44 protein-coding genes and 1 other RNA gene (1 of these 45 cut by a window edge) are annotated in these 45,254 nt (G+C 32.3%); 20 read left to right on the top strand and 25 right to left on the bottom strand.

Going from position 1 to position 45,254, the window contains the following annotated elements:
- Window positions 1-91: 91 nt before the first annotated feature.
- From rny to ACQY1Q_RS05485, 4 genes are all read right to left on the bottom strand, one after another.
- Window positions 92-1,657 carry a ribonuclease Y gene (rny, locus tag ACQY1Q_RS05500; protein WP_431004283.1) on the bottom strand — a complete coding sequence of 522 codons (1,566 nt, stop codon included), beginning with the start codon at window positions 1,655-1,657 and terminating at the stop codon, window positions 92-94.
- Between the two features lie 48 nt (window positions 1,658-1,705).
- Window positions 1,706-1,813, bottom strand: a non-coding RNA gene (ssrS, locus tag ACQY1Q_RS05495) — 6S RNA.
- 75 nt (window positions 1,814-1,888) lie between these two features.
- Entirely contained in the window at window positions 1,889-2,176 is a 288-nt protein-coding gene (locus ACQY1Q_RS05490) for a cell division protein ZapA (protein WP_431004282.1), read from the bottom strand.
- Between the two features lie 12 nt (window positions 2,177-2,188).
- Complete coding sequence (locus ACQY1Q_RS05485) at window positions 2,189-2,482, bottom strand: hypothetical protein (RefSeq protein ID WP_431004281.1); 294 nt, start codon at window positions 2,480-2,482, stop codon at window positions 2,189-2,191.
- A 148-nt stretch (window positions 2,483-2,630) separates the two neighbouring features.
- Between ACQY1Q_RS05485 and ACQY1Q_RS05480 the strand changes: the two genes are divergently transcribed.
- The 4 genes from ACQY1Q_RS05480 to ACQY1Q_RS05465 are packed head-to-tail and all read left to right on the top strand — an operon-like array spanning window position 2,631 to window position 8,324.
- A complete protein-coding gene (locus tag ACQY1Q_RS05480) occupies window positions 2,631-4,322 on the top strand; it encodes a M23 family metallopeptidase (RefSeq protein ID WP_431004280.1) in 1,692 nt (563 codons plus the stop codon).
- 12 nt (window positions 4,323-4,334) lie between these two features.
- Entirely contained in the window at window positions 4,335-6,779 is a 2,445-nt protein-coding gene (locus ACQY1Q_RS05475) for a TonB-dependent receptor (protein WP_431004279.1), read from the top strand.
- A gap of 41 nt (window positions 6,780-6,820) precedes the next feature.
- Window positions 6,821-7,402 (top strand): Crp/Fnr family transcriptional regulator, encoded by a 582-nt coding sequence (locus ACQY1Q_RS05470; RefSeq protein ID WP_431004278.1) that lies wholly within the window; start codon window positions 6,821-6,823, stop codon window positions 7,400-7,402.
- A 52-nt stretch (window positions 7,403-7,454) separates the two neighbouring features.
- The gene (locus ACQY1Q_RS05465) at window positions 7,455-8,324 is read left to right on the top strand and encodes an SDR family oxidoreductase (RefSeq protein ID WP_431004277.1); all 870 of its coding nucleotides are present in this window, start codon (window positions 7,455-7,457) and stop codon (window positions 8,322-8,324) included.
- Between the two features lie 145 nt (window positions 8,325-8,469).
- On the opposite strand, the gene lgt is transcribed toward ACQY1Q_RS05465, so the two are convergent.
- The 13 genes from lgt to ACQY1Q_RS05400 all read right to left on the bottom strand — a co-directional run bounded on the left by lgt (window position 8,470) and on the right by ACQY1Q_RS05400 (window position 25,213).
- A complete protein-coding gene (gene lgt / locus ACQY1Q_RS05460) occupies window positions 8,470-9,339 on the bottom strand; it encodes a prolipoprotein diacylglyceryl transferase (protein WP_431004276.1) in 870 nt (289 codons plus the stop codon).
- A 65-nt stretch (window positions 9,340-9,404) separates the two neighbouring features.
- Window positions 9,405-9,647: a membrane protein insertion efficiency factor YidD gene (gene yidD / locus ACQY1Q_RS05455; RefSeq protein ID WP_431004275.1), complete on the bottom strand. Its 243-nt coding sequence runs from the start codon at window positions 9,645-9,647 to the stop codon at window positions 9,405-9,407.
- Window positions 9,641-10,162: a GNAT family N-acetyltransferase gene (locus tag ACQY1Q_RS05450; protein ID WP_431004274.1), complete on the bottom strand. Its 522-nt coding sequence runs from the start codon at window positions 10,160-10,162 to the stop codon at window positions 9,641-9,643. Before ACQY1Q_RS05450 ends, yidD begins: the two co-directional genes overlap by 7 nt.
- Window positions 10,163-10,168: 6 nt before the next feature.
- Entirely contained in the window at window positions 10,169-11,650 is a 1,482-nt protein-coding gene (gene cysS, locus ACQY1Q_RS05445; RefSeq protein WP_431004273.1) for a cysteine--tRNA ligase, read from the bottom strand.
- A 162-nt stretch (window positions 11,651-11,812) separates the two neighbouring features.
- A complete protein-coding gene (locus ACQY1Q_RS05440; RefSeq protein WP_431004272.1) occupies window positions 11,813-13,684 on the bottom strand; it encodes a T9SS type A sorting domain-containing protein in 1,872 nt (623 codons plus the stop codon).
- A 104-nt stretch (window positions 13,685-13,788) separates the two neighbouring features.
- Window positions 13,789-14,415, bottom strand: coding sequence for an SIMPL domain-containing protein (locus ACQY1Q_RS05435; RefSeq protein ID WP_431004271.1), 627 nt, complete (start codon window positions 14,413-14,415; stop codon window positions 13,789-13,791).
- A gap of 180 nt (window positions 14,416-14,595) precedes the next feature.
- A complete protein-coding gene (locus tag ACQY1Q_RS05430; RefSeq protein WP_431004270.1) occupies window positions 14,596-15,189 on the bottom strand; it encodes a hypothetical protein in 594 nt (197 codons plus the stop codon).
- 447 nt (window positions 15,190-15,636) lie between these two features.
- A complete protein-coding gene (locus ACQY1Q_RS05425; protein ID WP_431004269.1) occupies window positions 15,637-17,187 on the bottom strand; it encodes a fibronectin type III domain-containing protein in 1,551 nt (516 codons plus the stop codon).
- An 83-nt stretch (window positions 17,188-17,270) separates the two neighbouring features.
- Window positions 17,271-18,359, bottom strand: coding sequence for a helix-turn-helix domain-containing protein (locus tag ACQY1Q_RS05420; protein WP_431004268.1), 1,089 nt, complete (start codon window positions 18,357-18,359; stop codon window positions 17,271-17,273).
- A gap of 179 nt (window positions 18,360-18,538) precedes the next feature.
- On the bottom strand, window positions 18,539-22,336 hold the full coding sequence (locus ACQY1Q_RS05415; RefSeq protein WP_431004267.1) for a hybrid sensor histidine kinase/response regulator transcription factor: 3,798 nt from the start codon (window positions 22,334-22,336) through the stop codon (window positions 18,539-18,541).
- 289 nt (window positions 22,337-22,625) lie between these two features.
- Window positions 22,626-24,146: a PspA/IM30 family protein gene (locus tag ACQY1Q_RS05410; RefSeq protein WP_431004266.1), complete on the bottom strand. Its 1,521-nt coding sequence runs from the start codon at window positions 24,144-24,146 to the stop codon at window positions 22,626-22,628.
- The gene (locus ACQY1Q_RS05405) at window positions 24,103-24,672 is read right to left on the bottom strand and encodes a hypothetical protein (protein ID WP_431004265.1); all 570 of its coding nucleotides are present in this window, start codon (window positions 24,670-24,672) and stop codon (window positions 24,103-24,105) included. The genes ACQY1Q_RS05410 and ACQY1Q_RS05405 overlap by 44 nt, the downstream gene beginning before the upstream one ends.
- Window positions 24,665-25,213: an RNA polymerase sigma factor gene (locus ACQY1Q_RS05400; RefSeq protein ID WP_431004264.1), complete on the bottom strand. Its 549-nt coding sequence runs from the start codon at window positions 25,211-25,213 to the stop codon at window positions 24,665-24,667. Before ACQY1Q_RS05400 ends, ACQY1Q_RS05405 begins: the two co-directional genes overlap by 8 nt.
- 102 nt (window positions 25,214-25,315) lie before the next feature.
- Between ACQY1Q_RS05400 and meaB the strand changes: the two genes are divergently transcribed.
- From meaB to ACQY1Q_RS05365, 7 genes are all read left to right on the top strand, one after another.
- Complete coding sequence (meaB, locus tag ACQY1Q_RS05395; RefSeq protein WP_431004263.1) at window positions 25,316-26,386, top strand: methylmalonyl Co-A mutase-associated GTPase MeaB; 1,071 nt, start codon at window positions 25,316-25,318, stop codon at window positions 26,384-26,386.
- 269 nt (window positions 26,387-26,655) lie between these two features.
- Window positions 26,656-27,006, top strand: a complete 351-nt coding sequence (locus ACQY1Q_RS05390; protein WP_431004262.1) for a tRNA-binding protein — start codon at window positions 26,656-26,658, stop codon at window positions 27,004-27,006.
- A gap of 10 nt (window positions 27,007-27,016) precedes the next feature.
- Window positions 27,017-27,397 carry a hypothetical protein gene (locus ACQY1Q_RS05385; protein ID WP_431004261.1) on the top strand — a complete coding sequence of 127 codons (381 nt, stop codon included), beginning with the start codon at window positions 27,017-27,019 and terminating at the stop codon, window positions 27,395-27,397.
- 58 nt (window positions 27,398-27,455) lie between these two features.
- Window positions 27,456-28,190, top strand: a complete 735-nt coding sequence (locus ACQY1Q_RS05380; protein WP_431004260.1) for a helix-turn-helix domain-containing protein — start codon at window positions 27,456-27,458, stop codon at window positions 28,188-28,190.
- Between the two features lie 89 nt (window positions 28,191-28,279).
- Window positions 28,280-28,918, top strand: coding sequence for a peroxiredoxin-like family protein (locus ACQY1Q_RS05375; RefSeq protein ID WP_431004259.1), 639 nt, complete (start codon window positions 28,280-28,282; stop codon window positions 28,916-28,918).
- Between the two features lie 232 nt (window positions 28,919-29,150).
- Window positions 29,151-29,390 carry a CBU_0592 family membrane protein gene (locus ACQY1Q_RS05370; RefSeq protein ID WP_431004258.1) on the top strand — a complete coding sequence of 80 codons (240 nt, stop codon included), beginning with the start codon at window positions 29,151-29,153 and terminating at the stop codon, window positions 29,388-29,390.
- A complete protein-coding gene (locus ACQY1Q_RS05365) occupies window positions 29,383-29,793 on the top strand; it encodes an ACT domain-containing protein (RefSeq protein ID WP_431004257.1) in 411 nt (136 codons plus the stop codon). The genes ACQY1Q_RS05370 and ACQY1Q_RS05365 overlap by 8 nt, the downstream gene beginning before the upstream one ends.
- Here ACQY1Q_RS05365 and ACQY1Q_RS05360 read toward each other — a convergent pair.
- Window positions 29,790-30,134, bottom strand: coding sequence for a winged helix-turn-helix transcriptional regulator (locus tag ACQY1Q_RS05360; protein WP_431004256.1), 345 nt, complete (start codon window positions 30,132-30,134; stop codon window positions 29,790-29,792). The genes ACQY1Q_RS05365 and ACQY1Q_RS05360 overlap by 4 nt on opposite strands.
- A gap of 111 nt (window positions 30,135-30,245) precedes the next feature.
- On the opposite strand from ACQY1Q_RS05360, the gene ACQY1Q_RS05355 reads away from it, so the two are divergent.
- The 4 genes from ACQY1Q_RS05355 to ACQY1Q_RS05340 all read left to right on the top strand — a co-directional run bounded on the left by ACQY1Q_RS05355 (window position 30,246) and on the right by ACQY1Q_RS05340 (window position 33,710).
- A complete protein-coding gene (locus ACQY1Q_RS05355) occupies window positions 30,246-30,845 on the top strand; it encodes a nitroreductase family protein (protein WP_431004255.1) in 600 nt (199 codons plus the stop codon).
- 149 nt (window positions 30,846-30,994) lie between these two features.
- Window positions 30,995-32,305 (top strand): serine hydrolase, encoded by a 1,311-nt coding sequence (locus ACQY1Q_RS05350; RefSeq protein WP_431004254.1) that lies wholly within the window; start codon window positions 30,995-30,997, stop codon window positions 32,303-32,305.
- A 12-nt stretch (window positions 32,306-32,317) separates the two neighbouring features.
- On the top strand, window positions 32,318-32,875 hold the full coding sequence (locus ACQY1Q_RS05345) for a nucleotidyltransferase family protein (protein WP_431004253.1): 558 nt from the start codon (window positions 32,318-32,320) through the stop codon (window positions 32,873-32,875).
- Between the two features lie 295 nt (window positions 32,876-33,170).
- On the top strand, window positions 33,171-33,710 hold the full coding sequence (locus ACQY1Q_RS05340) for a hypothetical protein (protein ID WP_431004252.1): 540 nt from the start codon (window positions 33,171-33,173) through the stop codon (window positions 33,708-33,710).
- Between the two features lie 8 nt (window positions 33,711-33,718).
- Here the strand turns inward: ACQY1Q_RS05340 and rlmF are convergent, their stop codons facing one another.
- From rlmF to ACQY1Q_RS05315, 5 genes are all read right to left on the bottom strand, one after another.
- On the bottom strand, window positions 33,719-34,564 hold the full coding sequence (gene rlmF / locus ACQY1Q_RS05335; protein ID WP_431004251.1) for a 23S rRNA (adenine(1618)-N(6))-methyltransferase RlmF: 846 nt from the start codon (window positions 34,562-34,564) through the stop codon (window positions 33,719-33,721).
- Between the two features lie 43 nt (window positions 34,565-34,607).
- Window positions 34,608-35,234: a carbonic anhydrase gene (locus ACQY1Q_RS05330; RefSeq protein WP_431004250.1), complete on the bottom strand. Its 627-nt coding sequence runs from the start codon at window positions 35,232-35,234 to the stop codon at window positions 34,608-34,610.
- Between the two features lie 80 nt (window positions 35,235-35,314).
- Complete coding sequence (locus ACQY1Q_RS05325; protein WP_431004249.1) at window positions 35,315-35,857, bottom strand: isochorismatase family protein; 543 nt, start codon at window positions 35,855-35,857, stop codon at window positions 35,315-35,317.
- A 33-nt stretch (window positions 35,858-35,890) separates the two neighbouring features.
- On the bottom strand, window positions 35,891-37,483 hold the full coding sequence (bshC, locus tag ACQY1Q_RS05320) for a bacillithiol biosynthesis cysteine-adding enzyme BshC (RefSeq protein ID WP_431004248.1): 1,593 nt from the start codon (window positions 37,481-37,483) through the stop codon (window positions 35,891-35,893).
- Between the two features lie 3 nt (window positions 37,484-37,486).
- Window positions 37,487-38,149, bottom strand: coding sequence for a class I SAM-dependent methyltransferase (locus ACQY1Q_RS05315; RefSeq protein ID WP_431004247.1), 663 nt, complete (start codon window positions 38,147-38,149; stop codon window positions 37,487-37,489).
- A 210-nt stretch (window positions 38,150-38,359) separates the two neighbouring features.
- Here ACQY1Q_RS05315 and ACQY1Q_RS05310 point away from each other — a divergent pair, with 210 nt between their 5' ends.
- The 5 genes from ACQY1Q_RS05310 to ACQY1Q_RS05290 all read left to right on the top strand — a co-directional run bounded on the left by ACQY1Q_RS05310 (window position 38,360) and on the right by ACQY1Q_RS05290 (window position 43,567).
- Window positions 38,360-40,306, top strand: coding sequence for a BatA domain-containing protein (locus tag ACQY1Q_RS05310; RefSeq protein ID WP_431004246.1), 1,947 nt, complete (start codon window positions 38,360-38,362; stop codon window positions 40,304-40,306).
- Window positions 40,303-41,559: a dihydroorotase gene (locus ACQY1Q_RS05305; RefSeq protein ID WP_431004245.1), complete on the top strand. Its 1,257-nt coding sequence runs from the start codon at window positions 40,303-40,305 to the stop codon at window positions 41,557-41,559. The genes ACQY1Q_RS05310 and ACQY1Q_RS05305 overlap by 4 nt, the downstream gene beginning before the upstream one ends.
- A 2-nt stretch (window positions 41,560-41,561) precedes the next feature.
- Window positions 41,562-41,891 carry a hypothetical protein gene (locus tag ACQY1Q_RS05300; protein ID WP_431004244.1) on the top strand — a complete coding sequence of 110 codons (330 nt, stop codon included), beginning with the start codon at window positions 41,562-41,564 and terminating at the stop codon, window positions 41,889-41,891.
- Between the two features lie 3 nt (window positions 41,892-41,894).
- The gene (locus ACQY1Q_RS05295; protein ID WP_431004243.1) at window positions 41,895-42,533 is read left to right on the top strand and encodes an alpha/beta hydrolase; all 639 of its coding nucleotides are present in this window, start codon (window positions 41,895-41,897) and stop codon (window positions 42,531-42,533) included.
- A gap of 80 nt (window positions 42,534-42,613) precedes the next feature.
- Window positions 42,614-43,567 (top strand): sterol desaturase family protein, encoded by a 954-nt coding sequence (locus ACQY1Q_RS05290; protein WP_431004242.1) that lies wholly within the window; start codon window positions 42,614-42,616, stop codon window positions 43,565-43,567.
- A 31-nt stretch (window positions 43,568-43,598) separates the two neighbouring features.
- Here ACQY1Q_RS05290 and ACQY1Q_RS05285 read toward each other — a convergent pair whose 3' ends face one another.
- Together ACQY1Q_RS05285 and ACQY1Q_RS05280 are read right to left on the bottom strand one after the other, a co-directional pair.
- Window positions 43,599-44,636: a lipid A-modifier LpxR family protein gene (locus ACQY1Q_RS05285; RefSeq protein WP_431004241.1), complete on the bottom strand. Its 1,038-nt coding sequence runs from the start codon at window positions 44,634-44,636 to the stop codon at window positions 43,599-43,601.
- Window positions 44,637-44,701: 65 nt separating this feature from the next.
- Window positions 44,702-45,254: the 3' portion of a hypothetical protein gene (locus tag ACQY1Q_RS05280; RefSeq protein WP_431004240.1), read on the bottom strand. 1,385 nt of this gene lie beyond the right edge of the window; the window shows 553 of its 1,938 coding nt (coding positions 1,386-1,938); its start codon lies off the right edge, out of view; it ends in the stop codon at window positions 44,702-44,704.

The raw sequence follows: 45,254 nt of genomic DNA, 5'->3' as shown, positions 1-45,254 counted from the left end.
AAACACATGTTTGTTGAGAGATTTTATATCTTTAATCATACTAAAAAACTGTAATGGTTTTTTAGGACGACACATCTTATAAACTGTAACCTTATTTAGCTACGTTTACAGCTCTGGTTTCACGGATTACCGTAACTTTTACTTGCCCCGGATACGTCATATCATTTTGAATTTTTTGCGAAATATTAAATGATAATTCTGCCGCTTTAGTATCACTTACTTTAGCACTTTCAACCATAACACGTAATTCACGACCTGCTTGAATTGCATAAGCCTTTTGTACACCTGTAAATCCAAAAGCAATATCTTCTAAGTCTTTTAATCGTTGAATATAACTATCTAAAACTTGACGTCTTGCTCCCGGACGTGCTCCTGAAATAGCATCACAAACCTGTACAATCGGAGCAATCATACTCTTCATTTCAACTTCATCGTGGTGAGCCCCTATAGCATTACATACATCTGGTTTTTCACCATATTTTTCTGCCCATTGCATTCCTAGTAAAGCGTGTGGTAATTCACTTTCAGTTTCCGGTACTTTTCCTATATCGTGTAATAAACCGGCTCTTTTAGCTGCTTTAGCATTTAAGCCCATTTCTGCAGCCATAATACCACATAAGTTAGCTACTTCACGTGAATGTTGTAATAAGTTTTGACCATAAGAAGAACGGTACTTCATTCTACCAACGGTTTTAATTAATTCAGGATGTAAACCATGAATACCTAAATCAATTACGGTACGCTTACCTACCTCAATAATTTCTTGATTGATTTGTTTTTCAGTCTTCTTTACAATTTCTTCAATTCTTGCCGGGTGAATTCTTCCGTCCGTAACTAATTTGTGCATAGATAATCTGGCAATTTCTCTACGAACCGGGTCAAAACAAGAAAGAATAATTGCCTCCGGAGTATCATCTACAATAATTTCAACACCTGTTGCTGCTTCTAAAGCCCTAATGTTTCGTCCTTCTCTACCTATAATTCTACCTTTTACGTCATCTGATTCAAGGTTAAATACAGATACACAGTTTTCAACTGCTTGTTCTACTCCTACTCTTTGAATGGTATTTAATACCACTTTACGAGCTTCTTGCTGAGCCGTCATTTTAGCTTCTTCAACTGTATCTTGAATAAAAGCCATTGCATCTGCCTTAGCCTCTTCTTTTAATGAAGCTACTAATTCAGTTTTAGCTTCATCTGCAGACAATCCTGAAATCTGCTCCAGCATATCTACATGGCGCTTATGTAACTTCTCTATTTCAGCTTCTTTCTTTTCTAAAAACTCAATTTTAAAATCGTAGTCGGCTTCTTTTTTCTCTAATTCTTTATTCAATTTTTTAGTTTTATCTAATTCCGAAGATACCTGACTTTCTTTGTCTCTAATTCTCTTCTCAACGTCAGAAACTTTTTTCTCTCTAGATAAAATTACCTTTTCGTGTTCTGATTTTAGCTCTATAAATTTTTCTTTCGCCTGTAATATTTTATCTTTCTTTATCGCTTCAGCTTCTACTTGGGCTTCTTTAACTATATTTTTAGCTTCCTTCTGAGTCTCTTCTATTAACTTATTAGCCTTCGTTTTCTCTAACATTTTAGCAATAAAAAAACCTATTGCTAAACCTATAATTCCTGCCAAAACAGGAAATAATACTCCTTCCATAATTTTAATTTGATTGTATAAAAAAAGCCCACATTAATAGTGTTCTATAAACTCCGTATAAACAGGTTTAGGACTAACTGATTGATCAAGAATCCAAAATAATTTGGCATACTTTACTAATCATGACTCATCCTTTTTAATTGAATAGTGTTGAGTTTATTAAACTATAGTATTAATGCAGGCAGTATATTAATATTTATCTGTTTTCTGTATTTAAAAGAACTTTTATTTTTATAAATGAGCATCTAACAAATCTGTTAATGCTTTTATTTTATTTAATGCTTCTTTCTCTTCTTTTTCTTTACTTATTGATGTTATTTCTAATTTAGAAGCAAATTGTAATGCACACATAGCTAAAACGTCTTGTTTATCGGCTACTGCATAACTTTCTTCAAATTTAGCAATTAATTCGTTAATATTTTTAGCTGCTTTACGCATTCCTTCTTCCTCATCCGTACTATTTACACTCAACGGATACGTTCTGCCGGCTATTATAACATTAACTTTTAACTTTGTCATGTAAAGAACTTTTTAAGTACTCAAGAGGGTGATACATTTATCAATCTCTCTTACCAAAGCATTTATTTTGAGTTTTGTTTCTCTTGTATTATTATCATTACTGCCCTCAATAGTTTTTGCAACTTTCAACAAGTCATATTCTTCTTGTTTTTCCTTCAATTGTTGCTCTTTCTCCTGTAATAAATGTTGTAACTTAGCGTTATTTTGAAATAAAATATTATTTTCTTCTTTCAAAAATTCATAATTAGAAAGTAACTTTTTCAGTTTATCTTCCAGTAAATGAATTGCTTCTTCAGTGTTACTCATTAATTTTTTAGAATAAAACTATTTTTACAAAGTTATTAATATAGATTAATTTAACAAATTTTTTACACCTTTTTAGTAACATCCTCTTTTTAAAGTACCTATCCATTTATAATTATTTTGCTAATTTTGTTGAAAAACCATTGCAATTTTGAAATTTTACCTTATCACTTTTTCAGTATTTATAAGCATGATTATCCATGCTCAAACACCCTATCCAAAAAATTATTTTAACTCCCCTTTAAAAATTCCTATCATACTTTCCGGTACTTTTGGTGAGCTACGTAGTAATCATTTTCATTCAGGTATCGACATTAAAACGCTTAACAAGGAAGGATTGCCAATTTATGCTCCGGCAGATGGTTATGTTTCAAGAATACGAGTTGCTCAATACGGCTATGGTAAAGCTTTATATATTAACCATCCTAATGGTTATACAACGGTATACGGGCACTTACAAAGATTTGCTCCTCCCATAGAAGAACATGTAAAAAAAACACAATACAAAAAAGAAACCTATTCTATTAACAACCTATTTCCAAAGCCTGAAGAATTTCCTATAAAAAAAGGGCAAATTATTGGTTACACCGGAGATACAGGAAGTTCCGGAGGTCCTCATTTACATTATGAAATCAGAGATTCAAATACTGAAAAGATTATCAATCCTCTTTTTTTCGGACTGGATGTGAGTGACAGTATTAAACCTTCTATTCAAAAATTAATGGTGTATCCGTTAAGTGAAGATGCCAGAGTAAATGATTTTGCCAACCAAACTATTTTAGACTTAAAAGAAGTGAAAGATGGTGAATATATTACTAATAGAATTACGGCTTGTGGTACTATTGGCTTTGGAATTGGTGTTTTTGATCGCCTTAATGGTGCTTCCAATAAAAATGGTATTTATAGCTTAGAAATGAAAGTAAACGGCTCTAGAGTATATTACCATGATGTTGAAACTTTTTCTTTTGCTGAAAGTAAGTTTATTAACCTTTTAATTGATTACCCTTATTATAAACAGTTTAAAAACAAAATTCAAAAAACACATAAAGTAGCAGCCAATAAACTAAGTATTTATAAAGACTTGGTAAACCAAGGAACCATTGCTATTGAAGAAAATGCTAATTATACAATTGAGATTATTAGTAGTGATTTTAACCAGAATACTACCCGTATAAAAGTGCCTGTAAAAGGTGTAAAAAGTAATTTAATATTTAAGAAGTTAGACACTACCAATTATAAAATTAAGGCATCCGAATTCAATCAATTTCAACTACAAAATGTTTCTGTTGCTTTTCCTAAAAACACTTTTTATGAAGATTGCTTTTTAGATTTTAAGCTTGAAAACGGTGTTGTTAAAGTTCATGACCCTATTTTACCGTTAGATAAGCGATACACGCTTACTTTTGGCATTTCTCATTTATCCGATCCTCAAAAGCAGCAAGTATACATAGCTAATGTGGATAATCCTAAATACCCAAGGTATGTTTCAACCAAGAAAAAGCTAGACAAAATATATACTTCAACAAAATCATTAGGAAGCTATACGTTGAATTTTGACACTCAAGCCCCTACTATTGAGCTTCTTAATTTTTATAATGGTCAGTGGATTTCTAAAAACAACACCTTAAAAGTTAGAATTAAAGATAAAGAAACCGGAATTCGTGATTATAGGGCTACCATAGACAATCAATGGGTGTTAATGGAGTACAATCATAAAAAAGGAATACTAACTTATGATTTTAATGATAAAAAGTTGGTAGGTAGCAAACATATTTTTAAAATTGTAGTTTCTGATAACGTGGGGAATACCAAAATGTTAAACGCTACGTTTTTTAGAAAGTAAATACAATACATTTTGAAACAACTGATCGTTATACTTTTATTTCCTGCTCTTATTTTTGCTCAGAAAAAAGCAACTGTTAAAGGAATAGTTACAGACAAATACAACAACCCTATTGAAAATGTTGCTATTTCATATTTACAGCAAGGAACTACCACTGATAAAAATGGTAGTTACCAATTTAACATTCCTATTCATAAAACGGTTACGGTAGTATTTAGCCATGTTTCTTTTAAATCATTTACTAAAAAATTTACAGCCAGAGGAGTTAAAACGTTTGTTTTTTCTCCTAAACTTGAGGCTACCAGTGAAAGCTTACAAGAAATCATTGTAAAAAACAATAAAAAAGAAGTAGAAGGTATTACCAGAATTAACACAAAAAAAGTACAGAATTTAGTAGGTGCTAATGCCGGTGTTGAAAATGTTTTAATGACTTTACCCGGTGTGAGTAATAACAATGAATTAAGTACTCAGTACAATGTTAGAGGAGGTAATTTTGATGAGAATTTAGTATATGTTAACGGAATAGAAATTTATCGTCCGTTTTTAATTCGTTCCGGGCAGCAAGAGGGATTGAGTTTTATTAATCCGCATATGATACAAAATATAGATTTCTCTGCCGGTGGATTTCAAGCTAAATATGGCGATAAACTTTCATCTGTTTTAGATATCACCTATCGAAAACCTGTTGACTTCGGAGCACAAGTTGATGTAAGTTTATTAGGTGGTAGCGCTACTATTGAAGATACATTTGCTAATCAGAAATTAAGTGCCATATTAGGCGTTCGTTATCGTGATAATAGCTTATTTGTTAACAGTAAACAAACAGAAGTAAACTTCAGACCTCAATTTACAGATATACAAACCTATCTTTCTTACGCCTCTTCTGAAAAGCTAACCTTAAACTTTTTAGGAAACTTTTCTTTAAACAATTACAACTATCAACCCTTAACCAGAAAAACTCGTTTTGGTACTATAGCAAACCCTCTTGAGCTTATTGTTTTTTATCAAGGTCAGGAACAAGATAAGTTTCAAACATTGTTCGGAGCTTTTTCTGCTGATTATACAGTTAATGAAAACCTTAATCTTACCGGTACGTTTTCTTCTTTTAATACACAAGAAGAAGAACATTTTGATATTGCTGCCGCTTATAGTTTAGGAGAAGTTGATAGCAACATAGGTTCTGAAAACTTTGGTGAAGTTGCTTTTTCGCAAGGCATTGGTTCGCAAATTAACCATGCTCGTAACGATTTAGATGCGTTAATTAATGCGGTACAAATAAGAGCAACTCTTAAGCAAGATAAAAATGAATGGAGAGCGGGTATAAAATACCAAACTGAAAATATTAAAGATCGAATTAATGAATGGGAAGTTATTGATTCTTTAGGCTTTTCTGTACGTCCACCTCATCATAGTATAAACAATCAACCTTATGAGCCTTATACCGGTCCTATTGAACCTTATCAAAACGTAAAAGCGCAAAATACAATAGACATTAATCGTATTTCCGGTTTTACACAATTAAGTAGAAAAACACATTGGGGAGAGCATCAAATATGGATAAACCTTGGTGTAAGAGCTCAATACTGGAAAGTTTCAACAGGAAATCAATCTTCAAAAGGTCATACCATTATTAGTCCCAGAGCACAATTTGCCATCAAACCTAATTGGAATAGTGATATGTTATTCAGAATTTCAGGCGGATGGTATTCTCAACCTCCTTTTTATAAAGAGCTACGTGATTATGACGGACAGATACATCCTGATGTAAAAGCACAAAAATCGGTTCACCTTGTTGCCGGAAATGATTATAGTTTTTCGATGTGGCAACGTCCTTTTAAATTAACCACTGAACTTTATTACAAAAACTTAAGTGATGTAAATGCCTATTCAGTAGATAATGTTCGTATACGCTATAGGGCAGATAATGTAACGGAAGCTTATGCTTACGGATTGGACGTTCGTTTAAACGGAGAGTTTGTTCCGGGGAATGATAGTTGGGTGAGTTTTGGTTATTTAAAAACAGAAGAAAACATTGATAACAGAGGTTATATTGCCCGCCCTACAGATCAACGTTTAAAGTTTGGGGTTCTTTTTCAAGATTATGTTCCTAATCTTCCGGATTTAAAAGCTTATCTAAATATTGTATATAATACCGGGCTTCCGGGAGGGGCTCCTGCTTATGCTGATGTGTATAAATTTCAAAGTAGGTTAAATGATTACAAACGTGCAGATTTGGGAGTTTCTTATGTGCTTACAGATGCTAACAAACCTATTTCTACTGGTTTCTTACGTCATTTTAAAGAGTTAACCATGGGGTTAGAACTCTTTAATATATTTGATATTCGTAATGCTATTACCAATACTTGGGTACGTGATGCTTACAGTAAACGTCAATATGGAATTCCTAATTACATGACAGGTAGAGTATTGAATTTTACTGTTAAAATGAAACTTTAACACTAAAAAATCAAGTACAATTTTCTATTGCTTTATTAATTATGCATCAACTTATAGAAAACATTAAAGCCTATACGCCTTTAACTAAACAGGAAATAGAGTTACTTACAACTTCTACAGTAAAAAGAACGTTTAAAAAAAATGAGCTTATTTTTTCTGAAGGTAAAGTAGCTAATGATATTTTTTATGTTTCAAAAGGATGTGTTCGTTTGTTTTACAATGCTAATGGTACAGATAAAACAGCTTTCTTTTACGTAGAAGGTCAGTTTATCTGCGCCGGTGAAAGTTATACCTTTAACATTCCTGCCATAGAAAACTACCAAGCTGTTGAAGAAACTGAATTATTTGTTTTTAATAAAGCTGCTATAGAACAACTCTTACTAAAGGCACCCAAGTTTGAACTTATTGCGCGTATTGCAGTAGAAAATGAATTGATAACGTGTCAAAAAGTAATTGCTTCATTTGTTACCAAATCTGCCGAAGAAAGATATATTGATTTGCTAACTACTCAAGGTGACTTATTTTTACGTGTTCCGCAACACTATATTGCTTCATTTTTAGGGGTATCACCAGAAACATTAAGCAGAATTAAAACTCGTGTACATAAAAAACTAACTTCTTGACGTTCGTCAAGAGTATTCCTTTTTTACTCGGCTAACTTTGCATAAAAAACAAATGACTTCACCAAAAGTATTAGTAGCCGGTGCTACCGGCTATTTAGGAAATTATATTGTACAAGAATTAAAAAGTCGTGGATATTGGGTACGTGTTTTAATAAGGAAAGAAAGTCAAAAACAACGATTTGAAAATGTTGATGATTTTTTTGTTGGTCAAATAACTGATTCTAAAAGTTTACAAGGAGTTACTAAACATATCGACTGGATTTTTTCTACGATCGGAATTACGCGTCAAAAAGATCACCTAACCTACATGCAGGTAGATTATCAAGGAAATTCAAATTTATTAAAAGAAGCTTTAAAAGAAAACGTAACTTCTTTTTTATACGTTTCAGCACTCAACGGAAATCAACTAAAACACCTGAAAATTTTTGAGGCTAAAGAAAAGTTTGTTGAAGAACTTACTAACTCTACTATTCATCATTGTATTATGCGCCCTAATGGTTTCTTTTCTGACATGAAAGATTTTCTATGGATGGCAAAAAAGGGACGAATGTATTTATTTGGAGAGGGAAATTATAAGTTAAACCCAATTCACGGAGCTGATTTAGCCAAAGTGTGTATTGATAGCCTACGTGAGGGTAAACAGGAAGTAACAGCGGGTGGAATGGATATTTTTACTCAAAATGAGTTAGCTACATTAGCACTTCAGGCTTGGAGTATGCCTATTAAAATTACACATTTACCGGACTGGACAAGAAAGCTTACCATTTTTTTGTTCAGAACGTTTACCTCCTCAAAAACATATGGTCCTATAGAGTTCTTTTTAACAGCAATGGCCAATAATAATATTGCTGATACCTACGGAACACACAAGCTAGCTGATTTTTTTAATGAGGAAGTTACAAAGCTAAAGCAAACCTTATAAGCACTTTTATACAATTTTTAATTACGAATTATCAAAAATCAATAAGCTATCCTCTTAAACTTGAATTATGCGAAACATATATAATCCGTATTATAACTTTAGTTTTTAAAAGTAAAAATCCGAGTACATGTACTCGGATTTTTTATTATGCTGTTTCTTGCTTTGTTTTTCTAAACATTAGCCATAAGCCTATTAAAACAAGTGGTACACTTAGTACTTGGCCAGTGTTGAGTGAGTTAAACACCCAATCTTCTCTACCTTCTACTTGTGGTTCTTTTAAGAATTCTATAAAGAAACGTAACGACCATAAGGCTACCATAAATACCCCAAATAAAAATCCTCTTTGATTCTTTTTATTGGTTTTCCAATAGAAGTACCATAACACAAAAAATAAAATTAAATAACTAAATGCTTCAAATAATTGTGTTGGATATCTTGGTTCAGTTTCTCCTGCTCTTGTAAAAATAACACCAAAACTACTTCCTGTTGGTTTTCCATAAATTTCAGAATTAAAAAAGTTTCCAAAACGGATAAAGAATCCTGCTAAGGCTACCATAATTCCTAAACGATCTAATATAAATAACCAAGAATTAGATCTGTCAATATGTTTTTTTGCATAAAAGTATAACGAAATAGGAATAGCAATGGCAGCACCATGACTTGCGAATCCTGTAAATCCTGTAAACTTCCACCCTTTTAACAGTCCAAATAAAGCTGTAGCTCCTTCGTGTTTTTTAATGGGTAGAATAATTTCTAATAAATGGTTTTGATAGTAATCCCAGCTATAGAAAAAAACGTCTCCTAAACGCATCCCTATTAACATTGAAACAAAAACGTACATAAATAAAGGATCTAGTTTCTGAACAGGAATTTTATCTTCTATAAATATTTTTTTCATTAAGTGTAGGCCTAGTACAAAAGCTATTACAAACATTAAACTATACCATCTAATACCAAAACTACCTATTTTAATAATCTCAGGGTTCCAGTCCCAAACTATAGATAAAAAACTCATTTATTATTTATTTTAAGTGTCGTTATTCCTTGTATTACAAACTCTTTTATAACAACGTTATTATATTATTTTTTCTCTTTTTTCTCCGGTACAGGGTCATAACCGCTTCCTCCCCACGGATGGCAACTGAATATTCTTTTTACCGCTAACCAACCTCCATAAAAAAGTCCGTGCTTTTGCAGTGCTTCAATTGTGTAATGTGAACACGTTGGTGTGTATCTGCAAGTTGCCGGTGTAAAAGGCGATATAGCCGTTTGATAAAAACGAACTAAAAGGATAAACGGAAATGTTAGTATTTTTTTTAACATAAATCCCAATCTTCTTTTAAAAGTTCATAACGTTTGTCTGTACAGCTATCTTTTGAATTATAAAACTCTTTTACCGGAGTAAAAAACTTTTTTAACACTCTTTCTGAAGCTTTATTTTCTACCCAAACATCAGCTGTAATTTTAGGGATTTGTAATAAAGAAAAAGAATAGGCAATCATGCCTTGGGTTATTTCAGTTGCATACCCTTTACCCCAATAATTTTTTCTGAACCTATACCCTATTTCTTTATCTTGCTCATCATTGGTTAAAAAAGTAACCAAGCTGATCATTTCATCATCATCATGTAAAAAAACACCTAAAAGACTTCGGTTGTTATTGAGAATGTTTCCGTTAAAATTAACAGCTTCTTCAAACTTTTTATAAACTTCTTCTGTTGATGGTTTTTCCTGAGGGATTGCCGTAATAATCTCATTGGCACACAACAATTCTATAAACTCATTTTTATGAGTTGGTTGTATGGGGTTTACGGTTAATCGCTCAGTTTGAAAAATCATGATTGATTAATTTACGGTAAATGTAGTTCCTTCTCTACCATCTTTTAACTGAATACCCAATGCAAGCAATTCATCACGTATTTGATCTGACAATGCCCAATCTTTATTGTCTCTTGCTTCTTTACGTAGCTTAATTAACAGTTCAACAGTACCTTCTAATTTATCTGTGCTTTGTTGTTGGTCTTCATTCAATAATCCTAAAATGTCAAATACAAATACATGTAATGTTGTTTTTAAGACCACTAAATCTTCAGATGAAACGCTTACCTTATTGTCTCTTAACAGGTTTATGAATTTAACCGCTTCAAATAAATTAGCAATCATAATTGGCGTGTTAAAATCATCATTCATAGCATCATAACATTTCTGTCTCCATGCCTGTACATCAAAATCGGTTGTTGTTTTTCCTGCTTCTACTGTACTTAGCATTTTAACCGCTTCCATTAGTTTATTGTAGCCTTTTTCAGCAGCTAATAGTGCATCACCTGAAAAGTCAAGAATACTGCGGTAATGTGCTTGCATATTAAAGAAACGTACCACCCCTGCGCTAAATGCTTTCGGTAAAATATCATTGTTACCTGTTAGTATTTCATCAGGTAAAATATAATTTCCTGTTGATTTGGCCATTTTTTGGCTATTCAACAACAACATATTAGCATGCATCCAGTAATTAACCGGTTGCACACCTGAGCAAGTATGTGATTGTGCTATTTCACATTCATGGTGTGGAAATTTTAAATCCATTCCTCCACCATGAATATCAAACTGTTCTCCTAAATATTTTGAGCTCATTACAGAACATTCTAAATGCCATCCTGGAAAACCATCACTCCAAGGTGAAGGCCAACGCATGATATGACGATCATCTGCTTTTTTCCATAGGGCAAAATCTTGCGGATTTCTTTTATCTGACTGTCCGTCTAATGTTCTGGTATTATGAATAGCATCTTCAATAGTACGCCCGGATAAAATCCCGTAATGATGATTTTCATTGTATTTTAGTACATCAAAATATACAGATCCGTTTACTTCATAGGCAAATCCTTTATCCATGATTTCTTTAATCATTTCTATTTGCTCTACAATATGTCCGGTTGCTGTTGGCTCAATACTTGGTGGTAAAAAGTTATATTTTGCGGCTACTGTATGAAAATCTACCGTATAACGTTGCACTACTTCCATAGGCTCTATTTCTTCCAAGCGTGCTTTTTTAGCAATTCTGTCTTCTCCTTCATCAGCATCATTTTCTAAATGTCCGGCATCGGTAATATTACGTACGTATCTAACTTTATAGCCTAAATGTAATAAGTAACGAAACACCATATCAAATGACATAAAGGTTCTGATGTTTCCTAAGTGTACGTTACTGTAAACTGTAGGCCCACACACGTACATTCCTACTCTTCCTTCAGTTACAGGTTTAAAAAGCTCTTTGCTTTTAGATAATGAGTTATATATTTTAAGTTGGTTTTCTTTGTATAATTCCATAGAAAAAATGACTATTAACAGACGCTAAAGATAGGCACTTTATAAAGAATAATGAAATGGAATTAGAAGTAAGTTTTGCTATTATACTTACAGGAGTTTTCACGGTTGTTAATTGTACCGTAACTTTTTATTTTAGCCTTAAGATTTAATAATTATCCCTCTTTATTGCTTTATTATTTTTTGTGTTCGTTTTTTATTTCCTTGTTCTACTACTAAAAAATAAAGTCCGCTTTTAAGCTTGTCTGTAACTATTGATTCATAGGTTGAATGGTTCTTTTTTTCTATAATTTTCTTTCCTAACACATCTACCAATGTTACTTTTACTTGGGCGCCGGATGTTGTACTTATGTATAACTTATTAGCACAGGGTATGGGATACACTTTAATTTTGTCTTTGAATATTTCGTTATCAGAAAGCACATCAGCATCGTATTCAAAGGCTCCCATATCTTTTTGACTTTCTTTAGGGCGTGGCGTATTGTTAGCATCAAAAAAAACAGGTACTATATTTTCTCCCAGGTTTATTCCCGGGCTAGTGGCTGTTATATTATAATTACTAATAGTGTTTATATGGCTATCAGCCTCTTGTAGTTCTTCTGTATAATTAGGGGTATCAGTTACTAAATTATGATCTTCTGTAATATTGGTATTTCCTGAGCCTTGTGCTAAGATGGTTCCTAAATTGGTATTAGAAACGGATACTAAATTGTTTTTTACTGTTACATTGAATGAGTTTTGTACCAATGCTAAATTTCCTGAGGTAGTAGCTAATTCCGGCAAAGGTCGCCAATTAAAAGTGTTGTGATAAATGCTAACATTGCCTGAAAGCACTCCATTTCCATCATTATGAATGCGCACGGCGTTGGTGTGCCCGTCTATCACATTGTTTCTGATAGCTACTTCGGTGGCTTCAATATTTATGGCACTAAAGGCATTTTCATATTGCTGCCCTGTGTAATTGGTACTGTGCCCTATATAATTACCCTCTATAGTTACTTGGGAAATTGCAGCTACTGTGGCTGAATTTTGCGGGTTAACCTCTAATATTCTGTCGAGTTTATTACGATAAATCATTACATGACGCTGTCCATCACCTCGAATCGTAATAGCCGTTTTTGTATCGTTCAGTCTTGATAATGTATTATAGGCTATGTATTGTTTTTCTCCTCCTTGAATTCTTATTCCATGTTCCGGTTGTTGTGTACCTATTACATCATCTAGGGTATTGTTTACAAATGAAAATTGGTTACTGTCTCCTGAATAGACTCCTAACACCCCGGTATGGTGAATGATGCTGTTAAAAATTCCCATGAGTGAAGATTCATCCTGATAAATAGTTCTGTTTGTTGCGCCTTCCAGTTCTAATCGTAATCCTACAATATTGCTTGATCCATTTTCAACGGCAAAACAGGTTGTTGCCATAGTTGTAGTAACCACCAAATGAACATCCATTACACAAATTCCGTGAGAGTTATTAATATACACTACTCTATTATTTGTTGCTTGCAATACAGGAGTCTGTCCTTCTCCATAAGCACCGATTATCATGTTTCCTCCTACTTTATTATTTAGGCTTTGGGTTATACCTGCAAAGGTTTCTCCTCTTTTAAACAAAATTCTGGAGTTTGCCTGTAATTGTTGAAAGGCATGGTTTGCTGTTTGCCATGGGGTGGCTTCCGAAAGTCCGTTATTTGTATCTGCTCCTGTTTGAGAAATATAATATGTAGTACCTGTAAAAGGCAACACCGTAATAGTTATGGTGTTACTATCTGTATTTCCATTAGCATCTGTAGCGGTGCAGGTAACGGTGTACTCTCCGGGAGTTTCAAACACATATCCGGCAACCATTCCTTTGGTCGTAGTATATTCCGTTGCTTCAGTAATATGAGTAGTATCAAAATTCCATGAAAAATCGGTATCAACTAATGCCATAGTTTCTTCTAAACCGGTACTACCCGTAGCATCAAAAAAGACATATAAAGGTGCTGTTCCGGAAAGGGAACTTGCTTCTATAACTAGCTTTACTTGCCCCATAATACCTGTGCTTAGTAACAGAAAAAATAAGCTGCTTATATACCTCTTTTTAATCATGTTTTTTTAGATTGAGATTAAACGATGTAATTCCGTTTTGATAGTTGTTATTTAACTGTATATACCACCTGAATTGTACTTATGTATTCTCCTACAGGTCTATCATAATAAATATAATTTTCTACTGTTCCGGTATTTATAGTAGCCTCTGTTACTTCTACTACTTTATCTATTTTTTTACCTAGGGCTACTGCCATCAGAGAGGCTTTAGTATAGGCATCTTCCAAGGCTTGTACGTATAAATCTTCGGTTACTTTTTTAGTAATATTAAGTATAGCCACTGCTTTTAAGTTATCTACGCCATTGGCTTTCACTTTAAGAAAGGTTCTCATTTTTTCAATTGACGTAGTATTGAATTCATAAATAATTCCTTCTTTGCCATAATTGAATGATTCATAACCAAATTCGTACGGTTTCTTCGTAAACATGGTCCATGAAATACCTTTTTCTTTTAGTTGTGATTTGTAATGTTCTTCTATCTTAGAAAGGTCCGTAATTTCATCAGGGTAATAGGCATTTAGGTTTTTACTTATTGAAATAATTGCCTTAAAAGTTGGTTTTGTATCTTCATAAGTAGCTTTGCCGTTTACTTTTATTAACGTTGAATTGGCTTCCTGAGAAAATGCTGTTGTTAGCCATATACATGGTAGTAAAAATAGGTATATTGATTTCATACGAATAAACTTAAGTTAAACATTTAGCTTTTAACACCTTATAACACTTGATAAAAAAGCCTCTAAATCGACGATATGACGAGGTATTCTTTTCCTTTTGTTAAGGTGATTGGCTTATTTTACTATTTTGAAAGAGCAAACAGCTCTAAGTATTAGCTTTAGAGCTGTTTTTTAATAGGGTTATTGAATGTTAAACAGTTGAGTAATTTCTTCATAAGTCATTTTTGTATAGTCAATTGTTGACTGTACTCCTCCTTTTGAACTTGATTTTCCTGAAGCAGCCACGCCTCCCGGAATGATTACATACCTGTATTCATCAAAAAATGTAAACAAATTACTACCTCCATCTGTCGTAGTAACTCTTAGTTGCAAACCAATTCCTCCTGTTACCTCTGCCAAAACATAGTAATAATACTCATTTTGTGAATGCAGGGTAAAAGGTAATGTATAAACTCCTGCATTGGCTCCTGAATTCCTTCTTCCATATACCAATGCTACATCGGTATCTATATTAAACTCTGAGCTATTAAAAACATCAAGTCCCATTAAATTGGTTTGTTGTGCTCCTCCAACTAAAAAGTTTACCGGCATCCATGCTGAATAAATTACGTTTGCCGTTCCGGGTTCTCCCTGCTCTCCTTGGGTTCCTTGATCACCTTGCACCCCTTGTTCTCCTTGTGGCCCTTGTGGTCCGATTTCTCCATCATCTCCACTACATGAAATCATTCCAAACACCATCAGTGCTACTGTTAAAATTTTTGCTATTTTTTTCATTTTGTTATTGTTTTTTAAATCATATACACAAAACTACCTATCAACGCAATCTTCAATATCCAGTTTATTTTAGTTTCAATAAATCAGGATATTTTTTTCCTACAACACTAACATTTAGTGCTATTAAGTTTGATATGTATAATGGAAAAGGCTTTTGGTACCTAATGAAAATGGTATTTCGTGCCTACTGGAAAAGACATTTGGTGTCTAATGGTAAAAGTATTCTGATTAAACCAACTTGTAAATTCACCCTCTACAAGCATTTAAAACCTATACCCTGTCTCATAAAAAAGAGTTTATTTGAAAAAACAGTTTTGTATCGTTTTTGTGATGTATTTAAACAACTATATAAAAAAACCTGCAACGCTACGTTGCAGGCCTGGAAAAACTAAAGTGGTTGGTTCGGGTTTTACATCACTTTAATTATCTATAATCCAACTTATCTATTTATTTTCCTTTTAACTTCAATACCCAAAAATCATCATCTCCGGTTTCGCTTTCACCTTCTCCTGTAATATGAGTGTACCAACTACCACTTACCCAGTAATTACCATATGCATCTTGTTGTACTGAATAGGCATAATCATTTCCGGTACCCCCATATTGTTTGTGCCACTCTATGGTACCCGCTGCATTTAACTTAACCACCCAAAAATCGGTACCCCCATGGTTTTCAGAAAAATCGGCATTGGATGATCTTGAGCCCCCCACGGCTATACACCCGTTATCAGACGTTGGGCACACTTCATTGATAAAGTCTGAATCGGTGCCTCCAAAAGTTTTAGTCCATATTATATTTCCTGAGGCATTTAATTTGATAAACCAAGCATCTGAACTACCATTATTATCTGTAACCTCTCCGTCACTTGAATCACTAGAGCCTCCTATTAAGTATTCACCTGAGGCTGTTTTTTGTATTGAATTTCCCCATTCGTTTTTAGAGCCTCCAAAAGTTTTACTCCACAGTACATTGCCATCTTCATTTAATTTTACGACAAGTATATCACGCGTACCATTTGCCGTTTCTGTGGCTCCAACGGCCATATACCCTCCATCATCTGTTTCTGTAATTGCATAAGCAAGGTCTCTTTTTGCCTCGCCAAAATGTGTATGCCATTCTACATTACCGTCTGTATCAAGTTTTACTACCCATGCGTCTGACTGTCCGTTAACTCCTATTTCATCTGAGCTCGAAAATCCGGCTACTACACAACCGCCATCAGAAGTTGCTGTAATGCCTTCAACAATATCATCTTTATTTCCTCCAACGGTGGTTTTCCATTGTATATCTCCCGCTTCGTTTAGTTTTACAATCCAATAATCTCGCATTCCATTGTTAGCTTCTACCTGATTGTCAAATGATGATGAAAAGGCACCTACGATATAGCCTCCATTGTTTGCTTGGCATATGCTGTGTATTACATCTTGTTTGGTGCCTCCATAGCTTTTTTGCCATTGTATGGTTCCTTCTTTGTTTAATTTTACCAGCCAACAATCTTGCCCTCCTCTATTAAGGGTAATATCTCCGTCTGTTGATTTTGTTGATCCTGCTACCAAACATCCTTCATCATTGGTTAATAACACACTGTAAGAAATATCACTTAAACTTCCTCCTAATGATTTTTCCCATAGCAGGCTTCCTTCTTCTTGATTTATGGCAGGGGTTAAGAAAGAAAATGTGGCTGTTGTGGTTCCGCCATTTTGGTTTGTAGCTACTACTTTTCCATTGTAAGTAGTTTCCGGTTGTAAATTGGTAATATTGTATGTGGTTTCGGAAAGGTTAGCTACAACAGAGGTTTCATTGAGATAGATGGTATAGCTAATTTTATCTGTAGTTACTGCTTTATTCCATTGTATGGAAGCTGATTGAGCTGTTATAGTTACTACTTTTACTTCAAATGGTTCCGGGTTTTTGTTTTCAATTACCTCTTCTTTAGAACAGGCTACCATGCATAGAATTATGCATAACGTTAGGTATTTTTTATATAGAACACTCATAATTCAACGGTTTTTCTTCAAATATACCCGCATCTTTTACCGTAAGTATCCTGTAAGTTTTAGTTTCAATAAATCAGGACTTTTTATTCTTCACAGTAGGGCTTATTTTTTTCTTTGTATTGTTTTGGCGACATTCCTGTGTGTTTTTTAAAAGCGTTGTAAAAGGCTGATTTAGAATTGAAGCCCGCTTCTAGTGCCATAGATACTATGGTGTAATTAGAAAAATGTTTGTCGTTCATCTTTTTTTTAACATCGTTTACACGGTGGGTATTTATATAGTCTGAAAAGTTACAGCCTTGTATTTTATTAATGATTTGCGACAGGTAATTGCTACTAATATTCAATTGCTCAGCTACCGCATCTAAGCTTAAAGTATTGTTTCTGTATACTTTTGAGTGTTCTAATAGTTGTTTTAGTTCTTGAAAATAGATATTATCATCTTTTATATTGATTCCTTTTTGGTATATCTGTTGTAGTTTTTTTTCTAATAAATCAGCAACTAATTGAAATAGAAAAAGGTGGTTTTTTTTAAAGAAATTAGGTTGGGCGTTTTCAGAGTCTAACACTCCAATAACTTTTTTGTTAACCTTTATAGGTACTGCTAATTCTGATCTTCTTATTTTATCATCTACAATGTATCGGCTATCTTTATTGGTGTCTTTTATAAGTTCATATTTTCCTGTTTGAGCAACCGTACCCACAATGCCTTCTCCCATGGCAATGGTAATAGGACTCAAAATTTTTTGTGCTGCTTCGTTTCCTTTATTTCCATAGGCTGCTTTTTGTATTAGTTTATTGTTTTCTACATAATATAATACGCAGTCTTCTAACCCCAGTTGTGAAATACAATTTTTTACAATATCCCAAAACACGGTTTCAATACTGTTTTTAGTAAATAATGATGTGGCAAAATAAGAAAGAATGGTTAGAGTTTCCGGTAATGTTTTTTTTACGTATTTCTGTTGCTCTTCAGAAACTAAATCGTTAACTATATGAGAGTGTTTTTCAAAATAAGACTGATACTTTGTGTTATGTATTTGCTCTTTTTTAAGTACTTTACCGGCAATGCAAAGTTTGCTGATTTTTCTGTTAACCGCTATTTTATGATTGTTTAAAAGCACACTGCTTAAAATAAGTGTACTAGCAAAGTATATGTAACCTTGTATTTCCATGACCCTTTTTTTAGTTGTTCCAGTTTTTGATTTACGTTTTGTAAACCTTGTTATAAAGGTATTTACTTGGTAATTTACCTATTGGTAACTGGGTTACATCTTTAGGTATTTTGGTTACTTTACAGGGCTTTTATGCAGTTTATGCACGCATACTTTACAATTTCTAATTAAAAATAGTGCTATATGGTTTCTCTGTATGTTGACGGTGCTTTTCCGTATTCTTCTATAAATACTTTTGTAAAATAGGAAGGATCTTTAAATCCGGTTTTGTAGGCTATTTCTGCAATAGTAAGTTCTTTTTCTTTTAATAGATGTTTGGCTTGATCCAGCTTTACTTTTCTTATGTATTTTGACGGGGATACACCTGTTAAATTTTTCATTTTTCGATATAAGTGTACCCTACTTAAGTTCATAGACGTTGCCAATTGCGGAACGCCAAAGTTTTCATCATGCATATGTGTTTTTACACACTGTAATGCTTTTTCCATAAAACCTTGAATAGCCACATTATCTACTTTGGTTTCTATATTTTGTTGATAGCTTTGTTGTATTTTTTGACGTGAGTCAATAAGGTTTTTAACTCTAAGTAATAATTCTTCTTTATGAAATGGTTTAATGATGTAAGCGTCTGCTCCTATTTTAAATCCTGTTAACTGATCTTCTTTTGATGATTTTGCCGTTAATAATAACAGGGGAATATGATTGGTTTCGGTAGTTTCTTTTAGTTTTCTTCCTAATTGTATCCCGTCCCATTCAGGCATCATAATGTCAGACACTACCAAATCGGGCACATGTTTTTCACATAGTTCCCATGCTTCTTTTCCGTTATGAGCAACTATAACGGTGTAATAGGGTTGTAAACACGTTATTAAATAGCTACGTATTTCTTCATGATCTTCTGCAATTAACAGTAAAGGAATTTCATCATTCATTGATATAGGAAAAAGATGCTGTTCTTTATGTAAAGAAGCCTCAACTTTTGGGGTATGTTGCTGTATGATAAACTGTGTTCCTATCTCTTTTATACTTTCAACACGAATAGTTCCTCCTAAGAGTTCTACTAATTCTTTGGTTAATGTTAACCCTAACCCTACTCCTTTTGTGTTATTTTTATGTTCTTTTGAAAATGGCTCAAATAATTTCCTTAGAAAATCCGGTCCCATTCCTATTCCGGAATCTTGTACAATAACGGTTAATTCTTCTAAGGAATCTTTATAAGTAACCACAACCTTTATGTTCCCTTTTTCTTTAGTGTATTTTATAGCGTTTGAAATAAGGTTCATCAAAATTTTGTTCCACTTATCATGATCAAATTGTAGTACTAATGTATCGTGCGAGCAATGACAGCTTAGTGTTAGTTGCTTACTTTCTGCCACAGAAGAAAATGAAGCTACATTATTTTTTACAAAAGCCACAAAGTCATCTGCAATCTCTTCTATTTTTAGCTGGTTGTCTTGTAACCGTGCTATTTCCAGTATTTGTTCTATTTGTTTATCTAAGTAATCTGCTTGATGTTGAATTTGGGAAATATGTATTTTTTGATGTGCCTTTTTTTCTTGTAATTGTTCTAATGCATTAAAAATAACGGTTAACGGAGTTCTAAACTCATGCGCTATTTGATTGAACCAATTATTTTTAGATACCGCTAATGCTTGTACTAACTCTTTTTCTTTGTGAGCTACTTTTTTCTGCAATTGTAGTTTGTACAAAACAGTTGCTAAAAGCAACATAAGAATTGCATAAGCTACATAGGCCGTATTAGATTGATACCAAATAGGAATAACCTTTATAGAAATTGTAGGCAAGTGTATTTGCCAACCTTTGTTTAAGGTGTAGGCTTTTACGTGAAGTTGGTAATTTCCTTTGGGAAGATTTGACAATGTAATGCTACCTTCTTCTTTTGGAGGTAACCAATTGTTATGGTAGCCTTTTATATAAAATTGAAAACGAATGTCTTCATTCTTTTCAAAAGTAGGTATTTCAAAAATAAAGGTTACGTTTTGATCTTCTGGATGTATTTGAAACACTTGTTGGTTATTTTTTAGCGGATATTTAACTTCAATAACGGTATCTTTTCTATGTATTTTATAGGAAGTTACCAATAATTTAGGGGCTTGTTTATCTGTGGACTTTAATTCTTTAGGGTTAAAATAATGCAGCCCTCTTTCTGCTCCCATCCAAATAGTTCCTTGCTCATTTTTGTAAACAGCTCCTAATAGCATACTATTACCATACAAACCATCTTTTTGTGTAAAATTGGTAAACTCATCATTGTTAGGGTTAAATGCTATAATACCGCTACTTGCTGTACTTAACCATAATTGCCCAGAAGTATCATTAGTTATTCCGTAAATTTTATCGTTTACCATACCGTCTTTTCTAAGGTATCTGGTAAATTTATCGGTAGACACATTTAAACTATTAAGTCCTCCATCTGTTCCCAACCAAAGTAGTCCGTCTTTATTTTGATGGATCGCTTGTACTATGTTAGAGCTTATACTACTAACGTTATTAGGGTTGTATTCATAATTCTTTATCTTATGTTTTGTAGCTGTAACCGTACCAGATGCTGTTACTTTAAAAAGGCCTGCCCCTGTGGTGCCTATCCAAATAGTATCATCCTGATCTCTATACATGGCTACAATACCTATATTGCTTTTTGTAAGTATTGGTATTTCAAAAAACTCGTTTGTTTTTAAGTTGTATATCTGTACCCTGTTCCATTGAGAAATCCACAATCGGTGATTCCCGTCTTCAATAATATCCCAATCAAAATTAGGATTCAATCCTTCATTAGTAATAAACTCAACAGTTTCTTTTTTTGGTTCTATTTTTACAATAGCCGATATTCCTTTAGGCGTTTTTCCAATAGCGTACAAATAACCATCAGAAGCGTAACAAATAGATTTAAAGTGCTGTTGACTAATTAACTTTTTCTCTTTTTGTTCCGTATTCCAAACATACAATCCTTCTGAAGTTGTAAACCATATTTTGGAGGGGGTTTCAATCACTTCCCTTACAGCTTCATTATGCCCCAACACCGGGTGCCTGAAAGGTTTATGGGGTATTAATTGATATAACCCCAAATTGGTTCCGAACCAATAATTGTGTTCTTTGTCTTGAAACATACTTACAACCTGTACTATTTCAGAATGTGCTATTCCTAATAACTCTTTTGCGTTGAAAAGTTTACCGGTTTTTATGTTTGAAGAAAATCTGTAAATAGTATCGCCTGCATTTACCCATATATTTTTATAAATATCTCTATACATAAAGGGTTTGCTTTCTAAAACACTTTGGTAATTGGTGGTAAACTTAAGCGTTTCTCTTTTCCAAGTAGTTTCTTTTTTATGAACAAGAAGCAGCTTTGTTTTTAAATACACCAGCATACTATCAGCACTTATTTGAAAAAAATTAAGCACCTCTTCATTAAATTCATGCTCTCTTTCTATTTTTTTCCCATCTAATTCAAAAATTACATTTTGTGTGGCTACTTGTAATTTTTCTTTATATGGGTGAATGTTTGCCACTCTTTTAGTGTAGAGTGATTGTAACTGTTGTGTTGTAGTAGTATAAGAATAGATTCCGCTAGATGATGAGATAAGTAGGTTAGCATCCTCCGGAAGTACATCATGAATAATTAACGGAGAATTTTCTTTAGAATTATTGGTTGGTAATAATGTAAATGTTTCCTGATACGGTGCTAACTTAGTTACACCGCCTCCAAAAGTTCCGACATATAAATCTGGTCCTACTTGAGTAATTGATTTTACCCAATTTGCTTTTAGTGCTGTACTATCTCCCGGAACGTAGGTAAATATTGTAAATTTTTTTCCGTCAAATCTGTTAAGCCCATACTGTGTACCTAACCAAATATATCCGTCTTCATCCTGAAAAATATCCGATATCCAGTCGTTAGACAATCCATCATTAACATCGTAATGTTTTACATTGAATGATACCTCTTTTTGAGCCATTAATGTGCCTCTGAAAAAGAGTAGTAAGATACCCGAAAGTAAAAAGTATTTAAAATAACATCTCACTAAATGTATTCTAAGTTTTTAGTTTGCATTCATTTAAGCTTATAAACTTAACAAAACTAACAACGATAACCGAATTTGTTTATTTGATTATTTTTTACAAAAAGTGGTGAAACCTTATTAATTGATTGTCTTTTTAATAGAAATAAGGCTGATGCTTATTATTTTTAGGCAAATAATAGCTTATCAGCAAATTATATAAAACGTAGTTTTTTCTTATCCTCTTCTAGTTTTTAATTTTTAGTTGACTGTACTTTCCTTCAATCTTTATTTTTTTATCTTTTGAAGTCAACACAAAATTTCCGTTATATTCAACACCCCCTTCTTTCAAGTTGTTAACTCTGTCACTTTCTATGTTAAATGCTTGCCCTAAACCTGCTAAGTTGATACTTGCATCTGAGTAATGTAAAAGTACTTTTAGGTTATTATAATTGGAGTTTACCGTATTTATTTTTAACTCTCCGAATTTATTATCCACCTCTACATTCTTATATACATTACTTAATACAACTCCTGAAGAATTGGTATTCAGTTTGGTATTAGTAACCGATGCTAATTGAGCATCGGTTACATTATTCAAGAACAACGTACAAGCGTTTAATGAATTTATATTTACAGGTGAATACGAAATGATTAATTCTCCCCCATCAAGTGCATCAGCTTTAAATGCCCCATAGCTAACCTTTCCTGAAGCTTTGGTTTTGGGTAAGCTAACTTTACTGTAGCGTGTATTTAAATCAAAGGTTGCTGATTTAGGAACTTTAACCGTAATTTTTTTAGTAATCTTTACCTTTTTCCCGTTTACCATTAAATCATTTCTACCTGAAGAAAAAGAGTAATGCACACGGCCTTTATTCATCTTTTCTCTAGCCTTATGCATTTCTTCTCTGGCTTTATGCATTTCTTTTCTAGTTCTTTCTAATTCTCTTTGAATTTCTTCTCTGTTAATTTTTCTAACTTCTGCTCTTGCTTTTGCCAGTTCTCTCCTTAATTCCTTTTGATTGATTCTTTCCTTTTTTACTCTTTCCAATTCTTCTTTAATTTCTTTTTTTCTTTCCTCCTGATGCTTTTTAAACTCTTTGTATTTATCACTTTTCTTAAACTCTTCCCATTCTTTTTTTGATTTAATGGTAATATCGTTTACGCCGTCTTTCCACTGAAAAAAGTAATTCCCTCCGTCTTTAGCATACTTATCAAAATCAAATTCGATGTTTTCTAAACCTGTTACGATTTCATTAAAATTAATCTCCGGGATTACTATTTCCGGAATCTCAGGTACTTCAGGCATCTCTGGTATTTCGGGCATTTCAGGCATTTCCGGAACTACTGTTATATTATCTTCATCGCCTAATTGATAAACCTTCGGAAAATTATTTTCTGACGAATTAAAAAACACAATATTATTTCCTAATGAGCGGAAACTACTTTTATTGGCATTAATTTGTACTTTACTTTTGCTTCCTAAAGCTTCAAACTTCCAGTTATTTAGGTACTCTTCAGCTTCTTTTTCATTTAAGCCTTCTATTTCAATAACCGCTTCTACAGAAACTTCGTTTTTATTCCAGGTAGTTACATCAATCTCAGCATTAGAGGCATTGATATTTACAACTACATCTTTATTGGTATTAAAATTTTCGCTAAACTTTTTATTGTACTTCTGAGCAGATACTGCTCCGGTTACTAACAGTAAAAAAATACTGATGTTAAATGGTTTGAATGTCATTTTGATTTGGATTTTTAAATTCATGTAATTGCTTTTGCATACGTTTTAACAGCTGTAAACGTAATTGCAGGTTTCCAATCAATGCATTGATAGTATCATCGTTAACTCCTTTTATATTGAGCTCATTGGTTAACGACTTATATTCATTTGTTAAACCTTCCAGTTGAGTTAAATACCCATCAAATAATTCTTTATTATCTTTTGTTAACTCCAGTTGGCTTAATTCGTAATTAATTGTATTAATATAATAGGTTTCTATTGTTTTTAATTCCGGTGAAATGCTTCCCAAACTAATTTGATTTGTTTGAATTTTAGTTTCATCTCCATTAGAAGTATCTATTGTTTTTATTGAATAAAAGTTAACTCCTAAACTAACCAACATTACAATAGATGCCGCAATGTATAACCAACGATATGTTTTTTTACGAGGTTTTTTTTCTTCGTGCAATTCTTCCATTAATTTTTGTTGAAAACGTGCACGATGGTTGGTTGATAACTCTACTTTATGTTCTGTATTATTTTTTAATATCTCTCTAATATCTTTATGCATAATACGAGGTTTTTAATTGTTCTTGTACTTGCTTTTTACCCCTCATTAAATGAGTTCTGGATGTTGCTTCTGAAATACCTAAAATCTGTCCTATTTCAGTATGATCATACCCTTCTAATAAATACAGGGTTAATACTATTCTATATTTTTCACTTAACTTTTCAATACATCCTACGATGTTTTCATAAGTAATTCCTGATGCTACTTCCCAATCACTTTCTTCTGTTATCGAAGTAATTTCTTCATTCATTGAAATCACTGTTAGTTTTTTCTTTTTTAACCAATCTATACTTTGATTAATTACTATTTTTTTTAACCAGGCACCAAAAGCAACTTCTTCTTTATACGTTTCTATTTTTTTAAATGCTTTTATAAAAGCATCCTGCATTACATCTTCTGCTTCATACGTATCTTTCACATAACGTAAAGCTATAGTAAACATAGCCTGACTGTACAGGTCATACAATTGCATTTGTGCTTTTGCATCATTCCGCTTACAAGCTTCTATAATAGGTTGATGTAACTGTTTAGTTGCTCTCATTGTTGATTTCTTGCCTTAATAGACGAGTCTTTTTTACGGGCGTTTCATTTTTGCCTAAAATTTTATTTCTAAATTTACATTAATATTTTGTTTATTACTTAAATGGTACCAAAAGACAAGTCGGCATTATCAGAAAAAGATGGGGTTTCACAGCCTGAAACCACCAGTGAACAAGCTGCTCAAAAAATAAAATTAAACAGAAGAAAACAAACCTCTGTAAGTGAGTTTGTTGAAAAAATTATAGCCGGTGATATTACTTATTTAAGTAGAGCCATTACTTTAATTGAAAGCACACAACCTAAACACCAAGAGAAAGCGAATGAAATTTTAAATGCTTGTTTGCCCTATGCTAATAGTTCTGTAAGAATTGGTATTACCGGAGTGCCCGGTGTAGGTAAAAGTACTTTTATTGAATCTTTTGGTAAACATTTAACTTCTCTTGGAAAAAAAGTAGCTGTATTAGCCGTAGATCCTAGTAGCTCTATTAATAAAGGAAGTATTTTAGGAGACAAAACCCGTATGGAACAGCTAGTTACCGATGTAAATGCGTACATACGCCCTTCTCCTTCTGGTTCTTCATTAGGCGGGGTAGCGCAAAAAACCAGAGAAAGTATTATTTTGTGTGAAGCTGCCGGTTTTAATCATATTATTATTGAAACTGTTGGTGTAGGGCAATCTGAAACTGCTGTTCATTCTATGGTTGATTTTTTCTTGCTCTTAAAATTAGCCGGTGCCGGTGATGAACTTCAAGGTATTAAACGAGGTATTATTGAAATGGCAGATGCTATCGTAATTAATAAAGCAGATGGTGATAATGCTAAAAATGCCAAAATAGCCAAGGTAGAATTTAACAGAGCTTTACATTTATACCCTCCTAAAGAAAACGGATGGATTCCAAAAGTATTGGTAGCCAGTGCGCTTCATCATCAAGGAATTGATACTATCTATACTATGATAGATGAGTACATAACCCATAGTAAAGAACAAGCTTTTTTTAATAGTAATCGAAATGCTCAAAATAAATATTGGCTATTAGAAACGATTAACCAACAGCTAAAAGATAATTTTTACAACAACCCGGAAATTAAAAAACTATTGACTACTGAGATTTCAAATTTAGAAAACGGTAAAACAACTCCTTTCAGTGCCGCAAAACGTTTATTAAATAAATAATAGCATATTAAAAAAGGCTTAAACCCGCACGTTTAAACCTTTTTATTTGTTTGGTACATTTTTCCTTACCATCTAAAAAATAACTTTTAATCTAACTAATAGTTTCTTTTTTTAGCTTTGATGTAGTAAATATCAACAATACTTTTGCTTAACATTTTCTAACATCCATAAGTGATATAAATAAAGTTATAAGTGTTCGTACACAAGTATAAAAGCGTTGTTTTATATGTTATAAAATAAAAGTATTTTTAGTCAAAATTTTTATTGTAATGACTGAAACTGACAACAACCTGATTTCTTGGAATGATTTTGCCAAAGTAGAAATGCGTATTGGTACCATTATAACTGCTGAAATTTTTGAAGAAGTAAGAAATCCTGCCTACAAAATGCAAATAGATTTTGGAGAGTTAGGTATTAAAAAAACCTCAGCTCAAATAACTAAACTATATTCTCCGGAAGAATTAATAGGTAAACAAGTAGTTGCTGTGGTTAATTTTCCTAAAAAACAAATTGCCAATATTATGAGTGAATGTTTAGTTTTAGGAGGTTTAGGAGATGATAAAGAAGTTACTTTATTAACGCCTGAGCGCTCTATAAAAAACGGAACAAAAATAGCGTAACCTTATTCTAATGAAAATAAACCCTAAAACTTTATTTATTATTGACGGTACAGGAGCTTTATGTTCTGTCTTTTTTTTAGGGTTTGTTCTGGTTAAGTTCAATACACTAGTAGGCATTTCTGTTTCTTCTTTATATGTTCTTGCGGGAATACCTTGCTTTTATGCTGTATTAGATTTTTATTTTTACGTTAATAAAAATAATCTTACCGGATTTTTTTTAAAGCTCATTGGTAATCTGAATATTACCTACTGTATTTTCTCTTTATCAATAGCTTTTATGCATATAAAAACGCTGACAATGTTAGGCTGGATGTATATTCTTATAGAAATATGTATTATTTCTGTATTAGTTTATTTTGAATTAAAAACGTCAAGCCAATTACACACTTAGTAAGGTTAAATTCTAATTACGACTTTACAACTACTACACAATTAAAATATAAAAAACTATGTGGTTTGTTAAAAAACTAAAAAACAATACATCGGTTTCTGCCGGGTATTTAAATATTGTTTATGTACTAGCCGGTGATATTTCTATACACATTAAAAATAAGGACCATCAAATACCTAAAAAAAGTTTCTTTTATTACGATACCGATTTTAAAGTTACCAGTACATCTCCTTATTATGACGGATTTATTATATCTCTAGATCAAAGTACTGTAGAAGTTTTACCTAATAAAAATGAATTACTGCCTGATCAAAGCCATTATTTTAAAGCCTTTAAATTACACGAAGCTGATTTTATAAAATCACTCCTTTCTTCATTAGTTAAAGAAAACAAAAATCAATCCGACCTTATTAATAGTTACCTTACAATTTTATTGCTAAAAACGCATCAACAACAAAAAAGTACTTCTTCTACGCATTCTACAATCTATTCACAATTTATAGATTTAATTCAGGAAAACATTGAAAAGAATTATTGTGCCGGCACCTATGCCAATATGCTTAATATTCCTTTAAAAGAGCTTATTGAAGAAGTCAAACTACATACCCACCAAACTCCTTGCAACGTAATTACCCATCAAGTAATTGAAAAAGCTAAAAAACTTTTAACCACTACTAAAGATTCCAGTAAAATGATTGCTTATCAATTAGGGTTTCAAGAACCTTATTATTTTATAAAATACTTTAAGAAAAAAGTTGGAGTAACCCCTACTCAATTTAGAAAAGAACACTAAAGAATTTAGTACATCTTTTTGTTTTTTATTCCATTTTCTACTCTTTGACAGTTATTGATATTTGTACCCTACAAATAATACAATATATAATGAATTTAGTTGAAGAATTAAAAAATAAAAAAGAAGCTGCTTCTAAAAACATTCCTAAAGATATATGGGATGTTATGGTACGAAGTACTCAAGATTTAATTGCTAAAAACCTTTCTGACAATGCGTTAAAAGTTGGCGATACCATGTTAGATTTTGAACTGCCCAACGCTGTAGGAAATACTATATCATTATCAGATAAATTAGCAAAAGGTAAAGTGATTATTTCTTTTTACCGAGGTGGTTGGTGTCCTTACTGTAATTTAGAATTAAGAGCACTTCAAAGTTTATTACCTGAATTTGAAAAAGCCGGAGCATCATTACTAGCTATTTCACCGGAAACACCTGACAACTCCTTAAACACTTCAGAAAAAAATCAATTAACTTTTGAAGTTTTAAGTGATGTAGGAAATGTTATAGCTAAAAAACTAGGATTGGTATTTCAATTACCGGAAGATTTAAGAGCTATTTATCACTCTTTTAACTTAGATGTTCCTAAGCATAACGGAGATACTCATTATCAATTACCTATGCCTGCTACTTACGTTGTTGAGCAAAACGGAAAAATTACCTATGCTTTTGTTCCTGAAGATTATACTGAAAGAGCTAATCCGCAAGAAATAATAAAAGCTATTCAATAACTCTTTTTTCCCCCTAAGTTTTGAAAAAGTAATGATATTATTGTCATTGCTTTTTCTTTTTTAAAACTACTTTCACACACAATGGCTATCATTTTTTAGTACTTTTACTCACTAAGTGAGATTAAAAAGCTCCGACACTTGTGTCGAAACTTTTAAATAATTTCCTTTGAATGCCTCGTAGGCTTACCTAAGGCAGTTAATTTTGTTCAATTTTAAAACCAGATTATTCCTCATGACACATACAGATATCATAGGGTTTATAGGAGTATTTCTAATATTAATAGCCTATTTTCTTAACCTGAATAACAAACTTACCACTAAGAGTATTAGCTACATTCTTTTAAATTTAATAGGTGCCGCTTTAGCTTGCTTGGCGTCTGTATTAATGAAATATCTTCCTTTTATTTTGCTTGAAGGAACTTGGACATTTGTTTCACTTATTGCTTTAATAAAACATATAAAAAATGGCTAACAATATTGGAATTACAAATCTGCAAGAACTTATTGCTAATATGGAACCGGTACTTAATGAAGGTGTTTATGTATTTTGTACGGTAACTGATATTGCTTCGATTCCCAGAGAAGTTACTATTGGAGAGTTTAAGGAAAAAGAAGGTACTACCTTAATCATGTCAAAAGAACATGCTGAAGAATTTGGTTTATCTTATGAATATACAGCTGCATGGATTACGTTAAACATACATTCGTCATTAGAAGCTGTTGGGCTTACGGCTGCTTTTTCTTCAGAATTAGGAAAAAATAACATCAGTTGTAACGTAATTGCAGGATATTATCACGACCATATTTTTGTAGACCAAAAAGATAAAAGTAAAGCTTTGCAGGTATTACAAGCTATGAGTAAAAATAATTCCTAATTATTTTTTGCTACATAGTTTTCTACAGCTTGCTCTCCCCACTCTGCGATTTCTTTTAACAACGGAATAAGTGTTTTTCCAAACTCCGTAAGAGAATATTCAACTTTTAACGGTGGTTTACCTGTATACACTCTTCTGGAGATTATGCCATCTTCTTGTAACTGCGACAACTGTAAACTTAAAGTTCGTTCCGTAACATCTTTCATCTTTTTACGCAGTTCATTATATCGTAAACTTCCGTCCATTAAATGATATAAGATAACCGTTTTCCACTTTCCCCCTATAATTCCCATAGTTACACTTGTACAACAAGGGTATTTTTTTCCGTTAATGATATACATATTCTTAATAACTTCCTAAAAATTAAACTATCCTTTTTGACCGTTATTGCAAAGTTACAAAACTATATTTACTTTTGTAACTATAGTTTTTATAGTATAAAATAATTTATAATGAGTTTTATAGAATCAATGCAAAAAAGATATACCACTAAGGTATATAACAATTCAAAAAAAATAGATCCGAAACAAATAGAAGAGTTAAAAGAAATTTTACGATTAAGCCCTTCTTCTATTAACAGTCAGCCATGGAAATTTACCTTTGTTTCTGATCCTGAAATTAAAACTAAATTAGGTGCTGCTTCTTTTTTTAATAACGATCGTATTGTAAACTGTGATACTTTAGTTGTTTTTAGTAGTATTAATAATCTTAATTTGTTCGAAGAGCAAATCAACAAAGAGCTTCCCGAAGGTTCTGTAGGGTACTACAATCAATTTATAAAACCACTTCCGGAAGCTACCGTAAAAGGATGGTTTGACAGACAAACGTATTTAGCCTTAGGCGTATTTTTAAGTGCTTGTGCAGAAATGGGAATAGATGCTACGCCAATGGAAGGTATTGAGCCTGAAAAATACGACGCTATTTTAACACAAACTGATTATACTACGTTAGTTGCTGTAGCTATTGGTTATAGAGATGAAGACGACTTTAACCAACCTAGTAAAAAACCAAAATCAAGAAGATTATTAAAAGAAGTTATTACATCTGTATAACGATTTTTCTTTCAATTTATATTGAATGAGTTTAGGGGATAATTGCAAAATGGTTTGAATGTACAATTCAGATCATTTTGTTTTTAATAGTATATTGCATTAAACTTTGTTTCAAGAAAAAAGTCTAATACAAAAGTAACCCCAAACATATGATAAAGCAGACTTTCTTCCTTTTATTGATGCTTCTTTGCTCACTCACAATAAAAGCACAACTATACTTTCCTCCTAACAATGCTACTACTTGGGAGAGCATTCCAATAACTGATCTTAATTGGTGTCAGGATAAAATTGATGACCTGTATAACTTCCTAGAAACCAACAACACCAAAGCATTTATTGTATTAAAAGATGGTAAACTTGTATTGGAACATTACTTTAATGATCATACGGCTACTTCTAATTGGTATTGGGCTTCTGCCGGTAAAACATTAACAGCTTTTATGGTTGGTATAGCTCAACAAGAAAATTATTTGGATATTTCAGAGGTAACAGCTAACTATTTAGGAAATGGTTGGACAAGTTGTACTTCTGCACAAGAAAATGCTATTACGATTCAACATCAACTTACAATGACTTCCGGATTAAATGATGAGGTTACTGATCCGTACTGTACGACTGCGGATTGTTTACATTACTTAGCTGATGCCGGAACACGTTGGGCATATCATAATGCTCCTTACACTCTTTTAGATCAAGTACTGGAAAATGCCACCGGACAATCATTAAATAATTACACAACTCAAAAGTTAAAAAATATAACCGGTATGGATGGAGCCTACTTTCAACAAGGATATAATACTGTTTTTTTCAGTACCGCCAGAAGTATGGCTCGATTTGGTTTGCTTATTTTAAATAAAGGAAACTGGAACGGAACACCAATTTTAACCGATACTAATTATTATAATGAAATGGTTAGTACGTCACAAAACTTAAATGAATCTTATGGTTATTTATGGTGGCTTAACGGTAAAAACAGCTACATGATTCCTCAAAGTCAAATGATTTTTTCTGGTAGTATGACTCCGGATGCTCCGAATGATATGATAGCAGCTTTAGGAAAAAACGGGCAATTTATTAATGTAATACCCTCTCAACAATTAGTTTGGATTCGAATGGGAGAAGCTCCTGACAATTCATTGGTTTCTTTTACTTTAAATAATGAAATATGGAAATATATTAATCAACTTGATTGTGGTTCATTAAGTACTGAAAATTTTCAAGCAAATACTCTTAACTATACCATATCACCTAATCCATCAACAGATACAATGTTGGTTTCTTCAAATAAAAGTACCAATACAGTTTATACAATAACAAATCTGTTAGGTCAAACAATTCAAGAAGGTACATTCTCCGGTAAAACTCATCTTATCAATATTGAGCAGTTTCCTCAAGGAATTTATTATGTAACGCTTCAAAATGAAGGGTATAAACAGTCATTAAAAATTATAAAGGAATAACCTTTTTATGCTATGAAAGGAAAATCTGAAACCAGACTTATTAATTATATTCAGAATGATAGTTGGATGCTGGAAATATTAGCAATCGTTAAAAATTTACAGCTAAATGATTGCTGGATTGGTACCGGTTTCGTACGAAATAAAGTTTGGGATGTTTTACATACTATAGAAAGAACAAAACTGAATGATATTGATGTTATTTATTTTAATGCTGATACTACAGAAAAAGAAAAAGATTTACACATTGAACACTTTTTAAAAATGATGTATCCGGACTTAAATTGGTCTGTTAAAAATCAAGCCAGAATGCATCTTCGAAATAATCATCAACCCTACCTTAATAGCCATCATGCCATTTCTTTTTGGCCTGAAACGGCAACTGCTGTGGCCGTACGATTAAATAATGAAAACTACATAGAATACCTTGCTCCTTATGGTTTGGATGATTTATTTAACCTTATTGTCACTCCAACTCCACAATTTGATATAACAGTGTATAACCAACGTGTTCAGGCAAAAGCGTGGGCAAAAAAATGGAACTTACTCACCTTTAAAAAATTAACTTCTTAATACTTGCTGTTTTTTTCTAAAAAAACATAATACTACGGATATCCGTAATTTTTTTTCAAAAAAAGTTGCTAATTTTGCTACGTAAAGTAGTGAAGTAAAGCTACATAACAAAACCTTTATGTAGTCCCCCGGAAGCAAGTAAATCACCTTTTAACTAAGTATTTACTTGCTTTTTACGTTTCCAATCCTTTATTACTAATCGTTTATGATTATTTATTCCACAACCTGACAACTTATTAGTAAACAGGTTATTTATTTTTTTATCTTTAAATACTTTCAATAAAGTTTTTAGAAAATGAAAGAAAATGAAACTAAATCAGCTTGGTCTTCTAAAGATCAAAAATCTCTTACCGAAGATTATATTAATCATGTTTATCACAAATATTATTTAAGCTATAGAAAAGAATCGGAATACTACGAGAAAATTAACAATCACTTATTTATCACGATTACCATCATTGGTTTTGTTGTTACTATTATTCTTGGTTTAAAGGGCTTTATTCCTGAAGATTATTCAACGTTAAATTTGGCCATTTCAATCACCGCTTTTATTCTTCCTTCTGTTTCTTCGGTACTTATTTTATATATCAATCAAAAAGGATTTAAGCAAAAAGAGGAGCTAAGAGAAATGGCAAGAATTGAATGTAAACACTTAGTTAATAAAGCAAAAATTATCTTCTCAAGAGTTAAAGATAATCCGGATGAACTGGAAAAATTATATTTATGGCTAAGTGAACAGGTAAAGCAATTACAGATGAGTCAAGCCAGAGGTTATTTTTCTGTTCATAATATAACAGACCAAACAACTGAAATAAAATATCCTACAGAAGTTTAAATACCCTATTACCACGCCCAACAAACAATACGAGTAACCTTATTACCCTGATGCATTGGAATAATTTTAAACTTTTTAACACCCAATTTTTTAGCTGAGGCTTCTAAGCTTTTACAATTTTCTTTTTTAGATACCAAACTAGTAAACCAAGTACTTGCTTTTGGAGTTAGCGAACTTTCATACAAGTACGTATGTAAAAATGCTTTTTCTCCTCCCTTATACCATAATTCATTAGCATTCCCGGCAAAATTTCTAACAGCTGTATTTCCTAAATTCCTTGATTTTCTATTATTTGCTCCCTTAGCTTCTTCCTCTGAAGCATAAAACGGAGGATTACACATGGTTACGGTAAAAGCATCTTCTTTTTTCAATATACCTTGTAGTATATGCTCTTTATTGGTTTGTTTTCTAAAGTGTATTTGCTTTTCTAATGAATTTTCATTTACAATTTTCTGAGCCGAAGCAATCGACTTTGAGTCGATATCAGTTCCAACAAACGTCCAGTTATAAACCGCATTTCCTAATATAGGATAAACACATGTAGCTCCTGTACCAATATCTAATACATGTGCCTGAACTGTATTACCAATAAGATCTGCTATATGATGAATATAATCTACCCTTCCCGGTATTGGCGGACATAAATTTGTACCCGGAAACTCCCAATAATGAATTCCGTAATATGCCGTCAATAACGATTTGTTCAGAGTTTTTACTGCTTCCGGATTCGAAAAATCAATTGTTTTTTTACCATAACTCTCTAAAATATATTTCTGTAAATCAGGACATTTTTGCTGAAGTAATTCAAAATCATATTCATGATTATGGATGTTTCTGGGATGCAGTGATTTCATTTACTTTTATCAGTTATAGTTATCAGTTAAAATAATTACTCTACTAATCAAGGTGATATATTTCCATAATATTTACTAATATTTTTGAAAAATCTATATTAAGATCTATAAGTTTTCCTGAGTGAATATCAAAAACCCATCCGTGAACTGACAAGCCTCTTTCTCTATATGCTCTTTGAACTTCTGCTGTTTTAATCACATTGATACATTGCTCTTGTACATTCAATTCTACCAGTCTTTTATATCGTAAATCTTCATCTTCAATAGCATTAAGCTCATCTTTATGCATTCTATACACATCTCTGATATTTCGCAACCAAGGATTTAATATTCCCAAGTCTTGTGATTGCATAGCCGCCTTAACACCTCCACAGTAATAATGTCCGCAAACTACAATATGGTTAACTTTTAAATGTGCAACGGCATAATCAATTACAGACATGGCACTTAAATCGGTATTCGGAATCATATTAGCAATATTTCTATGTACAAATACTTCACCCGGTGACACCCCCATTAGTTCTTCTGCGGTTACTCTACTATCTGAACAACCTATATATAAAATATCAGGATTTTGACCTTCAGACAAATTATTAAAATAGTTAGCATCAATACTTAATCGCTCCTCTACCCATTTTTGATTGTTCTTAAATATTTTTTCTATGTTCATTACTTCCTGTTTTTTTATATGATAAAATTAGTTTTTTCTAACTGAAACATTATACATTTTTAAAGAAGTTGTTTATCTTTTTACTTCTTATTAATAAAGCTTTCAAAAGAAACAACTTCTAAACTACCTTGGGTAGGAATCATGTTTTGCCAAATCCAATTATAATGTTCAATTATTTTTTCTGCTGATAAGTGAGGGCGATTTCCTGTGGTATGTCCATCAGAAATAACGGTAATATCTAAATCTTTCACTAAAGCAGACTGAATTGTAGAAGCAACACAAAAATCTGTTGCACATCCGGTAATTACTATGTTAGATATTTCTAAATCTGTTAGCTTTTTTAGTAAATCAGAATTATAAAATGCGTCATTGGCTCGTTTATCAATTATAGAATCAGACGTATCAACTTTTAAAGTATCTAACAATTCCCATTCTTCTGTATTCTTTTCAAACTCTCCGGTTCCGTCATGTTGTATAAAAATTACCGGAAAGTTCAATGCTCTGAAATATGACGATAGTGTATTGATACGCTTTATTACTCCGTCTGCATCATGCCTTGGCGTTTGTTCTGTAAACAACCCTTTTTGCATATCGATTACTAAAAGTGCCTTTTTGTTTTTCATATAGCAACATTATTTTGTTTTATTGATTCTTAACTACATTACCAATACTGTAAATGTTAGTTCTAACGGATGTAAACTCTCTTTTAATGCTTTTATAAAATCGACTCCGTACTCTAAATAATACTCAGAAAAATTACGTTGGCGCTCTTCTAGAGCCTGATTAGGTAAAATTTCATTTTGTAACATAGTAATTCGATTTACCAAATCATGCTGTTTGCGTTTTTCTGCTCGTAACAACCTTTTTTCTAAGGTATCTAACCCTTTTAACTGTTTTTTTTCTTGCGCAATTACGGCTCCTATAAACGATACATCTGTATAAGCTGCTATCTCTCTAAGTTTATTAAACTGCTTTTGTAAAAATTGTTTTTGCTGAGAAAAATCTACCGTTACTTCAGAGTTTTCAGTTACTTTTAGTGCCAACAAATCGTTTTGCTTTTTAAACAACTCTTCTAAACTTATATGCAGTTTTTCTAATTTTTTATATTGTTTTTCTGAAAGTACTTGCACTGAGTTTCGTAATAAAAGAATAGGAAAAGGTACTGAAACGGCTTCAAAATAATTCTTAAGCTGCATCCAATAAGCTAGCTCTCCTCCTCCACCTATATAGCATAAATTAGGCAATAGTACCTCTTGATATAACGGTCGCATAATTACATTTGGTGAAAAACATTCCGGATGCGCTTGCATATGCTGCTCCAACTCATTCCACGTCCAAGAAATAGTCGTATTATTTACTTTATACACGCCGTTTTCAAACAAAATTCTTTCACGAATTTCATTAGTTAGGTAAAATAAATTAATTTCTCTAGGGTTAACCTGAATTTTGTAATGCTTACCTAATTGTTCTGTGGTTTGCATTACTTGTTTATACGATAGTTGCTCTGTAAAGTCGCTTGTTACATACGGTAGTAATTGACGCTTTAAATCAGCATCATCACCATCAATAATTACCAATCCGTAGGTTCCAAACAACTCATTAGCAATATAACGCGTTGCAGCTGCTAAATTCGTATGTTCTACATACGCTTTTTTAAATAAGGCTTTAAGATACTCCGCATTTTTAGATGTTCCTAAATGTTCTGAAAACACGGCTAAAACCTCCTCTAAGCCTTCTGTTGAAAAACGTCCAACAGCTCCGGTTTGCGACGTATTCCATTGTACTTTTTTTCCTTTAAAATTAAAATAATTTATTTCTTCAAAGTCATGATCTTCTGTAGCCATCCAATACACGGGTACAAATTGCTCTTCCGGAAAAGTAGCCGCCAACTCTTCACATAAATTAATAGCTGATACTATTTTATACAAAAAATATAACGGTCCTGTAAATAAATTTAACTGATGCCCTGTAGTGATGGTAAATGTATTGTTATTGGCTAAAGCATTTATATTGTGTAGTGTTGCTTCTGATGTTATTACATTTTCATATTGCTTTTGTAATACAGCAACTAGTGTTTTTCTTGTTTCTTGGCTTACTGCTTTCTTTTTTTCTTCCAGTTGTTTTTTAAAGCCTTCTATATCTGAAAAATTATGATAAAATGGTTGTATTTGAGGTTGTTGCTCTAAATAATCGAGCATGGTTTTTGAGAAAAAACCAGTACTTTTAAAAGGAATTTGTATTGCGCTCATGTATTAGTTTTTTCTTTGAAACAAGGTGTATATGTATGGTCTTTCTCCTCCGTACGGATTGGTAAATGTATGTTTAAAACTGTCTTTTAGTATAAACTCATCTCCTAATCTTTCTTGTAACATAGCTACATTGTATCGTTGTAAAGGCAATCCACAACATTTCTCAGCTCCGTCTAAAGCAAAAACGGCAATAATCACAAATCCGTTAGTAGCCACCACTTGCTTTAGCAAATTGAAATAAGTATCCTGCTCTTGTTTTGTTAAAAAGAAATGTAACACAGCTCTATCATTCCAAACTGCTACTTTTGGTAACGTAGTTAATACAGTTGGGTGCGTTAAATCATCTAAAACAAACTGAACTTTTGAAGCATTATTGCCTAAACGCTGTTGAAGATCGTGTAATGCTTTTTCAGAAAAATCATTTGCGATTAAATTTGTATACCCTTCTTCTAACAGTTCATCAATTATTACAGAAGAGCCCACTCCTACGTTTAAAATAGAAGCATTTTTAGCTACACCTGATTTTTTGAGTAAGTCAATACTTTCTTTAGCGCTGGTTTCATACCAGCCTAACTGCTCAGTTTCATTTTTTGTATAAGCAGCATTCCAGTGATTTTTAAGGTTTAATTCTTCCGGAATTTTACAGTCACTTTCTTTTGTAGTCATACTTCAAAAATAGTAAATTTTAATCGTTGGTCGAAAATCAGTCTTTGTTCTAACATATTTTTAACTTGTTTGTTTTTTAACAATGATTTTGACTATTTTTACTCGCTAAGTAAGTCTTAAGAGAACTCCTACTGGTATAGGAATACAAGAAATTTTATCTAAAATTGTCAATTGGTTTTCTTTAAGATTGTTTGCTTTAGTTATAAAAATATGCAGTTTAAATATCCTGAAATTCTATACTTTCTAGCGCTATTGGTTATTCCTATTTTAGTGCATTTATTTCAATTACAGCGTTTTGTAAAAGTACCTTTTACGAATGTAGCTTTTTTACAAAAACTAGCTTTACAAACACGTAAGAGTTCACGCATAAAAAAATGGTTGATTTTAGCCACACGTTTACTTTTACTTACTTTTTTAATTTTGGCTTTTGCCCAACCGTATTTTAGTACGCATAAAGCTGATGAACAACAACATTATTTTATTTATTTAGACAATTCATTAAGTACTAAAACGCAAGGTAATAAAGGTGATTTACTACAAGTTGCAGCTCAGGAACTTGCAGAGAATTTATCTGACAAAGCTTCTTATTCTTTACAAACAAATACAAATTTTTATCGCAATAAAACGGCCTCAGAATTAAAAGAAGTCCTGCTTCAAATAGAAAACACTGCAGAACAAAAAAGTTTAAAAGATATTATACTGAAAGCCGCAGCAGAAAATACCGGAGAAGCTTCTATTGAAAAAAATATTATTATTTCTGATTTCCAAAATGTTTCTGCCAAAGATATAGAAGGTTTTAGTAAAGAAACTTCCTTTGTGCAATTAACGCCTCAAGTGAAAGAAAATATGTCTATTGACAGTGTTTCTGTAAATGATAAAGGTTCCGGTAACTTAGAAATTCATATTCAGGTAAAAAACCAAGGAACAGCAAAAACTAATGTACCTATTGCTATTTATAACGATCAAAAGTTAATTAACAAACAAACGTTTGATATTGCAGAAAACAGTACTCAAGAAGTTGTTTTTTCGGTTCAGCGTGTTCCTGTATTTTTAGGCAGATTAGTTCTTACGGTTAATGATGCTTTTTCTTTTGACAATTCATTTTTCTTTACAGTAACCACCAATGAAAAAATAAATATCCTCGCTATTGGTAAACCGGCTCCGTTTTTGACAAAAATTTATACTAATGATGAATTTTCTTTGTCACAATCTAGTGCACAAAACATAAACTATAACAGTATTCCTAAACAACAATTAATCATATTAAACGAGTTAGAAACACTACCCCAAACGTTAATTACCGCTCTAACCGATTTTACGGCCAAAGGAGGTAATATTTTGATTATTCCTGCTGTGAATAGTACTGTTACTTCTTATAACTTGTTGTTTAAAAATTTAAACACGGGACCCCTTTCTTCGCAAAAAACAGACAGTTTAAAAGTAACCGGTATTAATTTTAAACATCCCATTTTTGAACAGGTTTTTGAGAAAAATGTAAGTAATTTTCAATATCCAAGTGTTGCTTCTTCCTATACTTCAGCATTTAAAAATGCCAGTACCATACTTAGTTTTGAAAACAAAAAAGATTTTATTTCTGAAATTCAACTCCCAAATGCTAAAGTGTTTTGGGTAGCGGGTGCTTTAAATAAACAAAACAGTAATTTTACCAATTCACCTTTAATTGTTCCTGTTTTTTACAATATCGGAAAGCAAAGTTTACAGCTTCCTCAACTATATTATACGGTTAACAACACCAATACTATTGATATTCATAAAGAGCTAGGTAAAGAAGCTGTACTTACTATTAGTAATGCTTTTACTTCTTTTATTCCTTTACAACAGGTATATCAAAATAAAGTTAGAATTACAACTACTCAGCAACCCGAAAAGGCCGGTTTTAATTATATTTTACAACAAAAAGACACCCTTAAACAAGTTGCTTTTAACTACCACAAAAGCGAAAGCATGTTGCAATATCTTTCATGGCAAGAAACTGTAAACCAGCAAGAAAAAGGCACTATTTCAACATCAGTAAAAGCTACTTTAGAAGGCATTCGTAAAAAAAATGAAGTTCAATGGCTTTGGAAATGGTTTTTAGCACTTTCCATTGTATCTTTGCTTCTTGAAATTTTGATACTAAAATTCTTCAAACCATGACAACGCTGCTAAAATCGGCTACAATTATTGACACTTCAAGTCCGTTTCACAATCAAGTTAAAGATATTTTAATTACTGACGGAATTATTACTAAAATTGATACAAATATTCCTAATAAAGAGGAATATCAAATTGTTGAGTTAGACAATTTACATGTGTCTACCGGTTGGTTTGACACCAGTGTTTCACTAGGGGAACCGGGATATGAAGAAAGAGAAACCATTAAGCATGGTTTACAAGTTGCTGCTAAAAGCGGATTTACAGCGGTTGCTATCAATCCTAACACACAGCCTATAGCTGAAAATAAAGCTGCTATTGAGTTTTTAATTAATAAAGCTAATGGTTTTGCTACCAATGTGTATCCAATAGGAGCTTTAACTCAAGAAAGTAAGGGTATTGAAATGGCTGAGTTGTATGACATGCAACAATCAGGCGCTGTTGCTTTTGGTGATTATACTAAACCGGTAACCAATGATAACTTGTTAAAAATAGCCTTATTATATGCTCAAAATTTTAATGGTTTAGTTTTAAGTTTCCCTAAAAATAAGTCAATTGCCGGAGACGGAGTGGCTCATGAGGGAGTTAACAGCACCTTATTAGGTTTAAAAGGTATTCCTGCATTAGCGGAAGAAATTCAAATTGCCCGAGATATTTTCTTACTGGAATACGCCGGTGGTAAATTACACATTCCAACTATTTCTACTGAAAAATCAGTACGTTTGGTTAAAGAAGCTAAGAAAAAAGGGTTAGATATTACTTGTAGTGTATCTGTACATCACTTATTTTTAACAGATGATGAGTTACATGGCTTTGACGGAAATAAAAAAGTAACGCCACCATTACGAACAAAAAAAGATACAAAAGCTTTATTAAAAGGAATTACTGAGGGAGTCATAGATATGATTACGACCGATCATAATCCTATTGATATTGAACATAAAAAAGTGGAGTTTTCTACAGCTAAAGATGGCACCATTGGTTTTGAAAGTGCTTTTGGAGCTTTGAATACGTTGCTAGACGCTGACACTATTAGTCGTTGCTTATCAGTTAATCCAAGAAATCGTTTTGGAATAGCATTGAACAGTATCAACGAAAACGAGAAGGCTGATTTATCATTATTTACTCCTGAAGGGGACTATACTTTTACAGAAAAAGACATTATGTCCACCTCAAAAAACAGTGCTTTTTTAGATAAAAAATTACAGGGTAAAGCCTATGGTATTTTTAATAATAACCAATTAATTCTTAAGTAATCATGAGTAATTTAACTACCGTAGAAGAAGGAAAAACAAACGCAATTATTAGTCACCTAACTATTATAGGTACGCTTATTGCCTTTTTTTTAAATAACAATACTAAAAACCCATTTGCCAGTTTTTATATAAGACAAATGATAGGACTTTACTTACTGTCTGCAATTAACGGATGGGTAGTATACAGATTTCTTGGCAATGCAGCCGGATGGGCTATAAATGTCATTTTATTTGTTTTTTGGATTATCAGCTTTGTAGGAGCAATAAAAGGAGAAAAAAAATTAATTCCGGTTTTAGGAGAAAATTTTCAAGATTGGTTTAAATCATTATAATAAATGAGTTTACATTATTTAGTAAGACCTCCTAAAGGCGAGATTAAAAATCCGCCTTTATTAATTTTATTACACGGATACGGAAGCAATGAAGAAGATTTATTTTCTTTTGCTGAAGAGTTACCCGATAATTTATTAATTGTAAGTGCTCAAGCTCCGCATAATATGGGGTATGGCGGTTATGCTTGGTATGCTATTAACTTTGATGCTGTAAACGGTAAATTTTCTGACATTTCTCAAGCCAAAGAATCTGCTAATAAAATAGCCGATTTTATTGATGAAATAAAAGAAAAATACCAAACCAATCCTGATAAAACTTTTTTATTAGGGTTTAGTCAAGGTGCTATTTTAAGTTACGCTGTAAGTTTAAATTACCCTAATAAAGTACAGCATGTTATTGCCTTAAGTGGTTATATTAACGATGAATTATTACCGGAATCTGTGTCTACACAAATTACTACCGATTATTACATTTCTCACGGAACTGTAGATCAGGTATTACCGGTTGAATGGGCAAGAAAAGCTCCGGTTTTCTTACAAAAACACTATTTGCAAAACGAATACTCTGAATATCCGGTAGGGCACGGTGTAGCTCCGCAAAACTTTTATAGTTTTAACAACTGGATTCAGAAAAGACTATAATAATATTATTACCAAAACATGATATTTATCAGTTTTTGGAATTATAAATAAAATACTTTTGTATAAATTTTTCTAAAGCTATGTTTGATATTTTAAATCAAGATACCCTATACTATTGGAGTGCTCCGTTTTTTCTATTAGTAATTTTTGTTGAAATGTACTTCAGCTATAAAGCTAAAGCAAAAAATTACCAATTTAAAGATACGGCTACCAATGTATATTTTGCCTTGGCAAATTTTGGGTTAGATTTATTAATGAAAGGATTTTCTTTTCTTGTAATGGGATTTTGTTATCAATACCGTTTCATTACTTGGGATAATCAAATTGTTTATTGGTTAGTAGCCTTTATTGGTCAAGACTTTTTGTATTACATTCATCATTATGTAGATCATCATTCCCGTTTTTTCTGGGCTGTGCACGTTACCCATCATAATTCGGAATATTACAATATTTCAACAGGATTCAGATCTCCTGTATTACAACCTTTATTTCGCTACATGTTCTTTTTACCATTAGCATTTGCCGGAATTCACCCTTTACATATTATGTTTGCCTATGCCATGAACCAAAACTATGGTACCTTATGTCATACAAACTTTATTAAAAGTAAATTAGGATGGTGGGGTTATATTTTTGTAACGCCTTCTCATCACAGAGTACATCATGCCTCTAATACTAAATACTTAGATAAAAATATGGGAATGGTGTTAATTATTTGGGATCGTATTTTTGGTACCTTCCAAGCTGAAGAAGATGAAACTGAGTATGAAAAATTAAAATTCGGGTTAACTAAAGATTTAGAAGACAGAGGACCTATTAATGTTATTTTTCATGAATGGAAAGAAATTTTTAAAGATTTCTTTGTTCGTAAAAAAGACTTATCCATCGGAACTCGTTTAAAATACGTTTTTATGCCCCCGGGATGGAGTCATGACGGAAGTTCTAAAACCAGTAAAGAACTTCAAAGAGAATTACAGTCAACTGACCTGAGTAAACCTCAAGAAAAAATTCAACAAGAATTACAAGAAGCATAATTAAAAAGGGAGCGTTTTGAACGCTCCCTTTTTAATTACTTTTATTTTGATGTATTAGTGAAATACCAATCCAATTATGCCAATATCTATAATTAGTATCCCAAATTTCCGGTGAACGTAATTTATGATATATTGAAAATGTGGTTCTATTGAATGTAACCCCTACTCCTAAACTTGTATCTAGAGTTACAAATCCTGTCTTTGCATAAGGTATTCGATATCGCGTATCTCTAAATTGACCATGTAATGATGAGTTATACACGTTTAAATTCGTATTTAAATTTGCATAAACATAAATTTCTCTAGACTTTTTCTGAGTCATTTTATTAAATCTACTAGTAACACTTCCTATAAATCCGGACATATCGGTTAACCAAGACTCTTTATTAAAAAGACCACATCTGGCCCCCAGATTATAAGAAGCTCCTGTTACATAAAACAAATTGTAAGTATACCCATGATTTAATTGAAATTTTTGTTGATCAACAAGTAAACTCATCTTTTTCTGGGTGTATAAAATTGTTGGTTCACCTCCGTCTGATATTTGATTTCGCCATCCTTTAGGCTCCGGTGAATTCATAACTTTATGAATTGCTCCTTGAAAATATTCTGCCAGTCTGGTTCCTAAAACACCTACATATAATGTTTTAGCAAAATACGTATCTCCATCTTTATTTAATCCGTGCCTTTTTAAAGATAAAAACAATACGTTTGAGTACGGCCTGTCATTGTACTGAATTTCTTCTGCTTTTATATTATTAGGAGTAAACGCAACTACATCAAATGATGCTTCAGCTGGTAATAAATTATCTTCAAACTCTCTTAATGCTAACGTCTTTTTTAAAAATGAGTTATACTTGGTATTAAAAATAGAAAAATGAAATCCTAATGTATAATTTCTATCATCATTCAACCCAAAAGGCTTCATAAAATAATCTTCATCTAAGGCTAAACCAAAACCTGAGGTCTGAGTTTGTGCATGTGCTACCTCACTACAAATAACAGTATAGAATAATATTTTTATTACTATAAGTAGATATATTGAAGTTCTTTTCAATTGGTTTTTCATGGTTCTTAATTTTATTTTTTAAGATACTTCTTTTTTCATACTCTTCGTATTAATTTTTAACATTCTTAATAGTTATAATCAATACTATTTATTCCCCATTCAGCAATCGATTTACGATTTTCTCCGTTATTAATTCTAAACATAACCGGAGAAATCTTTTGAGTAAAAGGCGTTAAATCATACTTACCAATTGCTGTTCCTTTTAACAATAGTTGCAACTGAGGATCTTTTACCATTCCTAATATTGCTGCAACGCCACCTGCTGTACCTCCGGCTAACAAAATGTTGTATAATTGAGGACATTTTGCTGCTAACTCAGGATCTAAAAGTAATTTATGCAGCGGACTTATATCTGCCTCTGCCTTATAACCTATACCGGAAACTTTTCCTGTAAGGATAATATTTTCTCCTATTTTTTCCGGTGTAAAGTTAATTTTAGTTAACTGAGTAAAAATGGTTCCTTTTATTTTTGTTTCAATACTTTTTTTATAATCTATACTACACATTAACAAATGCCCTACTGCTTGCGGATACAATCCCAAAGAAGATTGTAATGTTATATTCACGTTGCCTTTTGTTGTTAAATTCATAGTCAGCAAATCGTTTGTAACAGCTATA

The organism is Tenacibaculum sp. TC6, from assembly GCF_050606265.1.
Lineage (GTDB): Bacteria > Bacteroidota > Bacteroidia > Flavobacteriales > Flavobacteriaceae > Polaribacter.
Note: the sequence above shows the minus strand (reverse complement) of the source record. Positions and strands in the feature narration are given on the sequence as shown.

What these genes read in the sequence shown, in the direction of transcription:
- rny (WP_431004283.1), bottom strand. Translation starts at nt 1,657, where the DNA reads ATGGAAGGAGTATTATTTCCTGTTTTGGCAGGAATTATAGGTTTAGCA.
- ACQY1Q_RS05490 (WP_431004282.1), bottom strand. Translation starts at nt 2,176, where the DNA reads ATGACAAAGTTAAAAGTTAATGTTATAATAGCCGGCAGAACGTATCCG.
- ACQY1Q_RS05485 (WP_431004281.1), bottom strand. Translation starts at nt 2,482, where the DNA reads ATGAGTAACACTGAAGAAGCAATTCATTTACTGGAAGATAAACTGAAA.
- ACQY1Q_RS05470 (WP_431004278.1), top strand. Translation starts at nt 6,821, where the DNA reads ATGCATCAACTTATAGAAAACATTAAAGCCTATACGCCTTTAACTAAA.
- ACQY1Q_RS05465 (WP_431004277.1), top strand. Translation starts at nt 7,455, where the DNA reads ATGACTTCACCAAAAGTATTAGTAGCCGGTGCTACCGGCTATTTAGGA.
- lgt (WP_431004276.1), bottom strand. Translation starts at nt 9,339, where the DNA reads ATGAGTTTTTTATCTATAGTTTGGGACTGGAACCCTGAGATTATTAAA.
- yidD (WP_431004275.1), bottom strand. Translation starts at nt 9,647, where the DNA reads ATGTTAAAAAAAATACTAACATTTCCGTTTATCCTTTTAGTTCGTTTT.
- ACQY1Q_RS05450 (WP_431004274.1), bottom strand. Translation starts at nt 10,162, where the DNA reads ATGATTTTTCAAACTGAGCGATTAACCGTAAACCCCATACAACCAACT.
- cysS (WP_431004273.1), bottom strand. Translation starts at nt 11,650, where the DNA reads ATGGAATTATACAAAGAAAACCAACTTAAAATATATAACTCATTATCT.
- ACQY1Q_RS05440 (WP_431004272.1), bottom strand. Translation starts at nt 13,684, where the DNA reads ATGGGGCAAGTAAAGCTAGTTATAGAAGCAAGTTCCCTTTCCGGAACA.
- ACQY1Q_RS05435 (WP_431004271.1), bottom strand. Translation starts at nt 14,415, where the DNA reads ATGAAATCAATATACCTATTTTTACTACCATGTATATGGCTAACAACA.
- ACQY1Q_RS05430 (WP_431004270.1), bottom strand. Translation starts at nt 15,189, where the DNA reads ATGAAAAAAATAGCAAAAATTTTAACAGTAGCACTGATGGTGTTTGGA.
- ACQY1Q_RS05425 (WP_431004269.1), bottom strand. Translation starts at nt 17,187, where the DNA reads ATGAGTGTTCTATATAAAAAATACCTAACGTTATGCATAATTCTATGC.
- ACQY1Q_RS05420 (WP_431004268.1), bottom strand. Translation starts at nt 18,359, where the DNA reads ATGGAAATACAAGGTTACATATACTTTGCTAGTACACTTATTTTAAGC.
- ACQY1Q_RS05415 (WP_431004267.1), bottom strand. Translation starts at nt 22,336, where the DNA reads ATGGCTCAAAAAGAGGTATCATTCAATGTAAAACATTACGATGTTAAT.
- ACQY1Q_RS05410 (WP_431004266.1), bottom strand. Translation starts at nt 24,146, where the DNA reads ATGAATTTAAAAATCCAAATCAAAATGACATTCAAACCATTTAACATC.
- ACQY1Q_RS05405 (WP_431004265.1), bottom strand. Translation starts at nt 24,672, where the DNA reads ATGCATAAAGATATTAGAGAGATATTAAAAAATAATACAGAACATAAA.
- ACQY1Q_RS05400 (WP_431004264.1), bottom strand. Translation starts at nt 25,213, where the DNA reads ATGAGAGCAACTAAACAGTTACATCAACCTATTATAGAAGCTTGTAAG.
- meaB (WP_431004263.1), top strand. Translation starts at nt 25,316, where the DNA reads ATGGTACCAAAAGACAAGTCGGCATTATCAGAAAAAGATGGGGTTTCA.
- ACQY1Q_RS05390 (WP_431004262.1), top strand. Translation starts at nt 26,656, where the DNA reads ATGACTGAAACTGACAACAACCTGATTTCTTGGAATGATTTTGCCAAA.
- ACQY1Q_RS05385 (WP_431004261.1), top strand. Translation starts at nt 27,017, where the DNA reads ATGAAAATAAACCCTAAAACTTTATTTATTATTGACGGTACAGGAGCT.
- ACQY1Q_RS05380 (WP_431004260.1), top strand. Translation starts at nt 27,456, where the DNA reads ATGTGGTTTGTTAAAAAACTAAAAAACAATACATCGGTTTCTGCCGGG.
- ACQY1Q_RS05375 (WP_431004259.1), top strand. Translation starts at nt 28,280, where the DNA reads ATGAATTTAGTTGAAGAATTAAAAAATAAAAAAGAAGCTGCTTCTAAA.
- ACQY1Q_RS05370 (WP_431004258.1), top strand. Translation starts at nt 29,151, where the DNA reads ATGACACATACAGATATCATAGGGTTTATAGGAGTATTTCTAATATTA.
- ACQY1Q_RS05365 (WP_431004257.1), top strand. Translation starts at nt 29,383, where the DNA reads ATGGCTAACAATATTGGAATTACAAATCTGCAAGAACTTATTGCTAAT.
- ACQY1Q_RS05360 (WP_431004256.1), bottom strand. Translation starts at nt 30,134, where the DNA reads ATGTATATCATTAACGGAAAAAAATACCCTTGTTGTACAAGTGTAACT.
- ACQY1Q_RS05355 (WP_431004255.1), top strand. Translation starts at nt 30,246, where the DNA reads ATGAGTTTTATAGAATCAATGCAAAAAAGATATACCACTAAGGTATAT.
- ACQY1Q_RS05350 (WP_431004254.1), top strand. Translation starts at nt 30,995, where the DNA reads ATGATAAAGCAGACTTTCTTCCTTTTATTGATGCTTCTTTGCTCACTC.
- ACQY1Q_RS05345 (WP_431004253.1), top strand. Translation starts at nt 32,318, where the DNA reads ATGAAAGGAAAATCTGAAACCAGACTTATTAATTATATTCAGAATGAT.
- ACQY1Q_RS05340 (WP_431004252.1), top strand. Translation starts at nt 33,171, where the DNA reads ATGAAAGAAAATGAAACTAAATCAGCTTGGTCTTCTAAAGATCAAAAA.
- rlmF (WP_431004251.1), bottom strand. Translation starts at nt 34,564, where the DNA reads ATGAAATCACTGCATCCCAGAAACATCCATAATCATGAATATGATTTT.
- ACQY1Q_RS05330 (WP_431004250.1), bottom strand. Translation starts at nt 35,234, where the DNA reads ATGAACATAGAAAAAATATTTAAGAACAATCAAAAATGGGTAGAGGAG.
- ACQY1Q_RS05325 (WP_431004249.1), bottom strand. Translation starts at nt 35,857, where the DNA reads ATGAAAAACAAAAAGGCACTTTTAGTAATCGATATGCAAAAAGGGTTG.
- bshC (WP_431004248.1), bottom strand. Translation starts at nt 37,483, where the DNA reads ATGAGCGCAATACAAATTCCTTTTAAAAGTACTGGTTTTTTCTCAAAA.
- ACQY1Q_RS05315 (WP_431004247.1), bottom strand. Translation starts at nt 38,149, where the DNA reads ATGACTACAAAAGAAAGTGACTGTAAAATTCCGGAAGAATTAAACCTT.
- ACQY1Q_RS05310 (WP_431004246.1), top strand. Translation starts at nt 38,360, where the DNA reads ATGCAGTTTAAATATCCTGAAATTCTATACTTTCTAGCGCTATTGGTT.
- ACQY1Q_RS05305 (WP_431004245.1), top strand. Translation starts at nt 40,303, where the DNA reads ATGACAACGCTGCTAAAATCGGCTACAATTATTGACACTTCAAGTCCG.
- ACQY1Q_RS05300 (WP_431004244.1), top strand. Translation starts at nt 41,562, where the DNA reads ATGAGTAATTTAACTACCGTAGAAGAAGGAAAAACAAACGCAATTATT.
- ACQY1Q_RS05295 (WP_431004243.1), top strand. Translation starts at nt 41,895, where the DNA reads ATGAGTTTACATTATTTAGTAAGACCTCCTAAAGGCGAGATTAAAAAT.
- ACQY1Q_RS05290 (WP_431004242.1), top strand. Translation starts at nt 42,614, where the DNA reads ATGTTTGATATTTTAAATCAAGATACCCTATACTATTGGAGTGCTCCG.
- ACQY1Q_RS05285 (WP_431004241.1), bottom strand. Translation starts at nt 44,636, where the DNA reads ATGAAAAACCAATTGAAAAGAACTTCAATATATCTACTTATAGTAATA.